At 74.6% G+C, this 56,946-nt stretch carries 47 protein-coding genes and 1 pseudogene (2 of these 48 only partly in view); 22 read left to right on the top strand and 26 right to left on the bottom strand.

The window, feature by feature from the left end:
• Positions 1-539, top strand: the 3' portion of a protein-coding gene (locus FJR00_RS07040) for a DinB family protein (RefSeq protein ID WP_141338069.1). The gene continues 28 nt to the left of window position 1, outside the view; the window shows 539 of its 567 coding nt (coding positions 29-567); its start codon lies off the left edge, out of view; it ends in the stop codon at positions 537-539.
• 24 nt (positions 540-563) lie between these two features.
• Here the strand turns inward: FJR00_RS07040 and FJR00_RS07035 are convergent, their stop codons facing one another.
• Both FJR00_RS07035 and FJR00_RS07030 read right to left on the bottom strand, forming a co-directional pair.
• Entirely contained in the window at positions 564-803 is a 240-nt protein-coding gene (locus FJR00_RS07035) for a hypothetical protein (RefSeq protein ID WP_075957013.1), read from the bottom strand.
• An 86-nt stretch (positions 804-889) separates the two neighbouring features.
• Positions 890-1,315 (bottom strand): Lrp/AsnC family transcriptional regulator, encoded by a 426-nt coding sequence (locus tag FJR00_RS07030; protein WP_272949576.1) that lies wholly within the window; start codon positions 1,313-1,315, stop codon positions 890-892.
• A gap of 192 nt (positions 1,316-1,507) precedes the next feature.
• Here FJR00_RS07030 and pdhA point away from each other — a divergent pair, with 192 nt between their 5' ends.
• The 5 genes from pdhA (at position 1,508) to FJR00_RS07005 (ending at position 7,301) form a co-directional block, all read left to right on the top strand.
• Entirely contained in the window at positions 1,508-2,632 is a 1,125-nt protein-coding gene (gene pdhA, locus FJR00_RS07025) for a pyruvate dehydrogenase (acetyl-transferring) E1 component subunit alpha (protein WP_141338067.1), read from the top strand.
• Positions 2,629-3,657 (top strand): alpha-ketoacid dehydrogenase subunit beta, encoded by a 1,029-nt coding sequence (locus FJR00_RS07020; protein WP_141338066.1) that lies wholly within the window; start codon positions 2,629-2,631, stop codon positions 3,655-3,657. The genes pdhA and FJR00_RS07020 overlap by 4 nt, the downstream gene beginning before the upstream one ends.
• Entirely contained in the window at positions 3,654-5,156 is a 1,503-nt protein-coding gene (locus tag FJR00_RS07015) for a dihydrolipoamide acetyltransferase family protein (protein WP_141338065.1), read from the top strand. The genes FJR00_RS07020 and FJR00_RS07015 overlap by 4 nt, the downstream gene beginning before the upstream one ends.
• On the top strand, positions 5,153-5,686 hold the full coding sequence (locus FJR00_RS07010) for a nucleoside deaminase (protein ID WP_141338064.1): 534 nt from the start codon (positions 5,153-5,155) through the stop codon (positions 5,684-5,686). The genes FJR00_RS07015 and FJR00_RS07010 overlap by 4 nt, the downstream gene beginning before the upstream one ends.
• Positions 5,687-5,813: 127 nt before the next feature.
• Entirely contained in the window at positions 5,814-7,301 is a 1,488-nt protein-coding gene (locus tag FJR00_RS07005; protein ID WP_141338063.1) for an alanine/glycine:cation symporter family protein, read from the top strand.
• Positions 7,302-7,410: 109 nt separating this feature from the next.
• Here FJR00_RS07005 and FJR00_RS07000 read toward each other — a convergent pair whose 3' ends face one another.
• Positions 7,411-9,657, bottom strand: coding sequence for a VCBS repeat-containing protein (locus tag FJR00_RS07000; RefSeq protein WP_141338062.1), 2,247 nt, complete (start codon positions 9,655-9,657; stop codon positions 7,411-7,413).
• Between the two features lie 395 nt (positions 9,658-10,052).
• Here FJR00_RS07000 and FJR00_RS06995 point away from each other — a divergent pair.
• From FJR00_RS06995 to FJR00_RS15710, 5 genes and pseudogenes are all read left to right on the top strand, one after another.
• Positions 10,053-10,517: pseudogene (locus FJR00_RS06995) on the top strand (YbaK/EbsC family protein).
• Between the two features lie 43 nt (positions 10,518-10,560).
• Positions 10,561-14,052: an exodeoxyribonuclease V subunit gamma gene (gene recC / locus FJR00_RS06990; RefSeq protein ID WP_141338061.1), complete on the top strand. Its 3,492-nt coding sequence runs from the start codon at positions 10,561-10,563 to the stop codon at positions 14,050-14,052.
• Positions 14,053-14,056: 4 nt separating this feature from the next.
• Positions 14,057-17,455, top strand: a complete 3,399-nt coding sequence (locus tag FJR00_RS06985; protein WP_141338060.1) for a UvrD-helicase domain-containing protein — start codon at positions 14,057-14,059, stop codon at positions 17,453-17,455.
• Complete coding sequence (gene recD, locus FJR00_RS06980) at positions 17,452-19,266, top strand: exodeoxyribonuclease V subunit alpha (protein ID WP_141338059.1); 1,815 nt, start codon at positions 17,452-17,454, stop codon at positions 19,264-19,266. Before FJR00_RS06985 ends, recD begins: the two co-directional genes overlap by 4 nt.
• A gap of 10 nt (positions 19,267-19,276) precedes the next feature.
• Positions 19,277-19,438 carry a hypothetical protein gene (locus FJR00_RS15710; protein ID WP_181409533.1) on the top strand — a complete coding sequence of 54 codons (162 nt, stop codon included), beginning with the start codon at positions 19,277-19,279 and terminating at the stop codon, positions 19,436-19,438.
• Positions 19,439-19,599: 161 nt separating this feature from the next.
• Here the strand turns inward: FJR00_RS15710 and FJR00_RS06975 are convergent, their stop codons facing one another.
• Positions 19,600-22,092: an FtsX-like permease family protein gene (locus tag FJR00_RS06975; protein WP_141338058.1), complete on the bottom strand. Its 2,493-nt coding sequence runs from the start codon at positions 22,090-22,092 to the stop codon at positions 19,600-19,602.
• Positions 22,092-22,874 carry an ABC transporter ATP-binding protein gene (locus tag FJR00_RS06970; RefSeq protein ID WP_141338057.1) on the bottom strand — a complete coding sequence of 261 codons (783 nt, stop codon included), beginning with the start codon at positions 22,872-22,874 and terminating at the stop codon, positions 22,092-22,094. Before FJR00_RS06970 ends, FJR00_RS06975 begins: the two co-directional genes overlap by 1 nt.
• Before the next feature lie 155 nt (positions 22,875-23,029).
• Between FJR00_RS06970 and FJR00_RS06965 the strand changes: the two genes are divergently transcribed.
• Positions 23,030-24,094, top strand: a complete 1,065-nt coding sequence (locus FJR00_RS06965) for a hypothetical protein (protein WP_141338056.1) — start codon at positions 23,030-23,032, stop codon at positions 24,092-24,094.
• Between the two features lie 130 nt (positions 24,095-24,224).
• Here the strand turns inward: FJR00_RS06965 and FJR00_RS06960 are convergent, their stop codons facing one another.
• Positions 24,225-24,950, bottom strand: coding sequence for a response regulator transcription factor (locus tag FJR00_RS06960; protein WP_141338055.1), 726 nt, complete (start codon positions 24,948-24,950; stop codon positions 24,225-24,227).
• Positions 24,947-26,287 carry a sensor histidine kinase gene (locus tag FJR00_RS06955; protein WP_181409532.1) on the bottom strand — a complete coding sequence of 447 codons (1,341 nt, stop codon included), beginning with the start codon at positions 26,285-26,287 and terminating at the stop codon, positions 24,947-24,949. Before FJR00_RS06955 ends, FJR00_RS06960 begins: the two co-directional genes overlap by 4 nt.
• Positions 26,288-26,449: 162 nt before the next feature.
• On the opposite strand from FJR00_RS06955, the gene FJR00_RS06950 reads away from it, so the two are divergent.
• Positions 26,450-27,748: an MFS transporter gene (locus FJR00_RS06950; protein WP_141338053.1), complete on the top strand. Its 1,299-nt coding sequence runs from the start codon at positions 26,450-26,452 to the stop codon at positions 27,746-27,748.
• A gap of 63 nt (positions 27,749-27,811) precedes the next feature.
• Here the strand turns inward: FJR00_RS06950 and FJR00_RS06945 are convergent, their stop codons facing one another.
• A complete protein-coding gene (locus FJR00_RS06945) occupies positions 27,812-29,263 on the bottom strand; it encodes an MBL fold metallo-hydrolase RNA specificity domain-containing protein (protein WP_141338052.1) in 1,452 nt (483 codons plus the stop codon).
• Between the two features lie 23 nt (positions 29,264-29,286).
• On the bottom strand, positions 29,287-30,153 hold the full coding sequence (locus FJR00_RS06940; RefSeq protein WP_141338051.1) for a hypothetical protein: 867 nt from the start codon (positions 30,151-30,153) through the stop codon (positions 29,287-29,289).
• Positions 30,154-30,179: 26 nt separating this feature from the next.
• Between FJR00_RS06940 and FJR00_RS06935 the strand changes: the two genes are divergently transcribed.
• Positions 30,180-31,205 (top strand): S66 family peptidase, encoded by a 1,026-nt coding sequence (locus FJR00_RS06935; RefSeq protein ID WP_141338050.1) that lies wholly within the window; start codon positions 30,180-30,182, stop codon positions 31,203-31,205.
• Between the two features lie 61 nt (positions 31,206-31,266).
• Positions 31,267-32,286: an LLM class flavin-dependent oxidoreductase gene (locus FJR00_RS06930; RefSeq protein ID WP_141338049.1), complete on the top strand. Its 1,020-nt coding sequence runs from the start codon at positions 31,267-31,269 to the stop codon at positions 32,284-32,286.
• A 29-nt stretch (positions 32,287-32,315) separates the two neighbouring features.
• On the opposite strand, the gene FJR00_RS06925 is transcribed toward FJR00_RS06930, so the two are convergent.
• From FJR00_RS06925 to FJR00_RS15950, 5 genes are all read right to left on the bottom strand, one after another.
• A complete protein-coding gene (locus FJR00_RS06925; RefSeq protein ID WP_141338048.1) occupies positions 32,316-32,552 on the bottom strand; it encodes an antitoxin MazE5 in 237 nt (78 codons plus the stop codon).
• Between the two features lie 15 nt (positions 32,553-32,567).
• Entirely contained in the window at positions 32,568-33,773 is a 1,206-nt protein-coding gene (gene hutI / locus FJR00_RS06920) for an imidazolonepropionase (RefSeq protein ID WP_238330363.1), read from the bottom strand.
• Between the two features lie 2 nt (positions 33,774-33,775).
• Positions 33,776-35,188, bottom strand: a complete 1,413-nt coding sequence (locus FJR00_RS06915) for a formimidoylglutamate deiminase (RefSeq protein WP_141338047.1) — start codon at positions 35,186-35,188, stop codon at positions 33,776-33,778.
• A complete protein-coding gene (locus FJR00_RS06910) occupies positions 35,185-36,486 on the bottom strand; it encodes an allantoate amidohydrolase (protein WP_272949575.1) in 1,302 nt (433 codons plus the stop codon). Before FJR00_RS06910 ends, FJR00_RS06915 begins: the two co-directional genes overlap by 4 nt.
• A gap of 79 nt (positions 36,487-36,565) precedes the next feature.
• Positions 36,566-37,297 (bottom strand): GNAT family N-acetyltransferase, encoded by a 732-nt coding sequence (locus FJR00_RS15950; protein ID WP_141338045.1) that lies wholly within the window; start codon positions 37,295-37,297, stop codon positions 36,566-36,568.
• 44 nt (positions 37,298-37,341) lie between these two features.
• Between FJR00_RS15950 and FJR00_RS06900 the strand changes: the two genes are divergently transcribed.
• Positions 37,342-37,830, top strand: a complete 489-nt coding sequence (locus FJR00_RS06900; RefSeq protein ID WP_141338044.1) for an aminoacyl-tRNA deacylase — start codon at positions 37,342-37,344, stop codon at positions 37,828-37,830.
• A gap of 98 nt (positions 37,831-37,928) precedes the next feature.
• Here the strand turns inward: FJR00_RS06900 and FJR00_RS06895 are convergent, their stop codons facing one another.
• Positions 37,929-38,399 (bottom strand): hypothetical protein, encoded by a 471-nt coding sequence (locus tag FJR00_RS06895; protein ID WP_141338043.1) that lies wholly within the window; start codon positions 38,397-38,399, stop codon positions 37,929-37,931.
• Positions 38,396-39,334 carry a DMT family transporter gene (locus tag FJR00_RS06890; protein ID WP_141338042.1) on the bottom strand — a complete coding sequence of 313 codons (939 nt, stop codon included), beginning with the start codon at positions 39,332-39,334 and terminating at the stop codon, positions 38,396-38,398. The genes FJR00_RS06895 and FJR00_RS06890 overlap by 4 nt, the downstream gene beginning before the upstream one ends.
• A 47-nt stretch (positions 39,335-39,381) precedes the next feature.
• Between FJR00_RS06890 and FJR00_RS06885 the strand changes: the two genes are divergently transcribed.
• Positions 39,382-40,107 carry a hypothetical protein gene (locus FJR00_RS06885; RefSeq protein WP_141338041.1) on the top strand — a complete coding sequence of 242 codons (726 nt, stop codon included), beginning with the start codon at positions 39,382-39,384 and terminating at the stop codon, positions 40,105-40,107.
• 24 nt (positions 40,108-40,131) lie between these two features.
• On the opposite strand, the gene FJR00_RS06880 is transcribed toward FJR00_RS06885, so the two are convergent.
• From FJR00_RS06880 to FJR00_RS06860, 5 genes are all read right to left on the bottom strand, one after another.
• Positions 40,132-41,406 carry a YjiH family protein gene (locus FJR00_RS06880; protein WP_141338096.1) on the bottom strand — a complete coding sequence of 425 codons (1,275 nt, stop codon included), beginning with the start codon at positions 41,404-41,406 and terminating at the stop codon, positions 40,132-40,134.
• A gap of 101 nt (positions 41,407-41,507) precedes the next feature.
• Positions 41,508-43,172, bottom strand: coding sequence for a urocanate hydratase (hutU, locus tag FJR00_RS06875; protein ID WP_141338040.1), 1,665 nt, complete (start codon positions 43,170-43,172; stop codon positions 41,508-41,510).
• Between the two features lie 196 nt (positions 43,173-43,368).
• Complete coding sequence (locus tag FJR00_RS06870) at positions 43,369-44,298, bottom strand: type IV toxin-antitoxin system AbiEi family antitoxin domain-containing protein (protein WP_141338039.1); 930 nt, start codon at positions 44,296-44,298, stop codon at positions 43,369-43,371.
• Positions 44,299-44,547: 249 nt separating this feature from the next.
• Positions 44,548-46,164 (bottom strand): histidine ammonia-lyase, encoded by a 1,617-nt coding sequence (gene hutH / locus FJR00_RS06865; RefSeq protein WP_141338038.1) that lies wholly within the window; start codon positions 46,162-46,164, stop codon positions 44,548-44,550.
• Between the two features lie 130 nt (positions 46,165-46,294).
• Positions 46,295-46,861 (bottom strand): ASCH domain-containing protein, encoded by a 567-nt coding sequence (locus FJR00_RS06860; RefSeq protein WP_141338037.1) that lies wholly within the window; start codon positions 46,859-46,861, stop codon positions 46,295-46,297.
• 100 nt (positions 46,862-46,961) lie between these two features.
• Here FJR00_RS06860 and FJR00_RS06855 point away from each other — a divergent pair, with 100 nt between their 5' ends.
• Genes FJR00_RS06855 through FJR00_RS06845 form a run of 3 tightly spaced genes read left to right on the top strand, consistent with a single transcriptional unit; the run spans position 46,962 to position 50,134 of the window.
• A complete protein-coding gene (locus FJR00_RS06855) occupies positions 46,962-47,726 on the top strand; it encodes an IclR family transcriptional regulator (RefSeq protein ID WP_238330362.1) in 765 nt (254 codons plus the stop codon).
• A gap of 9 nt (positions 47,727-47,735) precedes the next feature.
• Complete coding sequence (locus tag FJR00_RS06850) at positions 47,736-49,097, top strand: NupC/NupG family nucleoside CNT transporter (RefSeq protein WP_141338035.1); 1,362 nt, start codon at positions 47,736-47,738, stop codon at positions 49,095-49,097.
• Between the two features lie 44 nt (positions 49,098-49,141).
• Positions 49,142-50,134: an NAD(P)H-quinone oxidoreductase gene (locus FJR00_RS06845; RefSeq protein WP_141338095.1), complete on the top strand. Its 993-nt coding sequence runs from the start codon at positions 49,142-49,144 to the stop codon at positions 50,132-50,134.
• 7 nt (positions 50,135-50,141) lie between these two features.
• Here FJR00_RS06845 and FJR00_RS06840 read toward each other — a convergent pair whose 3' ends face one another.
• Together FJR00_RS06840 and FJR00_RS06835 are read right to left on the bottom strand one after the other, a co-directional pair.
• Positions 50,142-50,648 carry an NUDIX domain-containing protein gene (locus FJR00_RS06840; protein WP_083663930.1) on the bottom strand — a complete coding sequence of 169 codons (507 nt, stop codon included), beginning with the start codon at positions 50,646-50,648 and terminating at the stop codon, positions 50,142-50,144.
• Positions 50,649-50,706: 58 nt separating this feature from the next.
• On the bottom strand, positions 50,707-52,395 hold the full coding sequence (locus FJR00_RS06835; RefSeq protein ID WP_141338034.1) for an FAD-binding dehydrogenase: 1,689 nt from the start codon (positions 52,393-52,395) through the stop codon (positions 50,707-50,709).
• 84 nt (positions 52,396-52,479) lie between these two features.
• On the opposite strand from FJR00_RS06835, the gene FJR00_RS06830 reads away from it, so the two are divergent.
• Positions 52,480-54,264, top strand: coding sequence for a metallophosphoesterase family protein (locus tag FJR00_RS06830; protein ID WP_141338033.1), 1,785 nt, complete (start codon positions 52,480-52,482; stop codon positions 54,262-54,264).
• 3 nt (positions 54,265-54,267) lie between these two features.
• Here the strand turns inward: FJR00_RS06830 and thpR are convergent, their stop codons facing one another.
• Complete coding sequence (gene thpR / locus FJR00_RS06825; RefSeq protein ID WP_141338032.1) at positions 54,268-54,852, bottom strand: RNA 2',3'-cyclic phosphodiesterase; 585 nt, start codon at positions 54,850-54,852, stop codon at positions 54,268-54,270.
• Positions 54,853-54,941: 89 nt separating this feature from the next.
• Entirely contained in the window at positions 54,942-55,781 is an 840-nt protein-coding gene (locus FJR00_RS06820; RefSeq protein ID WP_141338031.1) for a DsbA family protein, read from the bottom strand.
• 111 nt (positions 55,782-55,892) lie between these two features.
• Between FJR00_RS06820 and arcC the strand changes: the two genes are divergently transcribed.
• Positions 55,893-56,810 carry a carbamate kinase gene (gene arcC / locus FJR00_RS06815; RefSeq protein WP_075956989.1) on the top strand — a complete coding sequence of 306 codons (918 nt, stop codon included), beginning with the start codon at positions 55,893-55,895 and terminating at the stop codon, positions 56,808-56,810.
• 21 nt (positions 56,811-56,831) lie between these two features.
• On the opposite strand, the gene FJR00_RS06810 is transcribed toward arcC, so the two are convergent.
• A protein-coding gene (locus FJR00_RS06810; RefSeq protein WP_141338030.1) for a YciI family protein crosses the window boundary here: on the bottom strand, positions 56,832-56,946 show its 3' portion. 203 nt of this gene lie beyond the right edge of the window; only the last 115 of its 318 coding nucleotides appear in the window; its start codon lies off the right edge, out of view — the gene reads right to left on this strand; its stop codon occupies positions 56,832-56,834.

The raw sequence follows: 56,946 nt of genomic DNA, 5'->3' as shown, positions 1-56,946 counted from the left end.
CGATCCCGGACGACGAGGCCCGACCGGAACCGGTCCAGGGCGACGAGGCCGAGGTCCTGCTCGACACCCTCGACCGCCACCGGGCCGCCCTGCGGCGCACGTGCGAGGACCTCGACTACACCCAGCTCAACCAGCGCCTGCCTCCGTCGACGATGACGCTGGCCGGGCTGCTCAAGCACCTCGCCTACGTGGAGTCGAGCTTCTTCTCCGAGGACCTCCTCGGCGGGCCGCTCATCGAGCCCTTCGACGCCGTCGACTGGTCCGCCGACGCCGACTGGGAGTGGCACTCCGCCGCCCAGGACACCCCGCGCCAGCTGCTCGAGCTGTATGACGCCTCCGTCGCCCAATCCCGAAGGATCACCGACGACCTCCTCGCCACGCCCGAGGGCCTGGAGACCCTGGCGGTCCGCCCCACCTACCTGGGCGTCCCGGCGAAGCTCCGTTGGATCCTGGTGCACATGATCGAGGAGTACGCACAGCACAACGGCCATGCGGACCTGCTCCGCGAGTCGATCGACGGCCGCACCCGCAAGGACTGACCGTCGGCAGGGAAGACCGCGGAGTCAGCCGACCCGGTCGTCGACCGGCACGTCCCCCTCGGAGTCCTTCGCGCAGTGGGCGCAGCAGTAGAACCGCCCGTCCACCTCGGTCCCGTGCCCGATGACCTTGCACCCGCAGTGCTCGCACACCGGCGCCATCTTGTGCACCGCGCACTCGAAGCTGTCAAACACGTGCCGCTGCCCGGCAGCGATCACCTCGAAGCTCTTGTCGTAGTCGTTGCCGCAGACCTCGCAGACCGCCATGGTCCTCCGTCCTCTCCCGGGCCGGTCGGGCCGGCCCGACACCTCGACCGTAGAAGCCACGGCCCGTCCCCGCCACCGCTCGTGCCTCACGTGCTCCACTCGTCGAACACCAGCCACGTCCTCGTCGCCCGCACCCCCGGGACCGCCTGGATCTGCTCGAGGACGACGTCCCGCAGCTCGTGGTTGTCGTGCGCCCGCACCTCCACGAGCATGTCGAACTCCGCCCCGACGAGCGCCACCTTCTCCACGCCCGGCAGCTGCTCCAGCACCGCCAGCACCTCGCGCCACGACCCCTGCTCGATCGACACGGAGACGTAGGCCGACGTCATCAGCCCCAGCCGGACCGGGTCGACCCGCACCGTGAACCCGGTGATCACCCCGTCCCGCTGCAGACGCTCCAGCCGGGCGTAGGCGTTGGCCCGCGAGATGTGCACCTGCTCCGCCAGGGCTCGCACCGACATCCGCCCGTCGACCCGCAGCGCGGCCACGATCGCCCGGTCCGTGTCGTCCACGGGCGCCGCACCGGCAGCCACGCGTCTCCCCGACCCGGACGTGGCGTGAGTCACACTGGACGATCTGTCGTCGGTCATCCACACACTGTGCCAGACGTCTCGACTCGTCCCCAGGATGTCGATCCCTCTATGGCCGTGCGCGACGATAGACGTCACGATCGTCTTGCCGACACCACCCGTGAGGACTCAACGATGAGCGAGATCGACGACCTGCTCCCGTGCCGCGAGCCGGTCCGCTTCCTGTCGCCCGACGGGACCGAGGCCGAACCCACGCAGGAGATGACCGACCGGGGCTACGTCATACCCCCCGTGGAGGACCTGGTGAAGGTCTGGCGCGCGATGGTGGTCGGCCGCCGCTTCGACGCCCAGGCCACCGCGCTGACCAAGCAGGGGCGTCTGGCGGTCTACCCCTCCTCCCGCGGGCAGGACGCCTGCCAGGTCGCCCCGGTGCTGGCGCTGCAGGAGGACGACTGGTTCTTCCCCACCTACCGCGACTCGATGGCCCTGGTCACCCGCGGGATCGACCCGGTCGAGGTGCTCACCCTCCTGCGCGGCGACTGGCACTGCGGCTACGACCCGAAGGCCACCCGCACCGCCCCCCAGTGCACCCCTCTGGCCACCCAGGCCGTGCACGCCGCCGGAGCCGCGGACGGCCTGCGCCGCAGGGGATCCGACGCGGTCGCCCTGTGCTTCATCGGCGACGGCGCCACCTCCGAGGGCGACTTCCACGAGGGGCTCAACTTCGCCGGCGTCTTCAACGCCCCGGTGGTCTACCTCGTCCAGAACAACAAGTACGCCATCTCGGTCCCGCTCTCCAAGCAGACCAAGGCACCCGCGCTGGCCTACAAGGGCATCGGGTATGGCGTGCGCGCCGAGCAGGTGGACGGGAACGACCCGGCCGCCGTGCTGGCCGTGACCCGGAAGGCCTACGAGCACGCCCGCTCCGGCAAGGGCCCCTTCCTCGTCGAGGCGCACACCTACCGGATGGAGGCGCACACCAACGCCGACGACGCCACCCGCTACCGCACCCCCGACGAGGTCGACGAGTGGACCGGGCAGGACCCGCTCGTGCGGCTGCAGGCCTACCTCGTCGCCCAGGGTGCCATCGACGACGCCCGTGTCGAGGAGGTCCGGCAGGAGGCCGAGGAGTTCGCCGCGGCCCTGCGCCACCGGATGAACGCCGACCCGCAGGTCGACCCCGCCGACCTGTTCGCCCACGTCTACGCCCGTCCCACGCCCCAGCTGCGCGAGCAGGCGGAGATGGTCGCGGCCGAGCGCGAGGCCAGCCGGCCCGAGACCGAGGAGGTGGCCCGATGAGCCGACCCACCACATACGCCCAGGCCCTCAACACGGCCCTGCGGGACGCGCTGACCGAGGACGAGAACGTCCTGGTGCTCGGCGAGGACGTCGGCCAGCTCGGTGGCGTCTTCCGCATCACCGACGGCCTGACCAGGGACTTCGGCGAGGACCGCTGCATCGACACCCCGCTGGCCGAGGCCGGGATCGCCGGCTTCGCGGTCGGCCTGGCCATGCAGGGCTTCCGGCCGGTCATCGAGATGCAGTTCGACGCGTTCGGCTACCCGGCGTTCGAGCAGGTCGTCTCGCACATCGCCAAGATGCGCAACCGCACCCGCGGGCGGCTGACCATGCCGATCGTCATCCGGGTCCCCTACGCCGGGGGCATCGGCGGGGTCGAGCACCACTGCGACTCCTCCGAGGGCTACTACGTCCACACACCCGGCCTGCACGTCGTCACCCCGTCGACCCCCGCCGACGCCTACAGCCTGCTGCGCGAGTCGATCGCCTCCGACGACCCGGTCGTCTTCATGGAGCCCAAGTCGCTCTACTGGTCCAAGGCCGAGGTCGAATTGCCCGCCACCACGGAGCCGGTCGGCCGGGCCGCGGTGCGCCGCGAGGGCTCCGACGTCACGGTCGTCACCTACGGCCCGCAGGTGCCCAACGCCCTGCGCGCCGCCGAGGTCGCCGCGGCCGAGGAGGACTGGGACCTCGAGGTCGTCGACCTGCGCTCGCTCGTGCCCTTCGACGACGAGACCGTCATGGCCTCGGTGCGCAAGACCGGACGCGCGGTCGTGCTCGCCGAGGCGCAGGGCTTCGCCGGGATGGGCGCCGAGATCGCCGCCCGCATCCAGGAGCGCTGCTTCCACTCCCTCGCCGCACCGGTGCTGCGGGTCAGCGGTCTCGACATCCCCTACCCGCCGCCGATCCTGGAGCACTCGCACCTGCCCGGCGTGGACCGCATCCTCGACACCGTCGCGCGCCTGCAGTGGGACGACGAGCCGGACCTGACGTATGCCGTGCCGGCAGGGGAGGTGTCTGCGTGAGCGGGTTCGTCTTCCGGCTGCCCGACCTGGGAGAAGGCCTGACCGAGGCCGAGGTCGTCGAGTGGCACGTCGCGGTCGGCGACGAGGTCTCCATCGACGAGGAGGTCGTCACGGTCGAGACGGCCAAGGCGTCGGTGGACGTGCCCTGCCCCTACGCCGGCACGGTGGCCGAGCTGCACGCCGGGCCGGGCACGGTCCTGGCCGTCGGCGAGCCCCTGATCACCGTGGGCGACGTGTCGGCCGCGGCCGAGCCGGTCCCTGCGGCGGAGGAGCCTGCGCCGGCCGGGCCCGCTCCTGCGACTCAGGACCACGCCGGGGAGCAGTACCGCTCCGAGGAGCGCGCCGGTGCGACCGTGCCCGCCGACGGCGATGACCCGGAGGATCAGCCGGAGCGGCCGCTGATCGGCTACGGCGCGGGCGACGCACCCGCCCGGCGCCGACGGGGCGGCCGCCGCCGGGCCGGCCGGGGAGCATCTGCCGACGATGCCGCCTCCGCGACTACACCCGACACGGCACCCGCCTCCGCTACCACGTCGTCCGCGCCGGACACCTCGTCCGACGGCCGGCGGGCCGTCCGCGTCATCTCGCCGCTGGTCCGCCGGCTGGCCACCGAGTGGGGCATCGACGTGCGCACCGTGCAGCCCGGCCCCACCGGCGTGGTCCGCCGCGCCGACCTCGAGGCCGCCCGGGAGGCCCGTTCGGCGGCCACGGTGGAGACACCCGCAGCAGGCACCGCAGCAGCGGGCACGACCGCAGCAGGCACGGCCGCGGCGGAGACGGTCCCCGCCGATGGGGGGGCCGAGCGCGCGGACCAGCGCGTCCCGATCCAGGGCGTGCACCGGATCATGGTCGACCGGCTGACCACCTCGCGCCGGGAGATCCCGGACGCCACGACCTGGGTCGACGTCGACGCCACCCGCCTGATGAAGCTCAAGGACAGCCTGCGCGAGGCCAGGCCCGACGCCCGCATCGGCGTGCTCCCCCTGCTGGCGCGCATCGTCGTCGCCGGGCTGGCGCGGCACCCCGAGCTCAACGCCTCCGTGGACGTCGAGGCCGGGGAGATCGTGCAGCACGGGGCCGTGAACCTGGGCTTCGCCGCCCAGTCGCCGCGCGGCCTGGTCGTCCCCGTCGTGCACGACGCCGACACCATGAGCACCGCCGAGCTAGCATCCGCGCTCCGCGAGCTGACCACGCTGGCCCGCGAAGGGAAGCTGTCGCCGACCCAGATGAGCGGCGGGACCTTCACCCTCAACAACTACGGCGTCTACGGCGTGGACGGCTCGACCCCGATCATCAACCACCCCGAGGCCGGCATGCTCGGCGTCGGCCGGATCGTCGAGAAGCCGTGGGCGCACAAGGGACGGGTCAGGCTGCGTCAGGTCACCCAGCTGTCGTTCACGTTCGACCACCGGGTCTGCGACGGCGGGACCGCCGGCGGTTTCCTGCGCTACGTCGCCGACTGCGTCGAGCGGCCGGGCACCCTGCTGGCCGACCTGTGAACGAGCCCGATCCGGCCGCAGGAGCCTCGGGAGACCCGGACACGCGTCCGCCGACCGGCGAGGACCACCGGCGTCACCTCCTCCGCGCCGTCGAGCTGGCCAGGGAGGGGTCCTCCCGCGGCGACGGCGGGCCGTTCGGCGCGGTCGTCGTCCTCGACGGACGGGTGGTCGGCGAGGGCTGGAACCAGGTCGTGGCGACCGACGACCCGACGGCCCACGCCGAGATCGTCGCCGTCCGTCGCGCCTGCGCCGAGCTGGGCAGCTTCCAGCTGGTCGGCGCGCACGTCTACGCCTCCTGCGAGCCGTGCCCCATGTGCCTCGGGGCGCTCTACTGGGCCCGGCCGGCGCAGATCCACCACGCCGCCACCCGCGAGCACGCGGCCGAGGTCGGCTTCGACGACTCCTTCATCTACGACGAGCTGGCCCTCCCGCCCGACCGGCGCCGCTTGCCGGCCCGGCAGCACGACCTGCCCGAGGCGGTCCAGGTCATGCGTCGCTGGGCCGAGAACCCCGACCGCACGACCTACTGAGCCGGGCCCCGCCCGGTGGGACGCGGCCTACTGAGCCGGGCGCGACGGCATACCCCCTGCTCCTCCGGTGGGCACCCGACCCGCCGCGCGCATAGTCTTCCCCCACCCTCCGGGAAAGGTCTGCGCCATGCTCGACTCCACCATCGCCAGGGTCAACGAGCTCCTCTGGAGCACCCCCATGGTCGTCCTCGTCCTCGCGGCGGGCGTCTGGTTCACCGTCCGCATGGTCGTGCCGCAGGTGCGGCGGCTGCCCGACATGGTCCGCTACCTCGTCGGCGGGGACGACTCGACCCAGGGTCTGTCGTCCTTCCAGTCGTTCGCGATGGCGCTCGGCGGACGGGTCGGCGTCGGCAACATCGCCGGCGTCGCGACCGCCATCCACTTCGGCGGGCCGGGTGCCCTCTTCTGGATGTGGGTCACCGCGTTCGTCGGCGCGGCGGTGGCGATCGCGGAGAGCTCGCTGGCGCAGGTCTACAAGGAGGAGGTCGGCGGGGAGTACCGCGGCGGGCCCGCCTTCTACATCGAGAAGGGCCTGGGCTGGAGGTGGCTGGCGGTGCTGTATGCCGTCGCCGCGGTCTTCGCGCTGACCATCACCGGACCCTCGATCCAGTCCTACAACATCGCGGTCTCGGTGGAGTCGGCCTTCTCGGTCCCGCCGTGGGTCACCGGGGTCGTGGTCACCGCGCTCTTCAGCCTCGTGGTCTTCGGCGGCATGCACCGGATCGGGCGGGTCGTCGGGCTCGTGGTGCCGATCATGGCGGCCGCCTACATCCTCCTCGGGATCGCCCTGCTCGTGCTCAACGCCGACGCGGTCCCGGAGATGTTCGGGCTGATCTTCCGCAGCGCCTTCGGCTCGGACGCGGCGTTCGGCGGGATCCTCGGCGCGGCGATCATGTGGGGCGTCAAGCGGGCGATCTACTCCTCCGAGGTCGGCACCGGGTCCGGCGCCCAGGCCGCAGCGGCCGCCGAGGTCTCGCACCCGGTGAAGCAGGGTCTGGCGCAGGGGTTCTCGGCCTACGTCGACACGCTGCTCATCTGCACGGTCACCGGGCTGATGATCCTGGTCACCGGCTCCTACAACGTCGAGGGGCCGGACGGGCAGATGGTCGCCGAGAACGTGCCCGGCCTGGTCCAGGGACCGGAGTCCACCCAGGCCGCGATCGACGCCTCCTTCCCCGGCCTCGGGTCGGCGTTCATCGCGGTCGCGATGTTCTTCTTCGCCTTCACCACCCTGCTGTCGTTCGCGTTCTACGCCGACACCAACATCGCCTACCTGCTGCGCAGCAGCCGGCGCGAGCGGCTCGTCGTCAACGTCGCCTGGGTGCTGCTGGCTGGCTCGATCTTCCTCGGATCGCTGCGTTCCGCGACCTTCGCGTGGAACCTGGCCGACGTCGGCCTGGGCCTCTACACGTGGATCAACCTCGTCGCGCTCGTGCTGCTGAGCAGGCAGGCGACCGCGGTCGTGCGCGACTACGACCGGCAGCGCTCGGCCGGCCTCGACCCGGTGTTCGACCCCGAGGACGTCGGCATCACCAACGCGCCGGTGTGGAAGGAGATCGCCGCGCGCCGGAGCGCGGAGGAGAGTGCCTCACGTTCACAGACTCCCGGCCGCTGACCGATCCGGCGGCCGCGGCCAATCGAGGGGCGGGACTCGTCGTCACCTCCCCACCCGGTTGGCGCGTGACCTCGCTCTCGCCTCTCACCCGCCCCCGCATTGGGTCGTCTCACGGGGCGGTCGTGGGCGGCCAGGGCGTGAACGCGTTGTTGGGACCGCCGTAGGTGGCGGGGTAGGCATACAGGGCGCCGTCGGTGCGCACCGCCCAGATCGTCTGGGCGCGGGCATCGTGCTGGGTGGCGAAGATCCTCGGGAACACCGACCAGCCCTTACCGATCAGCGACATGGGGAACGACGTCCCGCTGGCCGACGCGGCGTACAGTCGCAGCCGGGCCTCGTCGTCGACGACGAGCAGGTCGGAGCGGCCGTTCTTGTCCCAGTCACCGGCCCCCACGACCTGCTCCATAGGCGCCCAACCGCCGCCCAACGTCGTGCGGGCCCGGAAGTCACCGGTGCCGTTGGTCGGGTAGACATGCATGGTGCCGGCCGCGTCGGTTGCGACCACCGCTGGATACCCGTTCACGGACTGCTGCACCGGCGTCCACGTCCGCATCTGCAGCCAGCCCTTGCCGATCTGCCGCGCCGATGCGAACCCGCCCGTGCCGTTGCCCCGGTAGAGCATCAGCCGACCGTCGGTGAACCGGGCGACCAGATCCAGCGCACCGTCGCGGTCCCAGTCGACCCCGCCCTGCACACTCTCGGCCACCAGCCAGCCCTTGCCGATCTGGCGGGGGGAGGCGAACCGTTCCCGCGCCGTGGCGGGGTAGAGCAGCAGGCGGCCGTCGGAGGCAACCAGCATCAGGTCGCTGAACCCGTTACCGTCCCAGTCACCCGCCGAGATCGTGCGGTCGGCCGGCCAGCCCCTCCCGATCTGGTATGGCGCAGAGAAGTCGATGTAGGGGTACGTGCCGGCCGACTCGTCGGAGACCGTCAGCGAGGTGCCGCGCGAGTCTCCTTGACGCGGGGTGAGCACCACCGTGTGGGTGGTGCTGTCCGAGCCGGGGTAGGTGAAGCTGAAGGTACCGGGCCCGCTGACGGACGCCGAGGTGACCCGACTGCCGTCCACGAAGACGTCAACGACCGTGCCGGGTGAGATCGCGTCGCCAGAAGGCTGGCTGAGGGTGCCGCTGACCCTCTCGCCCTCGACCCAACGCGCCCGCCCGCTCGACGCGGTTGTCTTCTCGACGCCCGAGGCAGAGGGGGTGCCCAGCCAGACCTTGACCTGTGCCCCCGGTCGGTACTCGTCGAAGGATGTCAAGAGGGCGGCGGTGGAGTAGGGGCGACCATCGGAGTACCAGTCGTAGGAGGAGGTCACCCCCACCGCCTTGTGGCCCGAGATCCAGGGCCCGCCGGAGTCGCCAGGGATCACGCGCAGGTCGGCGAACAAGGACCACACCCAGCGCTTGGGGCGGTTGATGTCACCGGAGCCGTCACCGATCCACTGCCAGCCCACCTTGTTGACGGTGCTGCACGTCCACCCGGTCTGGCGGCCCATCTTGCAGACCGGAAGCCCGAGGACGGCCGGGGCGCGACCGGTGATCGTCACGCTGCCCGACCCGGTGGCGACCGAGGGTGGGTAGGTGAAGGCCGACCCCTGGCTGTAGGTCGTCAGGTCGGTCCCGTAGGACTCCCATGCCGAGCCGGGCGCGCCGAACTGCCACCACGAGACGGTGCCCATCCGGGTCGAGCCGGCGTAGACGGCGGCGCCGCCGGCATAGGCGCAGTGCCCTGCGGAGATCCCCACCTGGGCACCGCCGTCCCATCCGTTGAAGCCGTGCGTGCAGGCCACCGAGCCGAACGAGATCGGCGCGCCGCCGTGGAGGCTGGCGCCCGCCGTCGGTCCGGTCGTGCCGACCGCGGTGACACCCGGGTGGGCCGCGGCCCAGTCGGCCGGGGAGAGCAGGGGTGCGGAGCCCTCGGTGCGGCCCCGCTCCCGGGCGACCCCGGGATCGATGACGAGGACCTCGTAGCCATCCAGCGTGTAGGCGAGCCCTGTGAGCCCGTCCGGCCCCACCTCGGCGAGATAGCGCTCCCGCAGCTGCTCGAGGTCGGCGAAGGTGTCGGCCGTCTTCTCGTCGACGTCAAGCACCTCGACCCCCCGGGACGTCAGCCGCCCGACTGTCGGGGCGTCGTCGGGGACTGCTCCCTGGTCCAACCCCAGCGTCGCGGCGGCCTGCTCCGCGCTCGCACCCGCCTGCGCGAACTCGCTCATCGTCAGGCCCAGGTCGGTGGCGAGCGCCTCCTCGATCGTGCGCGCAGGACGCTCCTGCACCGGTGCGGCCACCACCGGCAGCCCCCCACCTCCCAGCACCAGCGCGGCCACCACGGCCAGCACGGACCTCGTGCGTACGAACATCCCATTCCCTCCTGCTCCGACCATGCGGCACGCCTCGTCGCGCGCCGGTCGCAGGCAGGACGCTACGGCACGTCACCGACGTTGCCCAGCCCCGACCGGGGCACTGCCCACCCGGAGGCTCGCCCCTCCCCCCCCCAACCCGAATCCTCGACCTGGCGGACGACCTCGTCGGCGACGTCCTCCACCCGTGGCCGGGTGGTGCGGGCTCTAGCGTCGAGCCGTTCGAAGGCTTGGTCGGAGTTGATGGCCCCCGCTCGGCGAGAATCGCCGAGCCGCGCCTCCGCCCACCAGCACTCGGCCCGCGTCACTTGAGGGCGCGGGCTCCCCGACGGCCGGACGCGACCGTCGGTGAGCCCCACACGCCGTCCTCCGCCCGACCGGGCACACTCGTTGCTATGCGCCCCCGCAACCAGATCGTCCAGGACGCCTTCCACGCCGCCGGGGTGGACGCCCAGATCCGCCTGCTCGACGAGCACGCCCGGACCGCGACGCTGGCGGCCGAGCAGCTCGGCTGCCCGGTCGGCGCGATCGCCAACAGCCTGGTCTTCATGGCCGACGGCGAGCCCCTGCTCGTCATGGCCAGCGGGGCCGCCCGGGTGGACACCGACGTCATCGCCGCGGCCGTCGGCGCGGGGACGGTGACGAAGGCCTCCGCCGAGTAGGTGCGCGCCGCGACCGGCCAGGTCATCGGCGGCGTGGCGCCGGCCGGGCACCCCGCCCCGCTGCGGACGCTGGTGGACGAGGACCTGCGGGCCTTCGAGGAGGTCTGGGCCGCGGGCGGGACGCCGGACTCGATCGTCCCGCTGACCTTCGAGGAGCTCCTGCGGGTGACCGGCGGCGAGGTCGTCCGGGTGCGCTGAGGCCGGGCCGGGTCTGTCGGGCCCGCTGGGTAGGGTCGCGGACGTGACGTTGATCGTGCACCGGGCGGCCGGGACGGGGGTGCTGGCCGACGGTCTGGCCGAGCTCCTGGGGAGTCCGCTCGAGGACCCGTTCGCCGAGGAGGTCGTCGCCGTGCCCGCGCGCGGGGTGGAGCGGTGGCTGGCGCAGCGGCTCTCGCACCGGCTGGGGGCGGGCCCGTCGGGGCACGACGGCGTGTGCGCCGGGGTGCGTTTCCTGACCCCGCACTCGCTCGTGACGATGGTGCTCGACGTCGGGCGCGACGACCCGTGGCGCCCCGGCCAGCTGGCGTGGGCGGTGCTGCGGGCGGTCGACGAGAGCCTCGGCGAGCCGTGGGCGGGCACGCTCGCCGACCACCTGGGGTATGCCGAGACCGGCACCGAGCGCGAGCTGCGCCAGGGCCGGAGGTATGCCGTCGCGCGCCGGCTCGCGGGGCTGTTCGCCGACTACGCCGCCCAGCGGCCGGCGGTGCTGACCGACTGGCGGGCCGGCGGGGACGGGGACGGCCTGGGCGGCCGGGTCGCCGACGACCTCGCCTGGCAGCCGCCGCTGTGGCGCCGGGTGCTGGAGGTGGTGGGGGCCGAGGCGCCCGACGAGCGGCACGCCCGGGTCGTCGCGGCGCTGCGGGAGGGCCGCCTCACCGACCTGGAGCTGCCGGGGCGGCTGTCGCTGTTCGGCCACACCCGCATCTCCCGCAGCGAGGTCGAGGTGCTCGGTGCCCTCGCCGAGCACCGGGACGTCCACCTGTGGCTGCCCCAGGCCTCGCCCGTCGCCTGGGCGGAGCTGGCCCCCGTCGTGGCCGTCGGGCCGGTGCCCCGCGAGGACGACCGCTCCGGCGAGCTCGTCCAGCACCCGCTGCTGGCCAGCCTGGGCCGGGACGCCCGCGAGCTCCAGCGCACGCTGGCCCTCGTCGGCGGGCGCGACGAGCTGGTGGGGTCCACCCCCGGCGGCGGGCAGAACAGCTCCCCCGACGACCGTGGTGGCGCCGCTGCCCCCGACGGCCCGGCCACCCTGCTCGCGATGCTCCAGCACGACATCCGGGCCGACAGCCCCCCGGACGGGGCGACGCGGGAGGCCCGGCAGGTCCCGGCCACCGACCGCAGCGTGCAGGTCCACGCGTGCCACGGGCAGTCGCGCCAGGTGGAGGTGCTCCGCGACGTGCTCGCCGACCTCCTCCAGCGCGACCCGACCCTGGAGCCGCGGGACGTCCTCGTGATGGTCCCCGACATCGACGCCTACGCCCCCCTGGTCCACGCCGGCTTCGGCCTGGGCGAGGTGGTCCGGGACGGGTCGGCCCGCACGCACCCCGCCCACGGGCTGCGGGTCCGCCTGGCCGACCGGGCCCCGGTGCACCTCAACCCCCTGCTACGGCTGGCCCTGCAGCTCGTGGAGCTGGCCGGCGGACGGGTCACCGCCGGGGAGGTGCTCGACCTGGCCCGCAGCGCGGCGGTGCGCCACCGGTTCGGCCTCGACGACGACGCCCTGGAGCGCATCGGCGACTGGGTCGGGGCGACCACCGTGCGGTGGGGCCTGGACGGGGAGCACCGGGCCGACTACCAGCTGACCAACGTCGTCCAGAACACCTGGCGGGCCGGCCTCGACCGCATCCTCGTGGGGGCGGCGGTCGACGGCGAGGACGTCGACCACGTCGGCCGCACCCTCGGGCTGGACGACCTGGACAGCGGCGACCTCGACCTCGCCGGCCGGCTCGCCGAGCTGGTCTCCCGGCTGGGCCGCACGCTGCGGGCGCTGCGCACCGCCGACACGGCCGAGCAGTGGCTGCGCGTCGTGGAGGAGGGGGTCCTCGACCTCGCCGACGTGCCCTTCCGGGACGTCTGGCAGGTGGCCCAGCTCGAGCGCGAGCTGCACCGCACCGCCGAGGCGGCCGGCCGGGTCGCGGGCGAGCACGGGGTCTCCCTCTCGCTGGCGGACGTGCACACCCTGCTGGCCGAGCAGACGGCGGGCCGGGCCACCCGGTCCAACTTCCGCACGGGCACGCTCACCGTCTGCACGATGGTGCCGATGCGCTCGGTGCCCCACCGGGTGGTCGCCCTCGTCGGCATGGACGACGGCCACTTCCCCCGGTCCACGACCTCCGACGGCGACGACGTCCTCGCCCGCCGTCCCGTCACCGGGGAGCGCGACCCCCGCAGCGAGGACCGCCAGCTGCTCCTCGACGCGCTGATGTCGGCCGGGGAGACGCTGGTGGTGACCTACACCGGTTTCGACGAGCACACCGGGCAGCGGCGCCCGCCGGCCGTCCCCCTGGGCGAGCTGGTCGACGCGCTCCGGGCGACCGCCACCGGCGAGGGCGTCGACCGCGTCGTCACCGAGCACCCGCTTCAGCCCTTCGACCTGCGCAACCTGGCCGGGACGGCACCTGACACCACCCCGCTGCTGCCCGGTGACGAGCCGTTCAGCTACGACCCCGCGGCCCTCGCCGGTGCCCGGGCCCTGCAGGACGAGCCCGCCGCACGCGTCCCGCTGGCCCGTCGCGCCTTCGCCCCCTCCCCCCGCGAGGACGTGCTGCTCGACGACCTCGTGCGCTTCTTCGACAACCCGGCCAAGGCCTTCCTGCGCTCCCGGATCGGGCTCTACGTGCCGGAGGTCCCCGAGCAGCGGGGCGAGGGCATCCCCGTCGAGCTCGACGGCCTGCAGCGGTGGGCCATCGGGGAGCGGATGCTCACCGCGGTCCTGGCCGGCCGCGACCCCGGCGCGACCTGCGAGGCCGAGCTCTGGCGCGGCGAGCTGCCGCCCGACGCGCTCGGCCACCGCACGATGGAGGACCTCACCAGCCAGGTGCAGGAGCTGTGCCAGGCGACCTGGCGGGCCGTCGGTCAGGGCGGCTGGGGCCAGGCGCTGCAGCGGGAGAGCCTCGACGTCGACATCGCCCTGCCGCTGCCCGGCGACCGGCGCCTGGTGGGCACCCTGGGCGGGCTGGTCGGCGGGTCGGCCCTGTCGGTCAGCTTCTCCTCGGTCAAGGCCAAGCACCGGCTGCACTCCTGGATCTCCGCGCTCGTCCTGGCCGCCGCCGGTCAGGAGCAGGCCCGGGGCCACCACCTGGGCCGCTACAGCTTCGGCAGGGTCAAGTCGGTGGGGCACGTCAGCCACGGCCCGGTCCCCCGGGAGCAGGCCGTCGAGCTCCTCGCCCGGCTCGTCGACCTGCGCGACCGCGGCCTGGACGCGGTGGTCCCGCTGCCGGTGGAGACCAGCCGCGCCTGGGCCGAGCAGTACCTGAAGAACCGCAGCGTCAAGGCCGCCGACGAACGGGCCTCGCAGCGCGGCTGGGAGACCCGCCAGGGCGGCTGGGGCATCCGCCAGGAGCAGCACGACACCTCCTGGCAGCACGTCCTCGGCGACGTGCTGCCCCTGGCCGCCGTCGTCGGCACCCCCCTCGACGACGAACGCTGGGTCCCGGAGGTCCCGCACCGGCTGGGCCAGCTGTCGCTGCGGCTGTGGGGCCCGGCCCTGGACCACGAGACGATGGGGAAGGGCTGAGCCGGTGGAGCACTTCGACATCACCGACCCGCTGCCGCAGGGCACCGTGCTGCTGGAGGCCAGCGCCGGGACCGGCAAGACGTGGACGATCGCCGCCCTCGTGGCCCGGTTCGTGGCCGAGGGCGAGGCCGACCTGCGCGACCTGCTCGTGGTCACCTTCAGCCGGGCCGCGAGCCAGGAGCTGCGGGCCCGGGTCCGCGAGCAGCTCGTGCTCGTCGAGCGCTGCCTGCGCGAACGGTCCTGCCCTCCGGGCGACGCCCTCGTCGCCCACCTCCTGGCCGCCGACGAGGAGACCGTGCGGGTCATGCACCGGCGGGTCCGGGCGGCGCTGACCGACTTCGACGCGGCCACGATCGCCACCGTCCACCAGTTCTGCCAGGAGGTGCTGCGCAGCCTGGGCGTGGCCGGCACCACCGACGCCTCGGCCACGCTCGTCGAGGACCTCGACGACCTGCTCGTCGACGTCGTCGACGACATCTACCTGCGCGGGTTCCGCAACGACCGCAAGGTTCTCTTCAACCGGTCCGCGGCCCTCCAGATCGCGCGGACGGCCGTGGACGACATCCACGCCGGTCTGCGGCCGGAGACCGCCGAGCCGCGGTCGGTGCCGGCCCGTCGGGCGGGCTTCGCCCGGGCGGTGCGCACCGAGTTCGACGTGCGCAAGCGCCGCCTGCAGGTCATGCACTACAACGACCTGCTCACCCAGCTGGCGGACGCGCTCGAGGACCCGGACTCCCTGGCCCGGGACCGGATGCGGGCGCGCTGGCAGGTCGTGCTCGTCGACGAGTTCCAGGACACCGACCCGGTGCAGTGGCAGGTGCTCGACCGGGCCTTCACCGGCCACTGCCGGGCGATGGTGCTCATCGGCGACCCGAAGCAGGCGATCTACGGCTTCCGGGGCGGCGACATCGCCACCTACCTCACGGCCGCCGAGGCCGCGGGCGAGCGCCGGACCCTCCCCCGCAACTACCGCTCCGACGCCGGCGTGGTGCGCGCCCTGGGCACGCTGCTCGAGGGCGCCCAGCTGGGCGACCCGCAGATCGTCGTCCACCCGATCGAGGCGGCCATCGACGTCAGGCGCCTGGACGGGGCCCCCAGCGACGCCCCGGTGCGGCTGCGGCAGGTGCTGCTGGAGGAGCACCTCGGCGGCAGCGACCGCATCGGCCCGTTCCGCGAGCACGTCTTCCCCGACCTCGCCCGTGACGTGGCCGCTCTGCTCGGGTCGGACGCGACCTTCGACGGGCGCCCCGTGCGGGCCAGCGACGTGGCCGTGCTCGCGCACAAGGGCAGCGACCTCGTCCGGGCCCAGGACGCGTTGCGGGACCTGGGGATCCACGCGGTCAGCGCCGGCGGCATGTCCGTCCTGCAGACCCGGGCCGCCCACGAGTGGCTCACCCTGCTGGAGGCGATGGTCGCCCCGCACCGGTCGGTGCTGACCCGGGCCGCGGCCCTGACCGACCTGCTCGGGCACGACCCGGTCGCCGTCGACGAGGGGGGCGAGGAGCTCGACGACCTGCTCGCCCAGACCTGCCGCGACCTGGCCGCCGTCCACGCCCGGCAGGGGATCGCCGCCGTCCTGGAGCGGCTCGTGGCCGAGGGGCTGACCGCGCGGGTGCTCGCCCGGCCCGGCGGCGAACGGACCCTCACCGACGTCGAGCACGTGGCCGAGCTGCTGCACGAGGCCGGCCGGGAGGGACAGCTGGGCCTGGTCGCCCTGCTGGAGTGGCTGCGTGCCCAGATGGCCGAGGACGCCCCGACGTCCACCAACGCCCGCACCCGCCGGCTCGACAGCGACGCCGCCGCCGTCCAGCTGCTCACCGTCCACGGCAGCAAGGGCCTGCAGTTCCCCGTCGTCTACCTGCCGGCGCTCGTCGACCGCAACGTGCCGGACACGCCGTCGATCCCGTTGTGCCACGAGGACCCGCCGGAACGGACCCGGTGGATCGACGTGGGCGGCGACACCGGGCCGCAGTGGAAGGACTCGGTCGCCCGCCACAAGGCCGAGGAGGCCGGTGAGTCGCTGCGGCTGCTCTACGTCGCCCTCACCCGGGCCCAGTCCCAGGTCGTGACCTGGTGGTCGCCCAGCGGCCGCAACACCTCCCCCTCCCCGCTCCACCGGGTCCTCTTCGGCCGGGGTCCCGGCGAGGGGCCGGTGCCGGACACCGTCCCGGTTCCGGCGGAGGACTTCGCCACCGCGCGGCTGCAGGAGTGGGCCGCCCTGGGTGCGTTCGCCCTGGAACGGGCCGACCACGCCGAGCACGTCCCGACGGTGGCGACGGACGAGCCGCCCCCGCCCCGCCTGGCGACCTGGACCCGGCGGATCGACACGGACTGGCGGCGCACGTCATACACGGCCCTGTCCACCCCGCGCGACGCCCAGGGGCACGAGCTGACCGGCGGCGTCGGCAGCGAGCCCGAGCTCTCGCCGCGGGAGGACGAGCCGGACACCGTCGACCCCGTCGTGGAGCAGACGCCCTCGCTGCCGGGGCTGGAGGTCGTCCTGCCGGGGCAGGACGTGGCCTCCCCCATGGCCGACCTGCCCGTGGGGGCGACCTTCGGCTCCCTCGTCCACGGGGTGCTCGAGCACGCCGACCCGCAGGCGCCCGACCTGCGCGCCGAGCTGCTCGAGCACGTCCGGGAGCAGCTGGTGCAGTGGCCGGTCGAGCTCGACCCCGAGGAGCTGGCCGACGCCCTGGTCGACGTCTGCGACACGCCCCTCGGCCCCCTGGCCCAGGGCGTGACCCTGCGGCAGATCGGGCGGGCGGACCGGCTGTGCGAGCTCGACTTCGAGCTCCCGCTGGGCGGGGGCGACCTGCGCCGCGAACCGGTGGGGGACGTGGCGGAGGGCCCGACGCGGGGCGGGCCTCCCGGGTCGGCCACCGGTGCACGGCTCGGCGACCTCGTGCCCCTCCTGCGGTCGCACCTGCCGGCCGGCGACCCCGTCCGCGGCTGGGCCGACGTGCTCGACTCCTCCCCCGAGCTGGCCGAGCAGCCGCTGCGTGGCTACCTCACCGGCTCGGTGGACGTCGTGCTGCGCACGGGCGGGCGCTACCTGGTCGTCGACTACAAGACCAACTGGCTGGGCCGTCCTGAGGAGCCGCTGACCGCCGCCGACTACCGGCCGGAGAAGCTCGCCGAGGCGATGGGCCACTCCTCCTACCCGCTGCAGGCGCTGCTCTACGCCGTCGTCGCGCACCGCTTCCTGCGCTGGCGGCTGCCGGGCTACCGGCCCGAGCGGCACCTGGGCGGGGTCCTCTACCTCTACGTCCGGGGCATGTGCGGCCCGGACACCCCGGCCGTGGACGGCCACCCGTGCGGGGTCTTCTCCTGGCGGCCGCCGGTGGCGCTGGTCACCGGGGTGTCCGACCTGCTCGACGGACGCACCACCGAGGGGGCGGCATGACGATCCTCGAGGTGTTCGAGCCGGTCGAGCACGACCGCCGGCTGGCAGTCGACACCCCCGGCGCCCTCGGCGAGCTCAACCGGGCGGGGGTCCTCACCGCCGCCGACGTGCACCTCGCCCGGACCCTGGCCCGGGTCTGCGGCGAGCACGACGAGGACGCCGTCCTCGCCGCCGCGGTCGCCACGCGGGCCGTGCGGTCCGGGTCGGTCGCGGTCGACCTCGCCGACCTCGCCACCACCGGCGCCGAGACCCTGCCCGGCCTGCCCTGGCCCTCCCCCGACGCCTGGACCGAGGCGGTGGCCGCCAGCGAGCTGGCCCGCTCCGGCGCCCTCGTGGTCGACCAGGGACTGGTCTACCTGCAGCGCTACCACCACCAGGAGGTCCAGGTCGTCGAGGACCTGCGGGCCCGGGCGGCGCTGCCGGCCCCGGCGGTCGACGAGCAGGTGCTCGCCGCCGGGCTCACCCGGATCTTCCCCGGCGAGGGGTATGCCGAGCAGCGCGCCGCCGCCGAGGTGGTCGCCCGTTCCCGGACGAGCGTGATCACCGGCGGCCCCGGCACCGGCAAGACCACCACCGTCGCCGGGGTGCTCGCCCTGCTGGCCGAGCAGGCCCACGCGGCCGGCGAACGGCCGCTGCGGATCGGGCTGGCCGCACCCACCGGCAAGGCCGCCGCCCGCGTCCGGGTCGCGGTCAACGGGGCGCTGGACGAGATCCTTCGCCGCACCCCCGACGACACCCGGACGGTCGTCGAGCGGCTCCGGGAGGTCGAGCCAAGCACGCTGCACCGGCTGCTGGGCTGGCGCCCGGGCAGCCGCTCCCGCTTCCGGCACCACCGGGGCAACCGGCTCCCCCACGACGTGGTCCTCGTCGACGAGGCCTCGATGGTGTCCCTGACCCACATGGCCCGGCTGCTCGAGGCCTTGCGCCCGCAGGCCCGGCTCATCCTCGTCGGGGACGCCGACCAGCTGGTGTCCGTCGACGCCGGCGCCGTCCTGGCCGACCTGGTCGCCGGGGCCGAGGTCGCCGCCGACCCCCCGGTCGCCCTGGCCCGGCTGCGCACGGTGCACCGCTTCGGGGAGACGATCGGCGCCCTGGCCGAGGCGCTGCGGGTCGGGGACGCCGACGCCGTCGTCGCCGCCCTGTCGGCGGGGAGCGACGAGGTCCAGTGGGTGCCCGGCGAGGACCCGGTGACCACCCTGCGGCCCCTGCTCACCCAGCAGGCCTACCGGGTGCTCACGGCCGCGCGGGACGGGGACGCCGAGGGCGCGCTCACCGCCCTCGGCGACCACCGGCTGCTCTGCGCTCACCGCACCGGACCCCACGGCGTGCGCACCTGGAACCAGCTGACCGAGACCTGGCTCACCGAGGAGACCGGGCTGACGTTCTACGACCAGATGTACGTCGGCCGACCCCTGCTCGTCACCGCCAACGACTACGCCACCGGCGTGCTCAACGGCGACACCGGGGTCGTCGTCGCCTCGCGCACGTCCGAAGGCACCCCCGTGCGGATGGCGGTCGTCGAGGGCGCCACCGGGTCCACGCGGTTCGCCCCCAGTCGGCTCGGCGACGTGGAGACGATGCACGCGATGACCATCCACAAGGCCCAGGGCAGCCAGGCCCGGGAGATCACCGTCCTGCTGCCCCAGGCCGACTCGCCGCTGCTGACCCGGGAGCTGTTCTACACCGCCGTGACCCGCGCCGAGGAGACCGTCCGGGTGGTGGCCCCGGAGGAGGTCGTCCGGGCGGCGGTGGACCGGCGGGTCGTCCGGGCGAGCGGCCTGCGGCAACGGCTGGCAGGGTCCCCGATCTGACGGAGGCGAGATGACCGGCCTGACCCTGGTCCACCTGGGCGACCTGCACGGGCACCTCGTGCCCCGGCCCCACCTGCGCAGCGACGGCACCGGTGGGACCGAGGGGGGACTGGCCCGGATCGACTGCTCGGGCCCGACCACACCAGACCGCCCGGCCACCTCGACGAGGTGACCGGGCGGCGGGGCGTTCCCGCGTGTCCCGTGCGGGTCGCCGGGCCGGCGGGGTGTCCCGTCCCCGCCACGCCCTGACCGGCCCCGGTCCGCCGTCCTGACGGTCGCGGACCGGGGTCGGTGGTCCTGCTGGTGGTCCTGGTCCTGTGGTCCTGTCCGGGGCTATGCCGTGGCCAACCCCTCCGCCGGGCTGACCCGGACCGCCCGCCGGGCCGGCAGCACGCTGGCCAGCACACCGGCCAGCAGCGCGACCCCGACGATGATCCCGACGCGGCCCCACGGCACCGCCAGCTGGACGGGCACGCCCTCCGGCAGGATCGTCTGGACGCCGAGCGCGGCATACCCGAGCCCCAGCCCGAGGCCGACGAGGGCACTGACCAGGGCCAGCAGCACCCCCTCGACGAGCAGCATCGACCGCATCTGGCCGCGCGTCAGCCCCAGGCCGCGCAGCAGGGCGTGCTCCCGGTGCCGCTCCAGCACCGACAGCGACAGCGTGTTGGCGATGCCGACGACCGCGATGAGCACGGCCACGCCCAGCAGGGCGGTGGTGACGAGCACGAGCACGTCGAGCACCTGGGTGACGACGGCCCGCTCGGCGGCCGACCCGGACACCTGCAGGCTGCTCTCGTCGGCCACGTCGGCGACCGCGCCCATGGCGTCGGCCACGTCCACGTCCTCGGCCAGCCGGACCAGCACCGCGCCGGGGGCGACCGCGTCCCCGCCGAGCGTGGCCAGGTCGGCGACGTTGACCGCCAGGTCGTAGCCGAGGGCGAACGGCACCACCTCCAGCTCGGCGCTTCCCCCGGGCCCGGCGACCTCGACGAGGTCGCCGGGCTCCAGCGCGTACATGACCAGCATCGCGCCGGACATCCCGACCGTGCCGGGCACCAGTGAGGCCAGCTGCTCGCCGCCGCGCACGAGGTCCCCGTCACGGGCCGGGTCGATGCCCACCGCGGCGGTGCCACCCCCCATCTCCTCGCCCAGGGTCAGGTATGCCGTGTCCGCCACCCGGGCGGTCGACACCCCCTCGACGGCCCGGACACGGTCGGCCCTGTCCGCCGGCACGGGGAGCGCGTCGAGGCGGTCGGTGCCGTCGTCGAGGTACTCGGCGCCCGCCGACAGCACGAGGTCGACCGAGTAGGACTCGTCGATCTCGCCCATCGCGGTGCGCTGGCCCGTCGCGGCCCCGACCGACGTCATCGTGATGAGGGTGACGCCGACGACGAGCGCGGCGCTGGTCGCGGCCGCCCGGCCGGGGTTGCGGACCGCGTTGTCGACGGCCAGCCGGCCCGGCACCCCGGCGACCCGGGCTCCCAGCCCGAGCAGACGCACCGCCGCCGGCACGAGGACCACCGCGGCCACGAGCACGCCGACGAAGGAGACCACGCCTCCGAGGACCCCGACGACCATGTCCCGCGAGGTCGCCGCGTGGACCATCGCCGCGACCCCCGCGCCGACCAGCAGCACGGCCAGCGCTATCCGGACCCGGCCGACCCGGTGCCGGTCCCCGGAGGGCCCGGCGGGCCGCAGGGCCGCGAGCGGGGAGACCCGGGTGGCCCGGGCCGCCGGCCAGAGGCTGGCGAGCACGGTGACCAGCAGCCCCACCAGGAGGGGGACGCCCAGGACCACGGGGGTCAGGGCCAGCCCCTCCGGCAGCGGGATGCCCAGGTCGAACCGGCGCCCCAGGGACAGCAGCCCCGTCCCGGCGAGCAGGCCCACGCCCACCCCGACGGCGGAGGAGACCAGCCCCAGGACCACGGCCTCGAGGACGACCAGCGAGCGGACCTGCCGCTTCGTGGCGCCCACGGCCCGCAGCAGGGCCAGCTCGGAGGTGCGCTGGGCCAGGGTGATCGTGAACGTGTTGGCGATGACGATGGCGGCCGTGAGCAGCGCGACGGCGCCGAAGCCGAGCAGGATCGCCCCGACGACGTTGGTGCCGCCGGTGAGCCTGGCGACCCGGTCGGCCGCCGCCTCGGCGCCGGTCTGCAGGTCGGCGCCGGGCACCGCGGCCAGCAGCGCCTCCCGGGCCGCCGGGTCGTCGGCGCCGTCGACCAGATCGACCATGACGGACCCGTAGGTCAGCTCCGGTTCGACCTGCCGCAGCGTCGCGTCGTCGGCCGCGAACGCTGGCCCGAACGACAGCATCGGGTCGGTGTCGCCGAAGTCCGCGACACCCACGACCTCGACGGTGGTGACGTCCGGGGCTCCCGCGTCCTCCAGCGCCTCGCCGGCCAGCTCCAGCGTCTCCCCGACCGGGACGTCCTCGGCCAGGTCGGCGTTCACCACGACCTCGCCGGCCGCGGCCGGCATCCGGCCCTCGAGCAGGGTCACCCCGGCGACCGGGACCGGCGCACCGGCCACCCACTCCTGGGGGGTGCGTTCACCCATGACGACGGTCTCGCCCCGCACGGAGGCGACGTCGTCGAGGGCGGCGGCGTCGTCATACCCCTCGGTGGAGATGCCCTCCCCCTCGACGGTGAGGACGAGGTCGGCGTCCCGCACCCCGGCGGCGACCGCGTCCTCCATGCCGCGCTGGGCCGTGGTGAGCAGGGCCAGGCTCGCGGCGAGGAAGGCGACGCCGATGACGATCGCGACGGCCGCGGAGAGCAGGCGCCGTCCGCGGGAGGCCAGGCCGGCGGTCCGCCAGGTGCCCATCACGCCCGCCCGAGGTCGCGCACGGCGGCCAGGACGGCGTCGACGGCCGGGTCGACGAGCTCGCCGGCCACCTGTCCGTCCGCGAGCAGCACCACGCGGTCGGCGACGGCGGCGGCGTTGGCGTCGTGGGTGACCATGACCACGGTCTGGCCCCATTCGTCGACCGCCCGCCGCAGCAGGGCGAGCACCTCGGCGCCGGTGGTCGAGTCCAGGGCGCCCGTCGGCTCGTCGGCGAAGATGACCTCCGGCCGGGTCACCAGCGCCCGGGCCAGCGCGACCCGCTGCTGCTGCCCGCCGGACAGCTCCCCGGGACGGTGGTCCAGCCGGTCGCCGAGCCCGAGACCGTCGACGATCCGCCGCTCCCAGCCGGCGTCCGGACGACGGCCGGCGAGGTCCAGCGGGAGGCGGATGTTCTGCCGGGCGGTGAGCGTGGGCAGCAGGTTGAACGCCTGGAAGACGAACCCGACCGCCCGCCGCCGCAGCGTGGTCAGGCGCTTGTCCGAGAGCGACGTCAGCTCGGTGTCCCCGAGGAAGACGCGGCCCGAGGTAGGCGTGTCCAGGCCGGCGAGCAGGTGCATCAGGGTGGACTTGCCCGAGCCGCTGGGCCCCATGATCGCGGTGAACCGCTGCGCCTCGATCCCCACGGACACCCCGTCGAGGGCGTGCACCGCCGTCTCGCCGCTGCCGTAGGTCTTGGTCAGGTCCAGGGTGCTGGCGGCCAGTGCCGCACGGGCGACGTCTCGGGTGTGGTCCGGGCTCGTCCCGGTCGTGGTGGTCGTCATGCTGCTGACGCTATGGACCCGGGGGCGCGGTGCGCGTCGGTCCGTAGGCCCGACCCGGGGAGCCTGGTGTCAGACCGGGGTATGACGTGGGCCCGGGAAGCAGGCACCGTCTCCGTCCAGGGGTGGAGAGGGCGAGGTGTGCGTACCCTGCCCCGATGGAGGACCTGGTGGCGCGCTGGGCCGGGACGGCGTTCCAGCAGGAGGCCGCGGCGTGGGCCGACGAGGTGCTCGGGCGGCGTGGCCTCGTGCGGTCCGGCCCGTTGGTGCCGGAGAAGATCCGGTTCTGGTCGGCCGTGTTCGCGGTGCCTCTCGCCCGGGGGTGCGCGTGGTTCAAGGTCGGCAACCCGGGGCAGGCGTTCGAGGGCCGGCTGCTCCGGACGCTGGGACAGGTCGTGCCCGACCGGGTCCTGGCCCCGTGGGCGGTCGACGAGGACCGCGGGTGGTGGCTGCTGCCGGACGGCGGCCCCACCCTGGACGGGTCCCGGCCCACGGACTGGGTGGACCTCGTCGGCGACGTGGCGGACCTGCAGCGGGCGTGCGCCGCGCACCAAGACCGGCTCGACATGGTCCCGGCGCTGCCCGCGGAGGAGGCGGCCGGGTGGGTCGAGGGGACGGTGGACCGGCTCACCCGGCTGCCCGCCGCGGACCGCCAGCACCTGGACCCGGCCCGCGCCCGGTCGCTCGTCGGCAAAGGTCCGCGCGGCCACGACGGGCTGCGACGCTTCGGGAAGCGCATGGAGATCCTGGCCGGCACGGGTCTGCCAGCGACCCTCCAGCCCAACGACGCCCACCCGCGCAACGCCGTCGGCCCGTCGACGCCCGGCGGCCCGGCCCGGGTGTTCGACCTGGGCGATGCCGTCCGGTCCCACCCGTGGGCCGTGCTGCACACGACCGTCCGGCTGGCCGCCCGGGTGCCCCTCACCGACACGTGGCCGGACACCCCGCTCACCCGCCGGATCGTGGACGCCTATCTCGAACGGTGGCCCGGGGTCGACCTCGGCGGGCGGCCGGGGACCGGCTTGGCCGGCACCGGCGGGCGGCCGGGGACCGGCGGGCGGCCGGGCACCGGCAACCTCCCCGAGGTGCTGGCGGCGGCCGACCGGCTCGGCGCCGTGCACCGGGCGGCCTCCTGGCTGCGGCTGCTGGCCCCCGTCGACCCGGACCGGCTCGCGGTGCCGACGCCGAGGGTCGCGGACTGGCTCGAGCTGGCCCTGCGGTGAGGTCGGGCGGGGTCACGGACCGACTCTCAGCCGGTTCTTGACACGGCACCCGGCCGCGACCTGCTAAAACGCCAAGGTCGCCGTCAAGAACCGGACGACAGTGGTCCTGCAGCTCCGCATCCGAGCGTCCTCACTCCCGGCCGGCCAGCCCCGTCTCGTAGGCGGTGATGACCATCTGCACCCGGTCGCGCAGGTCCAGCTTGTGCAGGATCCGGCCGATGTGGGTCTTGACGGTCGCCTCGGCCAGGAACAGCTCGGCGGCGATCTCGCCGTTGGTCAGCCCCCGCCCGACGGCCCGGAGCACCTCCCGCTCCCGGTCGGTGAGCGGGGCCAGCCGGGCCTGGGCGGTCCGACGCTCGGCCGCCCGGGCCCGCTCCTGGTCGCCGTCGGGCAGCTGGGGGACGAACCGCTCGAGCATCCGGCGGGTCGTCGACGGTGCCATGGCGGCGTCCCCCTCGTGCACCGCGTGGATGGCCGCCAGCAGCTCGGCCGGCCCGGCGTCCTTGAGCAGGAAGCCCGCGGCCCCGGCCCGCAGCGCCGCGAAGACGTACTCGTCCAGGTCGAAGGTCGTCAGCACCAGCACCTTGGGGGCGTCGACCGGCTCCCGGATCCGGCGGGTGGCCTCGACCCCGTCCATCCGCGGCATCCGAATGTCCATGAGCACCACGTCCGGCCGGGTCGCGGCGACCCCCTCGACCCCCGCCCGGCCGTCGGCCGCCTCCCCCACGACGGTCATGTCGGGCTGGGCGTCCAGCACCATCCGGAAGCCGGCGCGCACCAGCTCCTGGTCGTCGACGAGGAACAACCGGACCGGCCCCGAGCCGGCGGCACCTGTCCCCACGTGCTGGTCGCTCATGCGCTCCTCCACCCGTCTCCGGGACGCCCGTGGCCGTGGCCCCCGCCGTCGGCCGTCGACTCCCCGGCCGGGATCGTCGCGACCACCTCCCAGCCGCCGCGCTGGCGGGGCCCCGCGTGGACCGTGCCGCCCAGCACCTCCACACGCTCGACCATCCCCCGCAGCCCGTTGCCGTCCGTGCCCTCACCCTCCGGGTGCACCCGCCCCCGGGTGTCGGTGCCGTCGCCGTCGGGCCGCCGGGCGCCGCCGTCGTCGGTCACCCGCACGAGCAGCACCGCCGGCGTGCGCAGCAGGTCCACGTCGACCGCGGCCCCGGGCCCGGCGTGCTTCATCACGTTGGTCAGTCCCTCCTGGACCACCCGGTATGCCGCCAGGTCGGCCTCCCGGGGCAGGTCGCCGACCTCTCCCCGCACCAGCAGGTGGGCCCGCACGCCCGAGTCGCGCACCCGCTGCACCAGCTCGTCGAGCGAGGCCAGACCCTGGGTGGGCTCGAGCTCGAGCGCCGTCCCCTCGTCCCGCAGGACGCCGACGAGACGTCGGGTGTCGGTGAGCGACTCCCGCGCCGTGCCGGCCAGCGTCTCGAGGGTCTGGGCGGCCCGCTCCAGCGCGGCCCGGTCCGGCCCGATCGCCGGCGGCGCGGCGAGCGCCTGGCGGGCTGCGTAGAGCGCCCCGTCGGCCTGCACGACCACGACGGCCAGCGAGTGGGCGACGACGTCGTGCATCTCCCGGGCGATCGAGGCCCGCTCGGACTGGGCCGCCAGGCGGGCCCGCTGCTCGCGGTCGCGAGCGAGGGCCTCCCGCTGCCGGTCAAGCCGGGCGGTCACCGCCTGCCGGCGCCGCACCACGTCTCCCAGGACCCAGGCCACCGCGACGAACATCCCGATGAAGGTCGCCTGGAACCCGACGAGCACGAACGACCGGGCGAAGCCGGGCTGGTCGACCGACCAGTCCAGCGCCGCGACCAGGGCACCGACCAGGCCCAGGCCCAGCACGAGCAACGACTCCCGCCGCGTGCCGTAGGCCGAGGCCGCGTAGACCGCGACGAGGACGGCGACGTTGGCCGGGTGCGGCCCGTCGGTGAAAACCACCTGCAGCAGGCAGACCGCTGCCACGACCACGGCCGCCGGCAACGGGTGGCTGCGCCGCCACAGCAGCGGGACGACCATGAGGACGCCCAGCCCGAGCATGCCCACCCCGGCACCCACGCTGGAGACGAGCACCCACAGCAGGAGGCCGCCGACGACGAGCAGCTCGGGCCACCAGGCCCGGTCGCGCAGGCGCTCCCCGCCCCACAGCGCCTGCCACGACTCCCGCGCCGCCTCCGTCGTCTCCCTCACCCCAGCAGCGTAGGTCCGGACCGGGGGCGGGCACGTCATACCGCGGGCCCGATCCGACCGCTCCCGGGTGCGACCGGGGTATGAGGTGGGCCCCGACTAGGCTGGGCGGCGTCGGCAGGCCGCTGCCGGCCCGGTCCCGTCCTCTGCGTCCATGGAGCGCCCATGCCCCTGCTGCCGTCCCGCGGCCCGCAGGCGGCACCGCACGTGCGTGCCGCCCGGTGGGCGGTGTCGGCACTCTTCTTCCTCAACGCGGTGCTCTTCGCCAACCTCGTGCCGCGACTGCCCGACGTCAAGGACCGCCTGGACCTCAGCAACGCCGAGCTGGGCGGGGCGGTCGCGGCGATGCCGTTCGGCTCCCTGGTCGCGGGGCTGTTCGCGCCGGTGCTCATCCAACGGTTCGGCTCGGGCAACGTCGCGGCCCTGGGGCTGGTGGGCCTGGGTGCCGCGGTGGCAGGGGTCCCGTGGGCCGGGTCGCTGGCCGGCCTGGTCGTGGTCATGCTCCTGGTCGGCGCGGTCGACGCGGTCGTGGACACGGGGCAGAACGCGCACGGGTTCCGCGTCCAGCGCGCCTACGGCCGGTCGGTCATCAACGGCATGCACGCCCTGTGGAGCATCGGGGCCGTCACCGGAGGACTGCTGGGGTCGGCCGCGGTGGGGTTGGAGGTGCCGCTGTCCACGCACCTGGCGGTCTCGGCCGTGGTCTTCGCCGTGGTCGCGGTGGTGGCCCGGCGCTTCCTGCTGCCCGGGGCGGAGGACGCCGAACGGACGGACCTGGTGGTGTCGCCCGCCGAGGGGCCGACCCCACCGGTGGACGACCCGGCCGGCAGCCGGGCCTCCTCCTCCGCCGGGCGTGGACTCCGTCGCGTCCCGTCCCGGACGTGGGGGCTGCTGGCCGTGCTGGGTCTGCTGGCCGCCTGCGAGGCGTTCGTCCAGGACGCCGCCTCGTCCTGGGGCGCGCTGTTCATGCGCACCGAGGTCGGGACGTCGGCCGCGGTCGGCGGGATGGCCTTCGTCGCCATGCAGGGGGCCGCCACCGTCGGCCGGCTCGTCGGCGACCGGGTGGTCGACCGTTTCGGCCAGCGTCGGGTGGCGCGGGTCGGCGGGGCACTGACGGCGGTCGGGATGGCGCTGGCGCTGCTGCTGCCCTCCGTCGGCACCGCGGTGCTGGGCTTCGCCCTGGCCGGCCTGGGCATCGCCACCCTGGTGCCCGCGGCGATGCACGCCGCGGACGAGATCCCCGGCCTGCCGGCAGGGGTGGGGCTGACGGTGGTCGGCTGGCTGCTGCGCGTCGGCTTCCTGGCCTCGCCGGTGGTGGTCGGGGTGCTGGCCGACCTGACCAGCCTGCGGCTGGCGCTCGGCACCGTGGTCGTGGCCGGGGTGCTCGTGCTGCTGGGCGGGCGCGTCCTGGGCGACGACCGCGCGCGCCGGAGCGACGCCGGAGGGGCGTCGGCCCCGGCCTGACCAGGGGCGCCCCAACCTGACCGGCTCTGTCCGGCGCGGGCGCCCCTGCCGGCCAGCCGGGCCTCAGCCGTCGAGGACGTCCGGGGGCAGGTCGTCGGGGTCGGCGGCGCCAGGGATCAGGCTGACCACCTCGCCGTAACGGGGGACGACGGCGTTCCAGTCCAGCTCCTCGGCGATCCTGCCGGCGAAGTGGTGGGCGACGTCCTTCTCGCCATGCGTGACGAAGACCGTCTCGGGCTCCTCCCCCAGGGCGCGCAGCCAGTCGAGCAGGTCCGAGGCGTCCCCGTGCACCGAGAACTCCTCGTCCCGCACCACCTCGGCCCGGATGCGGATGTAGTGGCCGTTGATCTTCAGCGAGCGGGCACCCTCCTCGATGCTGCGGCCGCGGGTGCCGGCCGCCTGGTAGCCGGTGAGGATCACCGTGTTGCGCTCGTCGGGCAGCAGCCGGGCCAGGTGGTGCAGCACCCGCCCGCCCTCGACCATCCCGCTGGAGGCGACGATGATCATCGGGTCGAAGCGCTTGTTCAGCGCCCTCGACTCCTGGGAGGTGGCGGCCTCGATCAGCTCGGGCATGCCGGTGAAGTCGTCGACGTCGACGTCGTCGCGCAGCTCGCCGAGGGACGCGTCGCGGTAGACGTCGAGGGCCTTCAGCGCCATCGGCGAGTCGACGACCACCGGCACCTCGGGGATCCGACCGGACCGCATGAGGTCGACGAGCACCTTGAGCACCAGCTGCGTGCGGTCGACGGCGAAGGCCGGGATGACGACGAGCCCGCCCCGGGCCAGGGTGCGCCCGATGGCCTCGGCCATCGGCTCGTGCTCGACGTCGGGCTCCGGGTGCTCCCGGTCGCCGTACGTGGACTCGCACACGACGTAGTCGGCAGCGGGCGGGGTGCCGCGTGCCTTGAGGAGGGGGTGGTCGTGCCGGCCGAGGTCGCCGGAGAAGACCACGCTCGTGCTCTCGACCTCCAGGCGCACGCTCGCCGACCCCAGGATGTGACCGGCCCGCACCCATCGCGCGACGAGTCCCTCGCCGAGGTCGACGTCCTCGTCGAACTCGACCGGCCGGAACAGCGGCAGCGTCTCCTCGACGTCGTGCACGTCGTAGAGCGGCTTGGGGTCCTCGTGCTTGGACCAGCCGCCGCGCCGGGCGTCCTCGGCGGCCTCCTCCTGCAGCTTGCCCGCGTCCCGCAGGACGATCTCCGCCAGGCGCCGGGTGCCCTCGGTCGCCCAGACCGTGCCGCTGAAGCCCTGCCGCACGAGGGCGGGCAGGTAGCCGACGTGGTCGTTGTGCGCGTGGGTGAGCACGACGTCGCTGACGGTGGCGGGGTCGACCGGGAACTCCTCCCAGTTGCGCAGCCGCCACTGTTTCTCCCCCTGGAAGACACCGGCGTCGACGAGCACCCTCCGCCCGGGGTCGCCCGCGGCGCCGCGGCCGATCGTCAGGAGGTACTTGGAGCCGGTCACCGTCCCGGCCGCCCCCAGGAAGGTCAGGGTCACACGTCGTTGTGCCATGCCCCGACCATCCCACAGGTCGTTCAACCGGTGGGGCCGCCCTCGTCGTTCGAGGGCCGCATGCCCGGCAGCCGCAGGTCGGCCCCCTGCTCCATCTGCTTGGCCAGCGAAAGCATCATCAGGCCGCCGAGCAGGTCGATGACGCCGATCCCGAGGATGAACCAGGTCAGCAGGCCGCCATCGCCGGAGGTCATCCGGAAGACACCGAGCACGGTGAGGATGGCGCCGATGCCCAGGTAGAGGTAGCCCCGCCGCCGCAGCGTCCGCGGGTTCTGCCGGGGGTCGGGACGGGCCGGGGCGTCCTCGCCGTCCGTGGTGCCGTCGACGTCGGACACCGCGGCCGCGTCCGTGCCCGGCCCCGCACCGGCGGCGACGGTCGCACCCGCGGGAGCGGCGTCATACCCCGTGTCGTCGGGGTCGCTCCCACCGGTGCCCCCCTCCGCCGCGATCCGGCGGGCCTCGGCGTGCCCCGCCTCGTCGTCGAAGAGGCCGTCGAAGGTGCGCCCGCGCTGCGGGTCGTAGGCCTCGTAGCCGGTCTCCTCGCCGACGACGCGGACCGCGTGGCGGGCCCGGTCGTGCAGCTCGCCACGGTCGGTGCCGCCGCCGTAGGGGAAGGCGACCGAGGCCGACCGGTCGTAGAGCTCGACCTGCAGGCCGCTCTCGAGCCCGGTGAGCTCCCCGTAGACGTCGCCGCCGACCTCCTCGGCCACCCACGTCTCGACCGGCTCGGTGAGCTGCTCGCGCAGCCGGGCCTCGATCCGGCGGAAGGTCGCCACGCCCGCGTCCAGGTCGGCCTGGGTGCCCTCGGGCCCGTCCTGCTGGTCGGCCTCGACCACCTGCTCCCAGGTCTGGCCGGGCTGCCGGGGGTAGAGGAGGATGTCGTAGCTCATGCCCCCATCCTCTCAAGGAGGACGTCGTGACCCGATATCCCGCCCCGCTGCGCCCCGGGGACGTCGTCGGCGTGACCGCGCCGAGCAGCGGCGTGGGCCCCGCGCTTCGACCGCGCCTGGAGGTGGCGCTCGGCTCCCTGCGGGACCAGGGGTATGCCGTGCGCCTGGGCAGGTGCCTGGACGGCACCGGGGTGGTCTCCGCCCCGGCGGCGGACCGGGCCGCCGAGCTCGAGGAGATGCTGTGCGACCCGGAGGTGCAGGCCGTCGTGCCGCCGTGGGGCGGCGAGCTGGCGGTCGACCTGCTGCACCTCGTGGACTGGGAGTGGGTCGCGGGGGCCGAGCCGACATGGGTCGTCGGCTACTCCGACATCTCCACCGTCATCACGCCGCTGACGCTGCTGACGGGATGGGCCAGCGTGCACGGGGCCAACCTCATGGACACGCCGTTCCGGCAGCCCGACGGGCTGGTCACCTGGCAGCGCCTGTGCGCGTCCGCCCCAGGGGCAGAGGTCGAGCAGCGGTCGCCGGGCCGGTTCCAGGACGCCGTCCTCGTGGACTTCGCCGAGCACCCCGGTGCGGTCGAGCTGCCCCTGGACGCGCAGGGGACCTGGGAGCGGCTGGACTCCGACGAGCCGGTGCGGCTGACCGGTCGGCTCCTCGGCGGCTGCGTCGAGACGCTGACCAACCTCACGGGCACGCGCTACCTCGACGTCGGGTCCTGGGCGGACCGCCACGCCCCCGAGGGCGTGCTGGTCTACCTCGAGGCGGCCGGGGAGGACGCGCTGACGATCGGTCGGCACCTGCACGGCCTGCGGCTGGCGGGGTTCTTCGACCGGGCGGTCGGGGTGCTCGTGGGGCGGACCTCGGCCCCGGACGCCGACGGCTACACCCAGCGGGAGGCCGTCCTCGACGCCCTCGGACCGCTCGGGCTGCCCCTGGTCGGCGGCGTCGAGTGCGGGCACGTGGCGCCGCGGATGCCCATGGTCAACGGGGCGCTCGCGACCGCGGAGTGGTCGCCCGGCCGGGGCGTGCTGACCCAGCGGTTCGTGTGAGGGCGGCCGTCACAGGAAGGGCTGCCGGAATGCCAGTCCACCCCCGACGTTGACCACCGGTATGAAGCACATCGGCTTTCTCTCCTTCGGCCACTGGACCCCGCACCCGCAGTCGGCGACGCAGTCGGCCTCCGACGTGCTGCTGCAGTCGATCGACCTGGCGGTCGCGGCCGAGGAGGTGGGGGCAGACGGGGCGTACTTCCGGGTGCACCACTTCGCCCGCCAGCTCGCCTCACCGTTCCCCCTGCTGGCCGCGGTCGGGGCCCGGACGGAGCGGATCGAGATCGGCACGGGCGTGATCGACATGCGCTACGAGAACCCCCTCTACATGGCCGAGGACGCCGGCGCCGCCGACCTCATCGCCGGCGGCCGGCTGCAGCTGGGCATCAGCCGGGGGTCGCCCGAGCAGGTCGTCGAGGGATACCGCCAGTTCGACCACCACCCGCGCGAGGGGGAGACCGACGCGGACATGGCGCGACGGCATACCGCCCGGTTCCTGGAGGTACTCTCAGGGGACGGCTTCGCCGAGCCCAGCCCGCGCCCGATGTTCCCCAACCCGCCCGGGCTGCTGCGCATCGAGCCGCACTCGGAGGGGCTGCGGGAGCGGATCTGGTGGGGCGCCGGGACCCGGGCGACCGCCGAGTGGGCCGCGGCGCAGGGGATGCACCTGATGAGCTCGACCCTGCTGACCGAGGACGGCGGCGTGCCCTTCCACGAGCTGCAGGCCGACCAGATTCGGCGGTTCCGCGACGCCTGGCAGGCGGCCGGGCACGACCGGGACCCGCGGGTCTCGGTGTCCCGCAGCATCTTCCCGCTGGTGTCGGCGCAGGACCACGTCTACTTCGGGCTGGAGCGGCGCAGCACCGACCAGGTCGGGATGCTCGAGGGCGGCCGGGCGACGTTCGGGCGGACCTACGCCGCCGAGCCCGACGAGCTGGTGCGCCAGCTGGAGCAGGACACCGCGATCGCCGAGGCGGACACGCTGCTGCTCACCCTGCCCAACCAGCTGGGCGTGGACTACTGCGCCCACGTGCTGCGGACGGTCGTCGAGGAGGTCGCACCGGCGCTGGGCTGGCGATAAGGGATCGTCAGCGTGGAGGCCCGGCGCCCTCACGCACCGTCGAGGAACGTCTCCAGGTGACCCCACTCGTCAATCGTCGGCACCGGCACCCTGGCGTAGGCCGTCTCGTAGAGGGCGTCGATACTCCTGTCCACCTCCGAGTGGGCCCGGAGGAGCGACGTGAACGCTACATCCACGATCGCGGCATCGGTCGATCCTGGTGACAACGCTCTGGCGCGCGTCAGCAGGTCCTCGTCGACGTCGGTGCTGATCCTCGCCCTGGCCATGCCACCAGCATGCCGCTACACCTCCAGCGCCCGCACCACCGGCACCCCGACGCGGTAGGGGATGTGCAGCCAGCTGGGTGCGTCGACGAGCGCCAGGTCGGCCCGCTGCCCCACGGCGATCCGACCGATGTCGGTGCGCCGCAACGCCTTCGCGGCCGTGACGGTGGCGGCGCGCAGCGCCTCGGCGGGCGTCATCCCCATCTCCCGGACGGCCAGGGCGATCATCAACGGCATCGAGGAGGAGTAGCAGGTGCCCGGGTTGCAGTCGGTGGCGATGGCGACCTGGACCCCGGCGTCGAGGAGGCGGCGGGCGTCGGGGTAGGGCTGCCGGGTCGAGAACTCCACGCCCGGCAGCAGGGTCGCGACGGTGCCGCTGCCGGCGAGGGCCTCGACGTCCTCGTCGGTCAGGTAGGTGCAGTGGTCCACGCTCGCGGCACCCAGCTCGACGGCCAGCTGCACCCCGGGGCCGTGGCCGAGCTGGTTGCCGTGCACGCGCAGCTCCAGCCCCGCGTCGCGCCCGGCCTCCAGCACCCGGCGCGACTCCTCCCCGTCGAAGGCGTGCGGGCTGGCGGGCTCGCAGAAGACGTCGATCCACCGGGCGTGGGGCGCGCAGGCGGTAAGCATCTCCCCGACGACCAGGTCCAGGTATGCCGCGCGATCGGCGGCCGACCCCCTCGCCTCGGGCGGGACGACGTGGGCGCCCAGGAAGGTCACCTCGGGGGTGACCTCCCGGGCCAGCCGGAGGGCCTTGACCTCGTCCTCGACCGTCAGCCCGTAGCCGCTCTTGACCTCGACGGTCGTCGTGCCCTGCGAGCGCATCTCCGAGACCCGCTGCTGCAGGAGCTCGCGCAGGCGGGGGCGGTCGGCGGCCCGGGTGGCCTCGACGGTGACCGTGATGCCGCCCCCGTCGTAGGGCGTCCCGGACATGCGGGCGGCGAACTCGGCGGACCGGTCGCCGTCGAAGACGAGGTGGCTGTGGCTGTCGACGAAGCCGGGCACGACGGCGCGGCCCTCGAGGCTGATCGACCAGTCGGCCGCCGGCGCCTGATCGGCCGGCCCGACCCACTCGACCGTGGGCGCGCTGTCCTCGCCGCCGCCGCTGAGGACGACGGCGGCGTCGCGGATGACGCCGAGCCCGGCGTGCAGCGGGTCGTCGACGGCGCCGTCGACGGTCCCGTCGTTGGTGACGAGCTCGCCGATGCCGGTGATGAGCATGGACACGATCAGACGTCCTTCCACAAGGGGTCGATGGCCTCGGTAAGCAGGTGCCCGACGTCGCCGAGCCGGTGCCGTCCGTCCTGGACGACGATCCGGCCATCGACGACGACCGTGTCCACGTCGGCGGCGGTCGCGGACAACAGGATCTGGGCGGGGTCGGAGCCGGCGGTGCGCACGGTGTCGTCGCGGACCGCGACGAGGTCGGCGCGGGCGCCCACCTCGATCCGGCCGGCGTCGGCCCAGCCGATGCTCTCGTGTGCGGTCGCCGCCGCGAGCAGCTGACCCGGCGTGAGCCGGCCCCGCTCGAGGCTGTCCAGCCGCTCGTGCATCTCCAGGGCCCGCGCCTCCTCGAGCAGGTCGACGACGGCGTGCTGGTCGGAGCCCAGCGACAGCCTGGCCCCGGAGCGGCGCAGCGCCGAGGCCGGCCCGATGCCGTCGGCGAGGTCGCGCTCGGTCGTGGGGCAGAAGCAGGCCCAGGCGCGGTGCTCCCCGAGCAGGCCGATGTCCTCGCCGGTCAGGTGGGTGGCATGCACGGCGGTCAGGTCGGGGCCGAGCACGCCCTCCGCGGCCAGCAGCCCGGTCGGCGTCAGGCCGTGCGCGTCGAGACAGGCCTGGTTCTCGGCCGGCTGCTCGGACAGGTGGATGTGCAGAGGTCGTCCCCTGCCCGGCCCCGCGTGGGCCTCCGCGTCCCCGCCACCTCCCCGGTGGGCGAACGGCCGGCCGCCGAAGTTCGTCCGCACCGCCTCCGCGACGAGCGACAGCTGGTCCCTGGGCACGGCCCGGACGGAGTGGATCGCACCGCCGACCCGCAGGTGGGCGGGCCCGCCGTCGGTGGCGTCCCGCAGGTCGGCCACCCGCAGCGCCCACGTCTCGGCGTCGCCGTCGCCGAACCGCAGCTGGGTGCTCTCCAGCGGTGCGTACCCCTCGACCGAGAGCCCCCCGGCCAGGTAGCACGCGTCCAGCAGGGTCACCCGGATCCCGGCGTCGGCGGCGGCCTCGACGAGGGCGTGACCCATGGCGTTGGGCTCCATCGAGCGGCGCCCGCCCGGCCCGTGGTGCAGGTAGTGGAACTCGCCGACGGCCGTGACCCCGGCGAGCGCCATCTCGGCGTAGACCGCCCGGGCCAGGGCCAGGTAGCCGTCCGGGTCGAGGCGGTCGGCCACGGCATACATCCGCTGTCGCCACGTCCAGAAGGTGCCGCCGCGGTCGTGGGTGCGCCCCCGCAGCGCCCGGTGGAAGGCGTGGCTGTGCGCGTTCGCCAGCCCGGGCAGCACGACGCCGGGCAGCCGGTGGTCGCCGGGCTCGGGGGGCGTGCCGGTGGTGACGGCGGTGAACCGGCCGTCCTCGACCGTCACGCGCACGTCGCGGGCGGTCCCGTCGGGCAGGGAGGCGTATGCCGCCGCGTAGGTCGTGCTCATACGTCGCCGTCCGCGCGCCGCACGACCCCGGGGGCAGGCTCCCCGTCCGGGCCGCCACGGGTCAGGTCCCGGACGCAGGCGGTGAGCGCCTCGACCCCGGCGTGGCAGTCCTCACGCTCGGCGTGCTCGGCCGGGCTGTGCGAGACGCCCGTGGGGTTGCGGACGAAGAGCATGGCGCTGGGGACCCCGGCCGTCGCGAGGATGCCGGCGTCGTGGCCGGCCCCGGTGCCCAGGACGGGGACCGACACCGGCGTTTCGGTGCCGACTGCTCCGCGGAGCACCCCCCGGAGCCGGTCGGCGAGGTCGGTGTCGAACCGGGTCGTGGGCGTCCAGCTCTCCCGCGTCACCTCGGCCCCCAGCTCGCCCGCGCGGCCGGTCAGCTCCTCGACGAGGGCGCGGACCTGGTCCTCCTGCGGGCCGCGCGCGTCCAGCCAGCCGGTGACGTGCGCGGGGATGGCGTTGACCCCGCCGGGGGTGACGGCCACCTTGCCGACCGTGGCCACGCAGCCGCGCTGGGTGGCGACGTGGCGCGCCCCCAGGACGAGGTCGGCATACCCGAGCATGGCGTCGCGACGGTCCTCGAGGCGGGTGGTGCCGGCGTGGTTGGCCTCGCCGGGGAAGTCGAAGCGCCAGCGCCCGTGCGGCCAGATGTCGCTGGCGACGGCGACCGGCGTGCCGAGGTCGACGAGCGCGCGCCCCTGCTCGACGTGCAGCTCGACGAACGTGCCGACCCGCCGCAGGGTCTGCTCGTCCGGCCCGAGCTCGTCCGGGTCGCGGCCCGCGGCGCGCAGGGCCTCGGCGTAGGTGGTGCCGTCGGCGTCGGTGAGCGCCAGGGCCCGCTCGGGGGACAGCTGGCCGGTCAGGACGCGGGAGCCCGCGCAGGCGATGCCGAAGCGGGCGCCCTCCTCGTCGACGAAGTTGACGACCGCCAGGGGCACGTCGGGCGTGACGCCGGCCGCGCGCAGGGCGTCGACGGTCGCGAGCGCCGAGACCACCCCGAGGGGCCCGTCGAAGGCCCCGCCGTCGGGCACCGAGTCCAGGTGGGAGCCGATCGCGACCCCGGGGCGTCCGGCCGCCACCGCGTCGTCGACGGTGCCGGGGCCGTCCCACCACCAGGCCCACTGGTTGCCGACGCGGTCGACGGTGAGGTCCAGGCCGCGGCGGGCGCACTCGGCGGCGAACCACTCGCGCAGGGTCAGGTCCTCGGCGGACCAGGCGAAGCGCCGGTAGCCGCCCGACGGCGCCCACCCCACCGGCTCGAGCTCGGCCCACATGGCGTCGAAGGTCGTGGTGCTCACAGGGTCGACTGTAGGAGGCCCGTCACCTCCCGCGGCAGGGGGACGCGGGGTATGCCGTCTCGCATCCGGGACGGTCCGCTCACCCCGGCTCGACGGGGCGACCCGGGCCGTCCGACCCCGGGGGCTCGACGAGACCGGCGCGCACCTCGGTGAGGGTCCGGCGCTGGCGTCCGGCCGCGTCGTGGTTCGCGTCGTCCAGCCAGGCCTCCATGGCCGCCCGGACCCGCGGCCACCCGCGGTCGGTGATCGCGAACCAGGTGGTGTCCCGGTTGCGCCCCTTGACCACCATCGCCTGGCGCCACGTGCCCTCCTCCTCGAAGCCCAGCCGGAGGGCCGCCCGGCGGGAGGGCGCGTTGAGGCTGTCGCACTTCCACTCGTAGCGGCGGTAGCCGAGGTCCTCGAAGGCGTGCCGGGCGAGCAGGAGCTGGACCTCGGTGGCCCCACGGGTCCGCTGCAGAACGGGGAGGTACATCACCGCACCCACCTCGATGCTCCCGACCTGCGGCTGCACCCGCAGGTAGCTGGCCCGGCCCAGGAAACGGCCCGACCCGGGGTCGACCACGGCGTAGGCCACGCCGTCGTCCTGGGAGACCAGCCGGAGCGCCTCCGAGCGGTCCGCCGGGGGTTCCATGCTCAGGTAGGTCCACAGCCGTGGGTGGGCGCCCAGGTCCAGCAGCCCGTCGACGTGGTGCTCGGTCAGGGGCTCCAGCCGCACGTGCCGGCCACGCAGGACCTCGCCCCGGGGCCTTCGCGCCCCCGACCAGTCGACCTCGTCCCCGACCGGTTGTCCCCATCCGTCCACCGTCGTCACCCGTCCCACGATAGAGGGGCGGGCCCAGGACCTACCCTGCTGGCATGAGCGAGCAGCGGGCCCTGGAGGCGGTGGCCGCGAGCGGGCTGGCGCACGAGGTCACCCGGCACGGCCGGGTCGGCAGCCTGGAGGAGGCCGCGGCGCTGCGCGGCGTGCGGCCACGGGACATCGTCAAGACGATGGTGGTCCGGCGGGGCGAGGACGACCACCTGCTCGTCCTGGTCCCGGGCGACCGGCAGATCTCCTGGCCCAAGCTGCGGGCCCTGCTGGGGGTCAGCCGGCTCTCGATGCCGGACGCCGAGGGGGCCAGGGCCGCGACCGGCTATGAGCGGGGCACCATCACCCCGTTCGGCTCCACGACCGCCTGGCCGGTCGTGGCGGACGCCACCCTGGCCGGGGACCCGGACCGCGTCGTGTCGATGGGCGCGGGGGCCCACGGCGTGGCGGTGTCGGTGAACGCCGAGGCCGCCCTGATCCACCTGAGGGCGCAGGTCGCCGACGTCACCGAGCCGGTCGGCCGGACCCCCGGCTGACCGCTGGGCCCCGCGGACGTCGACCGGCCTCGCGCCCGAGCGACGACTTCAGGCCCCTGGAGGGGCCACGACCGGTCACGCCAGGTGGTGCGCCGGCCTCAGCGCGAGGGGGTCCCGCAGGATCCTGCGGTGAGCACCCGCTGGGCGAGGCCGACGACGACGGCCGCGACGGCATACCCCGAGGCGGTGCCGACGGCCCCCTGGGCGAGCTGGGAGACCCCGAAGAGCGGTAGACAGAACCCGGCGATCCCGCACATCCCGCCGAACGCCGCGCCGAACGACTGGCCGGGCCCGGGCAGGTAGGTCGCCAGCGCCAGCACTGCTCCCACGCTGACGACGAGCACGACCCCCCAGGCGGCCGTCGGGGCCGCGACGAGCGTGAGCCAGCCGAAGAGGACCGCGGCGATCCCGACCGCCCAGGGGAGTCGGTGGCCGGCCCAGGTGTTGCGCAGCAGGTCGAGCGGCGTGGTCGGCGACTCGACGACGGGGACGGCCGGGGCCTGCGTCAGCGTCCGGATGCGCGCCAGGGCGGCGTCGTCCTGCGGGCTCGGGCGGGTGGGGGTGGTCATGCCGGGGGTCCTTCCGTCGGTGCGGACGATGATACCCCAGGGGGTATGCCGTGGCGAGGGGCCCCGACCGGACGAGCCCGCCGTCCGCCGCGCGAGGCCAGCACGACCCCGCTGATGACCAGCGCCCCGCCGATCAGCTGGACGGCGGTGGGCGGCTGGCCCAGGAGCGCGGCGATGGCGACGGTGAACACCGCGACGAGGTTCATCGAGGTGCCCGCGACGCCGGCGGGGACGCGGCCGATCGCCAGGTTCCAGCACAGGTAGGAGCCGACCGAGGGGAAGACGACGATGAACAGGACAGCTCCCCACGCGGCCCGGTCCGGGGGCGTCGAGAACCCGGTGAGCAGCACGACCGGGGTCAGCACGATCGTCGTCAGCACGACCTGGACGGCGGTGGCAGCCAGCACCGGCAGGCCCAGCCGACGGCCGATGAGCGTGTAGGCCGTCCACACCGCCACCGCCCCGAGCATGAGCACGTCGCCGCTGTTGAAGGACAGCGTGGCCAGGCGTCCGAGGTCGCCGCGGGTGAGCACGAGGAGGACGCCGAGCAGCCCGAGCGCCACCCCGGTCCACGCCCGCCAGTCGGCGGTGGCCTGGCCCAGGAGGACGGCGGCCACGACGATCGCTGCCGGGGCGAGCGCGTTGACGATGGAGGCGTTGATCGCGCTCGTCCGCTCGAGCGCGGCGTAGAGCAGCAGCGCGTAGCCGCCGACCCCCAGCAGGCCAGCCAGCATCAGGATGCGCCACCGGGACAGCAGCCGGCGCCAGTCGGGCCGCTCCACGACCTGGGCGAGGACCAGCAGCGGCACCGACGCGAGGGCCCACCGCCACCAGGTCAGCGAGACCGGGTCCAGGGTCTCGACCGCCCGTTCGGCCACGAGGTAGTTGCCCGCCCAGAACAGCGTCGCGAGGACGAGGAGCAGGACGGCGGGCACGCCGTCAGGGTATGCCGCGGGGCGGGCGGGGGCGCTAAGGTCCGGGGATGAGCACGGTGCCGGGCACCACCGACGACGTCGTCGTCGCCGAGCCACGGGTGTCCACGGCGTGGACGGTCGCCCGGTGGTTCACGCTGGCCGCCTTCGTCGTGACCGTGGTCGCCCTCGTGCTGACGGGCACCCGGGAGGCCTCGTACGCGGACCTGCAGCGGAGCCTGGAGAGCGGCAGCGTCACCCACGTCCGGGTCGAGGGGGGCCTGGAGCAGTTCCCCGGTGCGGACGACCAGGTCCACGGGGTCACCACGGTCCGACTGGTGTGGGAGCAGGGGTGGGAGACCCGGGGCACCACCGTCCGACAGGCCAGCTCGCAGTCGCAGCTGGATGCACAGGCCACCGGCGTCCCGCACAGCGGTGCCGTGGTCGGCCCCGTCGCCGACGAGCTGGCCCGCCACTTCCCCGACGTGGAGGTCACCTACGCCGACCCGGACCGGGCCTGGACGTCGTGGGGCCCGTGGCGCATGAGCTCGGGCACGGTGGCCGTGCTGCCCGCCGTCGTCGGCGTGCTGTGGCTGCTCGTCCTGGCCGCGGGGCCGGAACCTCGCCACGCCACCCGGTTCGCCTGGTTCTGGCTCGCGTTCAGCCCGTTGGTGCTCCTGGCGGTCCCGGCCTACCTCGTGCTCGGCGCGCGTGGCGCCCAGGAGGGTCGGCGCCGCCTCACCGGCGGCTGGGCCTTCCTCCTGATGCTCGTGCTGCACGGGGCGCAGGAGGGCTGAGCGTCGAGGACCGCCCCCTGCTCGTCAGAACAGCAGCAGCGCCAGCGGGATCGTCAGGGCGAGGCTGATCGCCACCCGCAGGAACCAGACGACGAGCAACCGCGGGATCGACACCGGGATCTGGGTCCCGACCAGGCTGGGCACCATCGCCGAGAAGAAGATGATCTGGCTGACGCTGACCACCGCCACGACGAACTTCACCGACATCGCCGACTCCGTCACCAGCGCCGCCGGCAGGAACATCTCCGAGACGCCGAGCGCGGCGGCCTTGGCCACGAGCATCGGCTCGGGGATCTGCAGGGCCCAGGTGATCGGGTAGAAGAGGTAGCCCAGCCAGTCGAAGACCGGGGTGAACTCCGCGAGCACCAGCCCGAGGAGCCCGATCGACAGGATCGAGGGCAGGATCGCCATCGCCATGACGAAGCCGTCCTTGAGGTTCGTCAGGACCGTCCGGCCCACCCCCGGGTCGGCGGCGACGGTGGCGCGCGCCTCCCGCCAGGCAGCCGCGAACCGGTTGCCCGCGTGGTCCTGCTCCGGCCGCGGGTCGACCCCGGGGGCGTAGTCCTCCGGCTCCCGGGACAGCGGCGGGATCCGCACGGTGACGGCCGTGACGAGGAAGGTGATGAGCAGGGTCGACCAGAAGTAGAGGGTCCAGTGCTCCATGAGGTCCAGGGCGTTGGCCACGACGATCATGAAGGTCGCCGACACCGTGGAGAACCCGGTCGCGATGATCATCGCCTCGCGCCGGTGGTACTTGCCCTCCAGGTAGACCCGGTTGGTGATGAGCAGCGCCAGGCTGTAGGAGCCGACGAAGCTGGCGACCGCGTCGATGGCCGACCGCCCGGGCGTGCGGAACACCGGCCGCATGAAGGGCCGCACGAGCACCCCGATGAACTCCATCAGGCCGTAGCCCACGAGCATCGCGAGGAAGACCGCGCCGATCGGCACGAGCAGCCCGACCGGGATGACCAGGGCGTTGAGGAGGAACGGCCCCATGCCCTCGGCGAACAGCCAGGCCGGGCCGATGCCGAACACGAGCATGACCCCGACGACCAGGCCCACGACGCGGGCGAGGGAGAACACGAGCGTGGTCGTGTCGCGCCGCCAGGTGCGGGTGAGGAAGGGGTATGCCGCGCCCGCGGCGATGAGGGCGAGCGCGTAGTAGGGCAGCACGGCCGGGACGCTGGTCCGCAGCCAGGACACGATGTGGTCCAGGGGGATGGTGGACCGCTCCCCGATCGTGACCGGCACGAAGAACATGAGGATGCCGATCGCCGAGAGGACGAAGAACTTCCACATGGGTGCCCGGTCCGGGTCGACCGTGCCCGGTCCCCCGGCCGCCCCACCGGCTGCCCCGGAGGGGTTCGGTCCCGGTCCTGCCCCTGGGGCTGCCGCGGTGCTCACCGGTCACCGCCCTCGCGCATCGGCACCCGCACGCCACGCTCCTGCGCGACCTGCTCGGCCTCGGCATACCCCGCGTCCACGTGGCGGATGACGCCCATGCCCGGGTCGTTGGTGAGCACCCGCTCCAGCTTCTGCCGGGCCAGGTCGGTGCCGTCGGCGACGGAGACCTGGCCGGCGTGCATGGAGCGGCCGATGCCGACGCCGCCGCCGTGGTGCAGGGAGACCCAGCTCGCGCCGGAGGCGGTGTTGACGAGGGCGTTGAGCAGCGGCCAGTCGGCGATCGCGTCGGAGCCGTCGGCCATCGCCTCGGTCTCGCGGTAGGGGCTGGCCACCGACCCGGCGTCGAGGTGGTCGCGGCCGATGACGATCGGTGCCGACACCTCGCCGGAGGCGACCATCTCGTTGAACCGGACGCCGGCCTTGTCCCGCTCGCCGTAGCCCAGCCAGCAGATCCGCGCCGGCAGGCCCTCGAAGGCGACCCGTTCGCGCGCCCCGCGGATCCACCGGTGCAGGTGGTCGTTGTCGGGGAAGAGGTCCAGCACGGCCTGGTCGGTGGCGTGGATGTCCTTCTCGTCGCCGGACAGCGCGGCCCAGCGGAAGGGGCCCTTGCCCTCGCAGAACAGCGGCCGGATGTAGGCCGGCACGAAGCCGGGGAAGTCGAAGGCCCGCTCGAAGCCGCCCTGCCGGGCCTCGTCACGGATGGAGTTGCCGTAGTCGAAGACCTCGGCGCCGGCGTCCAGAAAGCCGACCATCGCCTCGACGTGGTGGGCCATCGAGGCCTGGGCCCGGTCGGTGAACTCCTCCGGCTTCTTCTCCGCGTAGTCGTGCCAGTCGCCCAGGTCGATGCCCTCGGGCAGGTAGGACAGGGGGTCGTGCGCCGAGGTCTGGTCGGTGACGATGTCGATCTCGACGCCGCGGCGCAGCAGCTCGGGGAAGACCTCCGCGGCGTTGCCGACGACCCCCACGGACACGGCCTCCTTGTCGGCCTTGGCCCGGAGGACGCGCTCGACCGCCGCGTCGAGGCTGTCGACGACCTCGTCGAGGTAGCGGCTCCTCACCCGGCGCCGCAGCCGCGCCTCGTCCACGTCGACGATGAGGCAGGTGCCGCCGTTGAGCGTGACGGCCAGCGGCTGGGCCCCGCCCATGCCCCCGCAGCCGCCGGTCAGGGTCAGGGTCCCGGCGAGGGTGCCGCCGAAGCGCTTGGCGGCGACCGCGGCGAAGGTCTCGTAGGTGCCCTGCAGGATGCCCTGGGTGCCGATGTAGATCCACGACCCGGCGGTCATCTGGCCGTACATCGTCAGGCCGAGGTGCTCCAGGCGGCGGAACTCCGGCCAGTTGGCCCAGTCGGGCACGAGGTTGGAGTTGGCGATGAGCACCCGCGGCGCCCACTCGTGGGTCTGGAAGACGCCGACCGGCCGGCCGGACTGCACGAGCATCGTCTCGTCCTGCCGCAGGTCGGTCAGCGTCCGCACCATCGCGTCGAAGCTCCTCCAGTCCCGCGCGGCCCGGCCGGTGCCGCCGTAGACGACGAGGTCGTCGGGCCGCTCGGCCACCTCCGGGTCGAGGTTGTTCATCAGCATCCGCAGGGGGGCCTCGGTGGCCCAGCTGCGCGCGGTGAGCTGGGTGCCGCGGGGGGCGCGGACGGGACGGGCACCTTCCATGGTGGGTCTCCTTCGACTTCGGTATGCCGTGGGGCCGGCCGCGCGTCGCGGTCGGGTGTCCGAGGACGTCCGTCCCATCAGACCGTCGGCGACGGTCCCCTGCCAAGCCTCCTCGCGCCGCATACGTCTCGCATCCCAGACGTGGTCACAAGGCGACCGTTCGTGGTTGCCATCACGACCACGAACGGTCGCCGTGTCAGGGGGCACCGACCGCACAACCGGGCCCGCACGGCCGAGGGGCCCCGACCCAGCCACGGTGCCGCAGCGCGAGCGCCAGGTCGCGGGCCACCTCGCAGGGCGAGGTCGCCATCTCCACGGGAGCGACCCGGAACGTCACCTCACCCCTGCCGACCGCGCGGCGGTCACGTCGGCGATCCAGGTGGAACCGTTCCCCCGCGTGCCACAGACGCCCGTCGATCTCGACGTTGGTCCCGAACTCGCGGTTCTTCAGGTCGGTCCGCGATCCGTCGTCCTCGACGACCTGCCGCTCGAAGGCCGGCAGTCCGTGGGGCCGTCGGACCGTGGTCTCGAAGGTCGTCTCCGGCAGGCTCTCCGCGCCGTTCCCCACCTCGGCGAACGCCAGCCGCAGCTCCCGCCGGTGCTGGTGCCGTCGTCGACCGTCGAGCTCGCGACGCAACGCCGCGGCGTCGACCGCCCGTTCCTGGCACGCCCGGGCCGCGAGCGCCACCGCGTCGTCGACTGAGCACCCGGGCCGGTCAGCCATGTCCAGGACGGTCACCGGGAGGCGGGTCACGGGCAGTCCGTCGACGGTGACCGGATCCAGCCGGCGACGGCGCACGACGACGAGGCCGTCGACGGCTTCAGGGTGCCTGTCCGTGGGCACCCCCACGGTGACCACGGCCGGTGGCGTCCGTTCCAGGCGCCACAGGTAGCAGGCGGCCGAGAGGATGAGGACGCTGCCTCTGCCGCAGCGCAGCAGAGCGGCCCGGGCCCTGGAGGGCCAGTCGACGGTGCCGTTGTTCGTCAGGTAGACACCGGGGTGGATCGCCCGCCAACGGCCACGCTGCAGCCGCCACCGGACCTGGCCGGGCGAGAGACCGGCCTCGAGCGCCTGCGCACGACTCACCACTCCCTGCTGCCGACGGGCCACGCGGTCCAGATCCATGCCGGGATGCTCGCGTACCCCCGCCGGCCGCGGCTGTCGTCGTCCACAGGCCCGAGGGGGCTTCCGGGCCACCGCGACGATGCCGGGCCCGTCCGCCGTGAACGACTGCTCGGGAGACAGGCCCGTAGGACGACCGATCGTGGTCGTCAGGGCAACCACGATCGGTCGTCCTGTGGTTCAGCGATGGTGGCTGGGGTCCTACGGGTGCCCCGAGCTCAGCGCTGGGCCTGGAAAGGGACGGCCCCGACCTCAGCGCAGGGGGCCGGTGTGCTGCTCGGCGGCGGCGCGGACCCGGCCGTCCAGGACCAGGTCGACGGCGGCCTGGATCTCCGGGGAGAGGTGCCGGTCCGGCCCCGGGCCCTCCACCCCGGCCTCCCGCAGCAGCGCGACGACGGCAGCGGTCGCCGGGGCGGGAGTCAGCGGGGCGCGCAGGTCCAGGGCGCGGGCGGCGGTGAGCACCTCGACGGCCAGCACGCGAGCCAGCCCGTCGACGGCGCGGCGCAGCTTGCGGGCGGCTCCCCACCCCATGCTCACGTGGTCCTCCTGCATGGCCGAGGAGGGGATGGAGTCCACGCTGGCCGGGGTCGCCAGCCGCTTGAGCTCGGAGACGATCGCGGCCTGGGTGTACTGCGCGATCATGTGCCCGCTGTCGGTGCCCGGGTCGTCGGCCAGGAAGGGCGGCAGCCCGTGGTTGCGGGCGACGTCGAGGAAGCGGTCGGTCCGGCGCTCGCTGATGCTGGCCACGTCGGCCACGACGACCGCCAGGAAGTCGAGCACGTGCGCGACGGGGGCGCCGTGGAAGTTGCCGTTGGACTCCACCCGCCCGTCGAGGGTGACGACCGGGTTGTCGACGGCGGCAGCGAGCTCGCGGGAGGCGACCAGCGCGGCGTGGTCGCAGGTGTCCCGCGCCGATCCGTGGACCTGGGGCGAGCAGCGCAGCGAGTAGGCGTCCTGCACCCGGGTGCAGGCCTCGGTGCGGTGGCTCTCCCGGATCTGGCTGCCGGCCATGAGCGCCCGCAGGTTGGCGGCCGAGGAGCCCTGCCCGGGGTGCGGCCGCAGCGCCTGGAGGTCCTCGGCGAAGACGTCGTCGGTGCCGAGCTGGCCCTCGACGCTCATCGCGGCGGCCACGTCGGCGGTCGCCAGCAGCGTGCCCAGGTCGTGGAGGGCCAGGACGAGCATGCCGAGCATCCCGTCGGTGCCGTTGATGAGCGCCAGGCCCTCCTTCTCGGCGAGCTCGACGGGCCGCAGGCCGGCGTCGGTGAGCGCCTCCGCGGCCGGGACCGGCTCCCCCAGGTGGTCCGGCGGCCAGCGGTCGGGGTCCCGGTCGGCCGGTCGCGGCCGACCGACGCGCACCATTCCCTCGCCCATGACCGCGAGCGCGCAGTGGGCCAGCGGGGCCAGGTCGCCGGAGCAGCCGAGCGAGCCGTACTCGTGGACCACCGGGGTGATCCCCGCGTTGAGCAGGTCGGCGTAGGCCTGCGCGGTCTCCACCCGGACGCCGGTGCGGCCGGTCGCCAGGGTGGACAGGCGCAGCAGCATGAGGGCCCGGACGACCTCGCGCTCGACCTCCGGGCCGGACCCGGCGGCGTGGCTGCGGACGAGGCTGCGCTGCAGCCGGGCCCGCTTCTCCGGCGGGATGCTGGTGGTGGCCAGGGCGCCGAACCCGGTGGAGATGCCGTAGTGCGGCTCGTCGTCGTCGGCCAGGTCGTCGATGATCCGGCGGGTGGCGGCGATCCCCTCCAGCGCCGCCTCGGACAGCCGGACCCCCGCGCCGTGGCGGGCGACGGCCACGACCTCCTCGGGGCTGAGCGGACCGACGTCGACGACGACCTCGGTGGGCAGGTCGGGCGCGGGGAGACGGCTCATGGCCCCATTCCACCGTGCGACCGGCGCGGAGGACAGCGACTACGCACGGTCGCCGTCTCGGATGTGAGACGGGAGGCCGACCACCTCGAACCGTCCCGGGGACAGCCGTGGCGGCGAAGGCGGCCCGTGGCTACAGCAGCCCGGCCCTCCGGGCGGCCCGGCGGGCGCGGGCCGGCACCACGACGACGAACCGCTCGAGGACGACCCTCGTGTCCTCGTCGACCCGCTGGCCGGCGGGCGCGTGCTCCTCGAAGAACCGTCGGTGCTCGGCCCGCCACCCTTCCAGCGACCCCTCCCCCTCGCGCCGGGCGTGCTCCTCGTCGACGTCGCCGAACCGGACCACCTCGACGTGGGTCGTCCGCAGCAGCGCGCGCGGCCGGCCGGCCCCGTCCAGCACGATCGACAGGGATCCCGGCTCGGGCACCTCCACGTCGACCTGGGTGCGGACCAGGGTGTCTCCCCCGTCGTCCCCCTGGGCACCGGGCTCGTACTCCCACAACGCCGAGGCCGTCGCGGTCTTGCGCCCCTCGAGCACCAGGGCCAGCAGCCGGTCGGCCTCCTCCGGCGTGGAGCCGAACGACCACGCCGGCGGCGGCAGCATGTCCGCGGCGGTGGCGCCGATGTAGGACTCCGCGGGGTTGAGGCCGCCGCGCACCCGCGCGTCGGCCCAGAAGGCCTTGATCTCGGCGTCGTCCATGGCGCCCACCGTACGGCCCGCCGCGACCGCCACCGCCATTCGCGGGCAACACCTACGCCACCGCCCACGCCCACGCCCACGCCCACGCCATACTGGCGCGGTGGCCAACGCACCCGCCGCCGGGCACGCGCTCGACGTGCTGACCTTCCTGGCCCGGCACGCGACCCCCCAGCCGGCGGCGGCGGTCGCCCGGGAGCTCGGCCTGCCCCGCTCCTCCACCTACCACCTGCTGGCCGCCCTCGTGGAGCGCGGCTTCGTCGTCCACCTGCCCGAGGAACGGCGCTACGGGCTGGGCGTCGCGGCCTTCGAGCTGGGGTCGGCCTACACCCGGCACGCGCCGCTGCAGCGCCTGGCGCGCCCGGTGCTCACCCGCCTGGCCGACGCCACCGGCCACAACGCCCACCTGGGGGTGCTGCACGGCCGGGACGTGGTCTACGTCGTCGAGGAGCGGGTCGCCGGCCGCCCGTCGCTGGTGTCCGACGTCGGCGTCCGGCTGCCCGCCTCGCTCACCGCGACCGGCCTGGCGATCCTCGCCGCGCTGCCCGCCGCCCAGGTGCGCGCGCTCTTCCCCGGGGCGGACGCCTTCGTCCGGCGCACGGACGCCGGCCCGACCTCCCCCTCGACCCTGCGGCCGCTGCTCACGCAGACCCGGACCAGGGGGTATGCCGTGGAGCAGGGCTACGTGACACCGGGCCTGGACTCGGTGGCGGCCCCGGTGACCGACCACACCGGCCACCCGGCCGCCGCCGTCGCCCTGACCGTGCCGACCGAGGAGCTGTCCGACGAGCTCCGGCAGTCGCTGGCCGCCGCCGTGCGCCGCGCCGCCGACGAGATCTCCCGGCGCCTGGGGCGCCGCAGCCGGTAACGTCCCCGCATGGACGTCCTCTGGGGTATCGGCGGCATGGCCGCCCTCGTCGCGATCGGCCTGCTGCTCTCCTCCAACCGGCGGGCGGTCCGGTGGCGCACGGTCCTGTCGGCGCTGGGGCTGCAGGCGCTCTTCGGGGTGCTCGTCCTCTACTGGTCGACGGGCCGGGCGGTGCTGCAGGCGGTGACCGAGGCCGTCCAGGCGGTGATCAACTCGGCCAACGCGGGCATCAGCTTCCTCTTCGGCCCGGTGCTGCCCCAGGGCGAGGACGCGGGCGTCGTGTTCGCCTTCCAGGTGCTCCCGGTCATCATCTTCTTCGCCTCGCTGACCGCGGTGCTCTACCACTACAAGGTCCTGCAGTTCGTCGTGGAGAAGCTCGGCGCCGCCCTGGGCAAGGCGCTGGGCACCCGCAAGGCGGAGTCGGTCAACGCCGCGGCCAACATCTTCGTCGGGCAGACCGAGGCGCCGCTCGTCATCCGGCCCTACCTCAAGGGGCTGACCCGCTCGGGGCTGTTCGCGGTAATGGTCGGGGGCCTGTCCACGGTGGCGGGCTCGGTGCTCGTGGGCTACTCGCTGCTGGGGGCCCCGCTGGAGTACCTCATCGCCGCCTCGTTCATGGCCGCCCCCGGTGCGCTGATGATGGCCAAGCTGCTCGAGCCGGAGGACCCGGACGAGCCGCCGGAGGACGCGCCCGCGGGCTCCGCGGCCGGTGGCAGCCGGCAGGCCCGCCCCCGGATCAGGTCCCGCGACGGGGACGTCGTCACCACCCGCGGCGCGACGGCCGTCGCCCCGGAGGACACCCGGCGAAAGCAGGACGAGACCGACGAGGACGACGACCTCGACGACTCGATGGAGTACCGCAACGTCATCGACGCGGCCGCCTCCGGGGCGGCCGACGGCCTCAAGCTGGCGCTCAACATCGGCGCGATGCTGCTCGCCTTCATCTCGCTCATCGCCCTCGTCAACCTCATGCTCGGCACGGTCGGCGGCTGGTTCGGCAACCCCGAGCTGACCTTCGAGCAGATCCTGGGCTACGTCTTCGCCCCGCTCATGACGGTCATCGGCGTGCCCTGGGCCGAGGCGACCGGCGCCGGCAGCTTCGTGGGCCAGAAGGTGATCGTCAACGAGTTCGTCGCCTTCTCCAACTTCGCGCCCTCGATCGAGGAGTTCAGCCCCAAGACGGCCGCGATCATCACGTTCGCGCTGACCGGCTTCGCCAACCTCGGCTCCCTGGGCATCCTGCTCGGCGGGCTGGGCAGCCTGGTCAAGCACCGCCGGCGCGAGATCGCCACCCTGGGCCTGCGGGCGATCGCCGCCGCCACCCTGGCCAACCTCATGAGCGCGGCCATCGCCGGGATCCTCATCGGGTAGCGGCCTCCCCCCGTCCGATAGGTAGATTGCGGCCCATGCCGCAGATGAACGCCGTCACCATCACCGGTCCCGGCGAGGCCGACGTCCTCGTCCCCGCCCAGGTCGACCGGCCGCAGCCCGGGCAGGGCGAGGTCCTCGTCGAGGTGGTCGCCGCCGGGGTCAACCGGGCCGACGTCATGCAGCGCAAGGGGTTCTACCCGCCGCCGTCGGGGGCCTCCGAGCTGCCCGGGCTGGAGGTCAGCGGCCGGGTCGTCGAGCTCGGCCCCGGCTGCGAGGAGGCGGGCTGGAGCGTGGGCGACGAGGTCTGCGCGCTGCTGGCCGGAGGCGGGTATGCCGAGCACGTCGCCGTGCCCGTCGGCCAGCTGCTGCCCGTGCCGGCCGGCGTGCCGCTGGCCGACGCCGCGGCGCTGCCCGAGGTGGCCTGCACCGTGTGGAGCAACCTCGTGCTGGAGGCCGGGCTGGGCGAGGGCGAGACGGTGCTGATCCACGGCGGCTCCAGCGGGATCGGCACGATGGCCATCCAGGTCGCCAAGGCCCTCGGCGCGACCGTGGCGGTCACCGCGTCGACGCAGGAGAAGCTCGCGGCCTGCCGCGAGCTGGGGGCGGACGTGCTGGTCAACTACCGCACGCAGGACTTCGTGGACGAGGTCAGGAAGGCGACCGACGGGCGGGGCGCGGACGTCATCCTCGACGTCGTGGGCGCCAAGTACCTCGAGCGCAACGTCGACCTCCTCGCCAAGGACGGGCGCCTCGTGGTCATCGGGCTGCAGGGCGGCCGGCGCGGCGAGCTGGACCTGGGGGCCCTGCTGGCCAAGCGGGCCCGCGTCATCGCGACCTCGCTGCGCTCGCGACCGGTCGAGGGCAAGGCGCAGATCGTGGCGGCGGTGCGCGAGCACGTCTGGCCGCTGGTCGAGCAGGGGCGGATCCGGACGGTCATCCAGTCCCGGCACCCCCTCGCCGAGGCCGCCCGGGCCCACGAGGAGATGGAGGCCTCGGCCCACGTCGGCAAGATCCTGCTCGAGGTCGCCCCCGGCTGAGGTGCCGTCAGCCCTCGAGGAGCCGGCCCTCCCGCCGCTCGCGGCCCTGGCCGGCGAGCAGCTCGAGGATGCCGCGGGTGTCCCGGTCGGCGTCGGTCAGCTTCTCGGGGGTGAACCACTGCGCCTTGCGGGCCTCGGTGGCCAGGGTCAGCTCGGGCCGGCGGTCCAGCCGGACCCGGAAGACGACGTCGATCCCCTGGTCGACGGCGTCGACGCGGATGAAGACGGGGTCGCCGGGGTCGATGTCCACGCCGACCTCCTCGGCCACCTCGCGCCGCACGGCGTCCTCGGGCTCCTCGCCCTTGCCGAGCAGGCCGCCCGGCAGGCTCCAGCCCTCCCGGTGCGGCTGCCACAGGAAGAGCACGTGGCCCTCGTGCTCCAGCACGCAGACCGCCCCGACGGTGTAGCTGGGCGCGCCGACCCGTACGGCCGCCCGCTTCAGCGGCCCGGGCATGACCCGGAACCCGACCAGCGCCGCGGTCCCGGCCTTGCGCCGGAGCGTCCCCATGTCCATGGACGCCAGCCAACCACACCTCCGGCCGCCCGGCGCCCGGACCGCCACGGCCCTGTCGTCACAGGTCGCGGGCCAGCGCCCTCCCGGCCGCCCGGCCGCTGAACAGGCAGCCGCCGAGGAAGGTTCCCTCCAGCGACCGGTAGCCGTGCACCCCGCCGCCGCCGAACCCGGCGACCTCGCCCGCGGCGTAGAGCCCGGGCACGGGGTCGCCCTGGGCGTCCAGGGCCCGCGAGTCCAGGTCGGTCTGGACGCCGCCGAGCGTCTTGCGGGTCAGCACCCGCAGCCGCAGCGCCACGAGCGGCCCGTGGTCGGGGTCGAGGAAGCGGTGCGGCGGGGCCGTCCGGACGAGCCGGTCCCCCCGCGAGCGCCGGGCGGCGCGCACGAGGGCGGTCTGCAGGTCCTTGCCGTAGTCGTTGTCCAGCTCCCGGTCGTGCGCCTCCAGCAGCGTGCGGAGCCGACCGCCGTCGACCAGCCCCTCCCCGTGCCCGTCGCCGTCCCCGACCAGCGCGTTCATCACCGCGGCCAGCTTCTCCGGGGTGTCCGCCTCGACGACGTCGGCGCCGTGGTCGACGAACGCCCGCAGCGGCCCGGGGACGTCGGTGGTGACCCGCCCCAGCACGCCCCGGACCGACCGCCCGGTCAGGTCGGGGTTCTGCTCGGACCCGGACAGGGCGTACTCCTTGCCCAGGATCGTCCGGGTGGCCACGAACCAGGAGTGGTCGTGCTCCCGCGCACCCTCGGCGGTCCGCAGGTGGGCGAGGGTGCCGAGGGTGTCGAACCCCGGGAAGTACGGCGCGGGCAGCCGTCGCCCCGACCCGTCCAGCCAGAGCGAGCTGGGCCCGGGCAGGATGCGGATGCCGTGCCCCGGCCACACAGGCGCGTGGTTGGCCAGGCCCTCGGTGTAGTGCCACATCCGGTCGCGGTTGACCAGCCTGGCCCCGGCGTCGGCGACGGGGTCGAGCATGGACCCGTCGACGTGGGCCGGGACCCCGGTGACCATGTCCTGCGGGGGCGTCCCCAGCCGGTCCGGCCAGAACCGGCGGACCAGGTCGGCGTTCGCCCCGATGCCCCCGCTGGTGACCACGACCGCCTGGGCGGACAGCTCGGCCTGCCCCACCACCTCGCGCGTGGACGGCATACCCCGCTCCACCCCGTCCTCGCGGAGCACGTCGCAGCGCACCCCGGTGACCGCCCCGTCGGTGAGCACCAGCCCCGTCACCCGGTGCCGCCCGTGCAGGGTCACCAGGCCTGCCTCGACCCCGGCCCGCACCTGCCGCTCGAAGGGCTCCACGATCGCCGGGCCGGTGCCCCAGACGATGTGGAACCGGGGCACCGAGTTGCCGTGGCCGGTCGCGGTGCCGTCGCCACGCTCGGCCCAGCCGACGACCGGGAAGAACCGGACCCCCCGCTCGCGCAGCCAGGCCCGCTTCTCCCCGGAGGCCCAGTCGACGTAGGCGCGGGCCCAGCGCTGCCCCCAGCCGTCCTCGCCGCCGGGCCCGAGCCGGTCGAACCCTGCCGTCCCCGTCCAGTCCTGCCAGGCCAGGTCGCGGGTGTCGGCGATGCCCATGCGTCGCTGCTCGGGGGTGTCGACGAGGAACAGCCCGCCGAAGCTCCACCAGGCCTGGCCGCCGAGGTGCCGGGTCGACTCCTGGTCCACCAGCGCGACCCTCCTCCCGGCGGCGACCAGCTCGGCGGTGGCGACCAGGCCGGCCAGCCCGGCCCCCACCACGACGACGTCGGCGTCCATGCGTCCTCCTCGACGGTCCGGCGAGCCCCCAAGGGCGCGCGCCCCCACGGTACCCATCGACCCACGGCTACGCTGGCCCGTGCGATGAGCACCCGTGAGCGCATCACCCGTGGCATGGCCGCCGGTCTGTGGCGAGCCCTGGTCGTCATGCTGCTCACGCTCGTGGCCGTCGTCGGCGGGGTCGCCACCACCCAGCTGTGGCCGGTGCACGTGGAGACGGAGTACTTCACCGCCGACGTGTCCGTCGAGCCCCGGCTGGACTCGACCATCCAGGTGCCCACCGTCGTCGGCGACGTGGTGATGAGCTTCGACGGACCGCTGCCGGCCCCCGGGCTCACCGGGCAGGTGCAGGTGCGCGACCGGGTCACCGACCTCATCCGCTCCGGCCGCCTGACCACCGAGAACCTGCAGCCCAGCCAGGAGGAGCTGCGCACGGCCATCGACACCGGCGTGCGGGAGGTCGCCTGGAAGTTCGCGGCCGGCGCCCTGGTGACCTCGCTGCTGGTGCTGCTCACGTATGCCGTGTCCCGCCCCCGCCACGCCGGTCACGTCGTCGCCGCCGCGGCGGGGGCCACCGTGCTCGCGCTCGCGCTGCCGGGCGCGTCGGCCTACCTGACCTACCGGACCGGCAAGGTCGCCGAGTTCCGGACCACCTCGGTGCTGTCCCTCGTGCAGACCAACGCCGGCATCCTCGACTCGCTCTCCAGCAAGGCCGACCAGGGCGCGGTCTACGTGACCAACCTGCTGGCGCTCTCGGACGCGTTGCGGCAGGAGTTCACCCCCGAGACGGTCGACCAGCCGGCCGCCGCCCGGTTCCTGCTGGTCAGCGACATCCACGGGATGGACCAGTACCCGCTGCTGCGGCAGATCGTGGCCACCGAGCGGATCGACGCGGTGATCGACACCGGCGACCTGGTCAACTTCGGCCAGGCCCGGGAGGGGGAGCTGACCGGGATCTACGAGGGCATCGAGTCGCTCGGCGTGCCCTACATCTTCGTCCGGGGCAACCACGACGCCGTGTCCGCCACCGACGAGGGGCTCCTGCGCCGGATGGCGCAGGTGCCGAACGTGGTGCTGCTGGAGCCCACGGACGGGGAGTACGTCCGGACCGACGTCCACGGCGTCTCGGTGTCGGGCTTCAACGACGTGCGCTTCTTCAACCAGCGGTCGGACGACTTCGCCGGGGAGCAGGCCGAGGCGGCGCAGCAGTTCCGGGAGGCCACCGACGGGCTGGCGCCGACCGACCTCGTCGTCACCCACCAGCCCTACGCCGCGCAGCGGGTGGACGCCGGCGCGCTGACGCTCAACGGTCACATGCACGTCCCCGCGATCGACGGGCAGCACCTGCAGGTCGGGTCGCTGACGGGGGGCGGGCTGGTCAACCAGTTCCGCCTGCCGCCGCTGACCGAGCAGGCCCAGGAGGCCGCCGAGGAGGACCCGGAGACCGCCGGTGAGCTGCTCAGCCAGCCGTACAGCTTCGACATCCTGACCGTCGGGCAGGACTGCTCGGTGGTGAGCCTGGCGCGCTACAGCTACCGCAACCTGGTGTCCGGGCGGCCGCAGTTCGACGACGTGCGGCTGGTCAACGGGCGGACGCTGCAGCCGGACCCGCCGCAGGGGCGTTCCTGCGGGGCCGAGCTGGGCGTCGTGACCGGGCCGGTGGACGAGTTCGTCCCGGCCGAGGTCGAGCCGGTGGAGGTGTCGGATCCAGGGGACGACGACGCCGCCACGGCCGGGCCGGACGGGGTGGAGGTCACGGCCGGTCCGGACGGGGCGGAGGTCACGGCCGGTCCGGACCTGGCGGGCGTCACGACCGCGCCGGACGACGACGCCACCACGAGCGAGCCCGAGGACGCGACGGCGCCGTAGCCGTCAGGCGCGGTCCTTCCCGAGCGGCCAGCGGTGCCGCACCTCGTGCCGCGGCGTCCTGCTCGGCCCCTCCCCGAGCCAGGAGGCGACCAGGACGAGCTCGTCGACGCTCCACGCCGGGGTCCGCAGCGTGTCCAGGGCCTGCAGCAGGTGGCCGGCCGCGTGCCGGCCGCCCACCGACCGGGCGAGCGTGACGTGCGGCGTGAACCGGGTGCCCTCGACGCGGGCGCCGGCCCGGGAGAGGACCCTGCGGGTGCCGGCAGCCCAGTCGGCCAGGGTGCCCGGACGCTCCTCGTCGACCCCGGCCCACAGCACGCGGGCGGCACCCGGGTCGGGAAAGGCTCCGGCCCCGGAGAGGCGCACCTCGAGCGGCTGCTGCCGGGCGGCGAACTCCTCGCCCGCGGCGATCAGCTCCTCCTCCCGCCACGCGTCGAGGTCGGGCACGAACGCCAGGGTGAGGTGGAGGTGCTCGGCCCGGGTCCAGCGCCAGCGCCCCTCCGCCGCGAGCGCGTCGCGACGGGGCTGGAGGAACTCCTCGACGGCCTCGACGACCGGGGCGGGCGGGACGACGGCGACGAAGACACGCACCGATCCATGATGACGGACCTGGCGTCCGCGATCTCGCTCGACCGTTCGTGGCCCCCAGGAGGGCCGAAGGTCGTCACGCGAGCCCGGGCTCAGCCGTCCGCGCCGGCCTGCTCCAGCTGCTCGGCGACGACCCCGCGGAAGTGCTCGGCCGACTCGGCCCCCTGGACGACGGCGGTGTTGACGAGGAACGTCGGGGTCGAGCTGAGCCCCAGCGACCTGGCCTCGGCGGTGTCGGCGTCGACGGCCGCCGCGAGCTCGGGGTCGTCGAGCGCGGCCGTGAAGGCCTCGACGTCGGGCACGCCGACCTCCTCGGCCAACGCGACCAGGTCGTCCTGCGTCAGGGTCGCCTCGCCGGTGGTCGACCGGGCGAAGACTGCCTCCTGGTAGGCCAGGCCGTGCTCGGCGCCCTGCTCCGCCGCGGCCCGCACGGCCACCGCCACGGCGTGCGACTCCTCGCCGAAGATAACGAAGTCGCGGAACTCGATCCGCAGCGTCCCGTCGTCGACGAGGTCCTGCAGCTGCGGCCGCGTCTCCAGCTCGAAGCGGGCGCAGTAGGGGCAGCGGTAGTCGGCGTACTCGATCATGACGACCGGCGCGTCCACGTCGCCCACGGCCAGCGGGTCGTCCGCGTCCCGCCGCTGCAGGCCCATCATCAGCTCGGCGACCTCCGCCGAGGGACCGGTGGCTGCGGCGTCGTCCGGACCGGTGGCCGCGGCGTCGTCCGCCGAGCCGTCCTGGTCGCTAGTCGTCGGCGGCGCGCTCACCGACGGGTCGCTGCCGGCGGCGTCGCCGTCCGACCCGCCACCACCGATCGCCAGCCAGGCGATGAACGCGCTGACCAGGGCCACGACGATCACGGCGACCGCCCAGGCGATCGAGGCGGTCCGGCGGTCGCCGGCCGGGGGCGCGGGAGAGATGGGCTCGCTCACCGCCCCAGCGTCGCACAGCGGCACGAGGCCTCCGGCATCCGACCGGACCCCCGGCCGACCCCCACCGACCGGCACGGCGCGCCGCGGCGCGCCCCACGGCATACTCCGTGCATGAGGATCGTCGTCGCCCTCGGCGGGAACGCGCTGCTGCAACGGGGCCAGGTGCCGGACGCGGACGCGCAGGCGGAGAATATCCGCCGGGCCATGAGGGCACTGGCGCCGCTGACCGACGACCACGAGGTCGTCATCACCCACGGCAACGGCCCGCAGGTGGGCGTCCTGGCGATCGAGTCGGCCAACGACGCGCGGCTGACCCAGCCCTACCCGTTCGACGCGCTCGGGGCGATGACGCAGGGGCTGATCGGCTACTGGATCCTGCAGGCGATCGGCAACGAACGGCCCTACCGCCAGTTCGCCGCCGTGCTCAACCAGACCCTCGTCGACGCGGACGACCCGGCCTTCGCCGACCCGACCAAGTTCGTCGGCGAGGTCTACGACGAGGAGACGGCGCACGCGCTGGCGGAGAAGAACGGCTGGCAGGTCCGGCGCGACGGGGAGCACTGGCGCCGAGTCGTCCCCTCGCCGCGCCCGCGGGAGATCATCGAGACCCGGCTCATCGACCACCTGCTCGACGAGTCGATCATCGTCGTCTGCGCCGGCGGCGGGGGCGTGCCCGTGGTGCGCACGGGGACCGGCGACCTGCGCGGGGTCGAGGCGGTCATCGACAAGGACCTGTCGGCGGCCGTGCTGGCCCACCGGCTCAAGGCCGACCGCCTCGTCGTGCTCACCGACGTGCCGGCGGTGATGGAGGACTACGGCACCGACCACGCGCGGGAGGTCCGGCGGGCCACCCCCGCGCAGCTGCGGGCGATGGACCTGCCCGCGGGGTCGATGGGGCCCAAGGTGGAGGCGGTATGCCGTTTCGTCGAGGTCGGAGGCCGGGGCGTCGCCGCGGCGATCGGGAACCTCGAGGAGGCCCAGGAGCTGCTCGACGGCCGGGCCGGGACGTTCGTCACCGCCGAGGGGTAGTGCTCCTCGGGACGGGCCGGCTCAGCCCAGGTCGTCGGCCAGCGGACCGTCGAACCACGACCCCAGCACCGGGGTCCACTCGCGGACGGCCACCTGCTCGACGAGCCCCTGCTGCTGGAAGGGGTCCTCGCGCATG

This window comes from Ornithinimicrobium kibberense, assembly GCF_006519705.1.
GTDB classification, from domain to species: Bacteria; Actinomycetota; Actinomycetes; order Actinomycetales; family Dermatophilaceae; genus Ornithinicoccus; species Ornithinicoccus kibberensis.
This window is presented reverse-complemented; position numbering and strand designations above follow the sequence as displayed.

Excerpts from the sequence above, each read along its gene's own strand:
- FJR00_RS07035 (WP_075957013.1), bottom strand. The coding sequence starts at position 803 with ATGGCGGTCTGCGAGGTCTGCGGCAACGACTACGACAAGAGCTTCGAG.
- pdhA (WP_141338067.1), top strand. The coding sequence starts at position 1,508 with ATGAGCGAGATCGACGACCTGCTCCCGTGCCGCGAGCCGGTCCGCTTC.
- FJR00_RS07020 (WP_141338066.1), top strand. The coding sequence starts at position 2,629 with ATGAGCCGACCCACCACATACGCCCAGGCCCTCAACACGGCCCTGCGG.
- FJR00_RS07005 (WP_141338063.1), top strand. The coding sequence starts at position 5,814 with ATGCTCGACTCCACCATCGCCAGGGTCAACGAGCTCCTCTGGAGCACC.
- FJR00_RS07000 (WP_141338062.1), bottom strand. The coding sequence starts at position 9,657 with ATGTTCGTACGCACGAGGTCCGTGCTGGCCGTGGTGGCCGCGCTGGTG.
- recD (WP_141338059.1), top strand. The coding sequence starts at position 17,452 with ATGACGATCCTCGAGGTGTTCGAGCCGGTCGAGCACGACCGCCGGCTG.
- FJR00_RS15710 (WP_181409533.1), top strand. The coding sequence starts at position 19,277 with ATGACCGGCCTGACCCTGGTCCACCTGGGCGACCTGCACGGGCACCTC.
- FJR00_RS06975 (WP_141338058.1), bottom strand. The coding sequence starts at position 22,092 with ATGGGCACCTGGCGGACCGCCGGCCTGGCCTCCCGCGGACGGCGCCTG.
- FJR00_RS06970 (WP_141338057.1), bottom strand. The coding sequence starts at position 22,874 with ATGACGACCACCACGACCGGGACGAGCCCGGACCACACCCGAGACGTC.
- FJR00_RS06965 (WP_141338056.1), top strand. The coding sequence starts at position 23,030 with ATGGAGGACCTGGTGGCGCGCTGGGCCGGGACGGCGTTCCAGCAGGAG.
- FJR00_RS06960 (WP_141338055.1), bottom strand. The coding sequence starts at position 24,950 with ATGAGCGACCAGCACGTGGGGACAGGTGCCGCCGGCTCGGGGCCGGTC.
- FJR00_RS06950 (WP_141338053.1), top strand. The coding sequence starts at position 26,450 with ATGCCCCTGCTGCCGTCCCGCGGCCCGCAGGCGGCACCGCACGTGCGT.
- FJR00_RS06945 (WP_141338052.1), bottom strand. The coding sequence starts at position 29,263 with ATGGCACAACGACGTGTGACCCTGACCTTCCTGGGGGCGGCCGGGACG.
- FJR00_RS06940 (WP_141338051.1), bottom strand. The coding sequence starts at position 30,153 with ATGAGCTACGACATCCTCCTCTACCCCCGGCAGCCCGGCCAGACCTGG.
- FJR00_RS06930 (WP_141338049.1), top strand. The coding sequence starts at position 31,267 with ATGAAGCACATCGGCTTTCTCTCCTTCGGCCACTGGACCCCGCACCCG.
- FJR00_RS06925 (WP_141338048.1), bottom strand. The coding sequence starts at position 32,552 with ATGGCCAGGGCGAGGATCAGCACCGACGTCGACGAGGACCTGCTGACG.
- FJR00_RS06915 (WP_141338047.1), bottom strand. The coding sequence starts at position 35,188 with ATGAGCACGACCTACGCGGCGGCATACGCCTCCCTGCCCGACGGGACC.
- FJR00_RS06900 (WP_141338044.1), top strand. The coding sequence starts at position 37,342 with ATGAGCGAGCAGCGGGCCCTGGAGGCGGTGGCCGCGAGCGGGCTGGCG.
- FJR00_RS06895 (WP_141338043.1), bottom strand. The coding sequence starts at position 38,399 with ATGACCACCCCCACCCGCCCGAGCCCGCAGGACGACGCCGCCCTGGCG.
- FJR00_RS06885 (WP_141338041.1), top strand. The coding sequence starts at position 39,382 with ATGAGCACGGTGCCGGGCACCACCGACGACGTCGTCGTCGCCGAGCCA.
- FJR00_RS06880 (WP_141338096.1), bottom strand. The coding sequence starts at position 41,406 with ATGTGGAAGTTCTTCGTCCTCTCGGCGATCGGCATCCTCATGTTCTTC.
- hutU (WP_141338040.1), bottom strand. The coding sequence starts at position 43,172 with ATGGAAGGTGCCCGTCCCGTCCGCGCCCCCCGCGGCACCCAGCTCACC.
- FJR00_RS06870 (WP_141338039.1), bottom strand. The coding sequence starts at position 44,298 with ATGGATCTGGACCGCGTGGCCCGTCGGCAGCAGGGAGTGGTGAGTCGT.
- hutH (WP_141338038.1), bottom strand. The coding sequence starts at position 46,164 with ATGAGCCGTCTCCCCGCGCCCGACCTGCCCACCGAGGTCGTCGTCGAC.
- FJR00_RS06860 (WP_141338037.1), bottom strand. The coding sequence starts at position 46,861 with ATGGACGACGCCGAGATCAAGGCCTTCTGGGCCGACGCGCGGGTGCGC.
- FJR00_RS06850 (WP_141338035.1), top strand. The coding sequence starts at position 47,736 with ATGGACGTCCTCTGGGGTATCGGCGGCATGGCCGCCCTCGTCGCGATC.
- FJR00_RS06845 (WP_141338095.1), top strand. The coding sequence starts at position 49,142 with ATGAACGCCGTCACCATCACCGGTCCCGGCGAGGCCGACGTCCTCGTC.
- FJR00_RS06840 (WP_083663930.1), bottom strand. The coding sequence starts at position 50,648 with ATGGACATGGGGACGCTCCGGCGCAAGGCCGGGACCGCGGCGCTGGTC.
- FJR00_RS06835 (WP_141338034.1), bottom strand. The coding sequence starts at position 52,395 with ATGGACGCCGACGTCGTCGTGGTGGGGGCCGGGCTGGCCGGCCTGGTC.
- FJR00_RS06830 (WP_141338033.1), top strand. The coding sequence starts at position 52,480 with ATGAGCACCCGTGAGCGCATCACCCGTGGCATGGCCGCCGGTCTGTGG.
- arcC (WP_075956989.1), top strand. The coding sequence starts at position 55,893 with ATGAGGATCGTCGTCGCCCTCGGCGGGAACGCGCTGCTGCAACGGGGC.